A 55,534-nucleotide genomic window follows, 5' to 3' on the forward strand; every position below is an offset into this window, starting at 1 on the left:
CGGGGTGCGGGGCGCCGCCCCGGGCTACCCCCCGCCCCCCCGCCCCGGCCCGCCGTACGTCCCGTACCGGACCGGTACGCCCGCCCTACGTACCGGGCCCGGCCCGCTGTCTGTCCCGGGCCCGGACCGGTACGGCGTACGTCCTGTACTGGTACGGCGTACGTCCGCGGCCGGTACGGCGTACGTGACCGTACGGCGCAGGGGGGCCGGGCGTCGCGCGGGCCGGGCGGGAATCCGGGGCCGAGGTCTACGGGGCCACGGCCTACGGGGCCGAGCCCGCCGGGCGGCCGCGCGGACCGGACCGGAGCACCGCGAACGCCTCGTCCACCAGCTCCATCAGATCCCGCTCACGGCCCTCTCCGGCCCAGAGCACCAGCGTCTCCCGCAGGGCGCCCAGCACCGCCGCCGCGAAGATCCGCAGCCCGAAGTCGTCCCGGGGCAGGCCGCTGCGGTCGGCGACGCCGTGCACCAGGACCCGGGAGGTCTCCGCCATGGCCTCCGCCATCCGGGCCCGGACGGCGGGCACCTCCAGCAGCAGCCGGGTGCGCTGGAGGAGCGCCCCGTCCTCGGCGTCGGCGAACGAGGCCATCCCCGCCCGGAACACCGCGAGAAGGGTCTCCCGCGGATCCTCACCGGCCGGCCGCGACCGGAGCTGCTCGGCGGGCGCCGGGTCGAACCCGTCGCTGAGGACGATGTCCTCCTTGGTGGGGAAGTACCGGAAGACGGTCGAGGGGGAGACCTCGGCCAGCTCCGCGATCTGCTCCACCGTCGTGGCGTCCCAGCCCCGCGCGGCGACCAGCCGGTAGGTGGCGGCCCGGATCGCCTGCCGGGTCTTCAGCTTCTTCCGCTCCCGCAGCCCCATCCCCGGCCGTGCCTCCGGGATCCGCGCCTCCGCTGACTCCGCGCCGGGGAGCGGCCGGGCGTCCGTCGGGGTGCGTGCGGTGGCTGTCATGGGGTCATTGTGGTGCATCCGTCCCGACTGCGGCCATGGTGTCCGGCCCCGCCGGGGACGGCCGCCGGGCGGAACCGGGGACCCCGGCGCCGGGCCGGACCCGACCCGACCCCCGAAGCGACGCCCGGAAGCGACGCCCGCAAGCGACGGCCGGACCGGTCCGGCGGCAGGCACCGTGCGGGAGAGCCCCTACGCCTGGTAGGCCACCAGCGAGATGCCCACGTAGTGGACGACGAACGCGGCCAGCGTCAGGGAGTGGAACACCTCGTGGAAGCCGAACCAGCGCGGTGACGGATTGGGCCGCTTGATGCCGTACACCACCCCGCCCACGCTGTAGAGCAGCCCGCCCACGATCACCAGGACCAGTACCGCGATTCCGCCCGTCCGCAGGAAGTCCGGCAGGAAGAAGACCGCGGCCCAGCCCATCGCGATATAGCAGGGCGTGTAGAGCCAGCGCGGCGCGCCCACCCAGAACACCCGGAAGGCGATCCCGGCCGCCGCCGCCGCCCAGACCGCCCACATCAGGGGCCGGGCGGTGGAATCGGGGAGCAGCAGCATCGTCAGCGGGGTATAGGTGCCCGCGATGATCAGGAAGATATTGGCGTGGTCCAGCCGCCGCAGCACGGCCTCGCCCCGCGGCCCCCAGTTGCCCCGGTGGTACAGGGCGCTGACGCCGAAGAGCAGGCAGGCGCTCAGGACATAGACGGCGCAGGCGGCCCGGGCCTTGGGCGAACCCGCGAATGCGGTCAGCACCAGTCCGGCCACCAGCACCGCCGGGAACATGCCCGCGTGCAGCCAGCCGCGCAGCTTCGGCTTGGCCGGTAGTGACGGTATCGAGGCCGCGGTGGTCGCTGAGGTGGCGTCGGGCGTCGCAGGCGTCATAAAGGGATGGTAGCCAGCCCGCCGGGCACCCGGAGAGTCCACCCGCACCGTGACCGCGATGGTGGCACGGTCCGCAAGGAGACCGTGACACGTGGCGATGCTCACGTGAGGCGCCCTCTGGACATATGGGCACCGGCCACGGATCATCAGATGAGTGCGGTCGGCACCGGATGAGCGCAAGCTGCGTCCGGGTCGCAGCCCCCACGGGGCAGACAGGCAAGAAAAACCCTCGACTAGGAGCGATCGTGGCGCGCGACGCTGTGCTCTCCGGGAACGCCCCCCACAGCCCCGGGGCCCTCGGCACCCTCCCCCCTCTCCCCACCAACCACCAGGCCCTGATCGCCTGGGTCGACGAGATCGCGTCGATCACCCAGCCGGACCGGATCGTCTGGTGCGACGGTTCCGAAGCGGAGTACGAGCGCCTGTGCGAGGAGCTCGTCGCCAAGGGCACCTTCACCAGGCTCGACCCCGTCAAGCGCCCGAACTCGTACTACGCGGCCTCCGACCCCACGGATGTCGCCCGGGTCGAGGACCGTACGTTCATCTGCTCCGAGAAGGAGGCGGACGCCGGCCCGACCAACCACTGGAAGGCCCCGGCGGAGATGAAGGAGATCTTCGCCGGCCGGGACGGCATCTTCCGCGGTGCCATGCGCGGCCGCACCATGTACGTGGTCCCCTTCTGCATGGGCCCGCTGGGCTCCCCGCTCTCCGCCATCGGCGTCGAGATCACCGACTCCGCCTATGTCGCGGTCTCCATGCGCACCATGACCCGGATGGGCCAGGACGTCCTGGACGAGCTGGGCTCCGACGGCTTCTTCGTGAAGGCCGTCCACACCCTCGGCGCCCCGCTCGCCGAGGGCCAGGCCGACGTCCCGTGGCCGTGCAGCTCCACCAAGTACATCTCCCACTTCCCCGAGACCCGCGAGATCTGGTCGTACGGCTCCGGCTACGGCGGCAACGCCCTGCTCGGCAAGAAGTGCTACGCCCTGCGGATCGCCTCGGTCATGGCCCGCGACGAGGGCTGGCTCGCCGAGCACATGCTGATCCTCAAGCTCACCCCGCCGCAGGGCGAGTCCTCCCAGTCGCCCAAGTACATCGCGGCCGCCTTCCCCTCCGCCTGCGGCAAGACCAACCTCGCCATGCTGGAGCCCACGATCCCCGGCTGGACCGTGGAGACCATCGGCGACGACATCGCCTGGATGCGGTTCGGCGAGGACGGCAGGCTCTACGCGATCAACCCCGAGGCCGGATTCTTCGGCGTCGCGCCCGGCACCGGCGAGCACACCAACGCCAACGCCATGAAGACGCTCTGGGGCAACGCCGTCTTCACCAATGTCGCCCTCACCGAGGACAACGACATCTGGTGGGAGGGCATGACGGAGGAGACCCCGGACCGGCTCACCGACTGGAAGGGCAACGACTGGACGCCCGCGTCCGGTGCCCCGGCCGCTCACCCCAACGCCCGCTTCACCGTCCCGGCGTCCCAGTGCCCGACCGTCGCGCCCGAGTGGGAGGACCCGAAGGGCGTCCCGATCTCCGCGATCCTGTTCGGCGGCCGCCGCGCCTCCGCCGTACCGCTGGTCACCGAGTCCTTCAGCTGGCAGCACGGTGTCTTCCTGGGCGCCAACGTCGCCTCCGAGAAGACCGCCGCCGCCGAGGGCAAGGTCGGCGAGCTGCGCCGGGACCCCTTCGCCATGCTGCCGTTCTGCGGCTACAACATGGGCGACTACATGGCCCACTGGATCAAGGTCGGCCGGAGTGCCGACCCGGCGAAGCTGCCGAAGATCTACTACGTCAACTGGTTCCGCAAGAACGACCGCGGCGAGTTCGTCTGGCCCGGCTTCGGCGAGAACAGCCGGGTGCTGAAGTGGATCGTGGAGCGCCTCGACGGCAAGGCCGCGGGTGTGAAGACCCCGATCGGGATGCTGCCGGCCCCCGGGTCCCTCGACACCGACGGGCTGGACCTCTCCGAGGAGGAGCTGGCCTTCCTGCTCAGCGTGGACCCGGAGATCTGGCGCGAGGAGGCCGCCCTGGTCCCTGAGCACCTCAACACCTTCGGCGACCACACGCCCAAGGAGCTGTGGGACGAGTACCGCGCCCTGGTGGCCCGGCTGGGCTGACCCCGGGATCCCGGTCCTCCGGACCTCCGATCCCCCGAGACCGGAGCCGGGCGCGCACGAACGCGTCCGGCCCCGCACGCGGCGGGCAGCCGACCACACCGCCCTGACCTGTGGAGTTGTCCTACCGTTCCGTCGCGACCCCGGCCCCCGGCCCCTCATTACGAGGCGCCGGGGGCCGGGTTTTTCCGTATACGACGTGTTTTCGCGCTCTTGGTGTGCTGCGTATGCCGGGTGTGCCGGTCAGGCCGCGGCCAGTTCGGCACCGCCGAGCGCGGCGGCATGGGCGTCCATCCGCCCGGCGGCCAGAACCGCCACCGCCGTATCGGCCCGGGAGGCAGCGACCACCAGGGCGCGCCCGGCCAGGGTGTGCGCCCTGCGGTGCAGCGCCACCGGGTCGGCCCCGCTCAGCCCCGTGTGCCGGGCGGGCGGCGCCCCGCGCAGCCGGGCGACCTGGACCGCTATCCGGTCGGCGGCCGTGTCCAGACCGAGTTCGTCGGTGACCGCCAGCAGTGCGGAGAGATGACCGGCGAGCTGGATGTCCAGCTCCTCCTCGCGGGAGCGGTGGGGGTATCCGGCGGTGTCGGCCATCGAGTGGACAGACCTGGTGCGGATCGGCTCGTACATGAAGATGGCCTCCTGCTCACTGTCAGGAGACCATCCTACCTTGGATTGAGTCTAAAGTTCGTCCCGGTCGGGAACCGGCCCCGGTCCGGCCTCGGCCCAGCCCCGGTCCGGTCCCGGTCCGCCCGGGTCAGTGCTGGCTGTAGCCGTCCAGGAAGTTCCCGATCCGGGTCACCGCGTCCGCCAGGTCCTGGGCCGCGGGCAGGGTCACGATCCGGAAGTGATCCGGCTCCGGCCAGTTGAAGCCCGTCCCGTGGACCACCATGATCTTCTCGGCCCTGAGCAGGTCGAGCACCATCTGCCGGTCGTCCTTGATCTTGTAGACGGTCGGGTCCAGCTTCGGGAAGAGATAGAGCGCGCCCTTCGGCTTCACGCAGGTCACCCCGGGGATCCGGGTCAGCAGGTCGTACGCGACATCGCGCTGCTCCAGGATCCGCCCGCCCGGCAGGACCAGGTCCTCGATGGTCTGCCGGCCGCCGAGCGCGCTGGCCACGGCGTGCTGCGAGGGCATGTTCGCGCAGAGCCGCATATTGGCGAGGATGGTCAGCCCCTCGATATACGAGGAGGCGTGGTGCTTGGGACCGCAGACCGCCAGCCAGCCGGAGCGGTACCCCGCCACCCGGTAGTTCTTGGAGAGCCCGTTGAAGGTGAGGGTCAGCAGATCCGGGGCGATCGCGGCGGTCGGGGTGTGGGTGGCACCGTCGTAGAGGATCTTGTCGTAGATCTCGTCCGAGCAGACGACCAGCTGGTGGCGGCGGGCGATCTCGGTCAGCCCGCGCAGCATCTCGTCGTCGTAGACCGCGCCCGTGGGGTTGTTCGGGTTGATGATCACCAGCGCCTTGGTGCGGTCGGTGATCTTCCGCTCCAGGTCGGCCAGGTCGGGGAGCCAGTCCGACTGCTCGTCGCAGCGGTAGTGCACGGCGGTGCCGCCCGCCAGGGAGACGGAGGCCGTCCACAGCGGATAGTCCGGCGCCGGGACCAGTACCTCGTCCCCGTCGTCGAGCAGGGCCTGCATCGACATCTGGATCAGCTCGGAGACGCCGTTGCCCAGATAGATGTCCTCGACGTCGAGGTCGATGCCCTTGGTCTGGTAGTGCTGCATCACCGCGCGCCGCGCCGAGAGCAGCCCCTTCGCGTCGCCGTAGCCGTGTGCGCCGCCCAGATTCCGGAGGATGTCCTCCAGGATCTCCGGCGGGCACTCGAAGCCGAAGGCCGCGGGGTTGCCGGTGTTCAGCTTGAGGATGCGGTGTCCTGCTGCCTCCAGCCGCATCGCCTCCTCAAGGACCGGACCGCGGATCTCGTAACAGACATTGGCGAGCTTCGTCGACTGGATCACCTGCATACGCGTGAGCTTACGACCGCCGGTCGCCGCTCGCCGAGTGTTTTAGCCCACGTCGCCCCTGCGCGGTAACCGGGTGTACGGATCCGCCGCCCGGCTGCCGCAACCGTTCCGCCGGTGTTTCCACCGGTCCGGAGCGCGTGAAAGGAAAGGCCCCGGGGTGCGGTGAAGCAGCCCGGGGCCCCAGGTCCGGCGGCCGGCGGACCGGCCGTTTTCCCTGCCCTGCTGAACAGTGAGAGATCAGCCGTTCACGCAGGCGTTGCCGAGCGTCGGGTTCAGCAGCGCAATGATGTTGACGGTGTTGCCGCAGACATTGATCGGAACGTGAACCGGAATCTGGATCACATTGCCGGACAGCACGCCGGGGGAGTTGGCGGCGGCGCCGTTCGCGTTGGAGTCCGCGACGGCCGGGGCGGCCGCGCTCAGCGCCAGCAGAACGCCCGCAACGGCGGCAGCGGCCTTCTTGTGCTTCATTTTCGATCCTTTCAGCGGCGGCACTGAACGCAGGCACGACTCTCGTGCGCTGCGCCGACAGTTCTCTGTTCCATGGCGCCCCCGCAGATCTAGTAACGACTGGGTTCCCGCCAGGAAACCTCGCCTATAGCGACCGGGGGAAAAGTCACTCGTATGCGAAGCGGGCCGGGGGAATGCGGCGGAATGCCGGGGAAAAGGGGTGTGCCCCCGGGCGCCGGGCGCTCGGGGGCACACTTCACAGGCGGACGGCTCAGCTGTTGCCGGCGCCGTTGCCCGAGAGGATCGGGATGTTGCTGAGGATGTGCGACAGCGGCTCGTCGCCCTTGGCCTGCGTCGAGTTCTCGGTGCACTGCTGGTTCTGCGGCGCCGAGAGGATCGGCACGTCCTGGACGGCGATCGGGATGACACCGATGAGGGAACCGGCGTTGACCTTCGCGGGCAGGCCGATGCAGGGCTTGTTCAGCGAACCCTGGATGAGGGCCATCTGCGGGCTCATGTCGCCGTGCGTGGCGGAGTTGCCGTAGGTCTGCGAAGCACCGTTGCCGCTGAAGGACGTGGTGCCGTTGTCGTTGCCGATGGCCATGGCCGGAGCGGCCACCGCGGCGCCGGCGCCCACCATCGAAGCGGTGACCGCGGCGGTGGCCAGAATCTTCTTGATCACTTGATGTTCCCTTTTCGCTATGAACGATCGACCGTGGAGCAGACTGATCAACTGCCCTCGATCCGTTTGGTTCCGCGCGTTCACCCGAAAGCCGTAATGCGGCCGGATGGTCGACGCCCGGAATATCGGAGGAGGGACCGCGGACGGTCCCGTCCTCCGATACGGCGGACCGTGACTCGCCCTCGGATGCGCCATGCCAACTGGAAGCACGACTGCCCCACGACGCAATGCGCCGCCGGCTGGAGGCAGGCATCCGGAACGGATCCGATTCCACGGTCCGCGCGCTCATTCAAGCAGCGCCGCCGCCGTTTGCCCAAGGTTCGTTCACCCGTCTGCCGAGTGAATTTCCGCCGGGTGGATTCCTTCGAAATGATGAGGCAATCGGAGCAGGGTTTTCGAGGAATCGATTCTGCAATAGCGGAGGAATTCGCGTGGTCCGGGGCGGGTGCGATGTTCGCCGCGGGAACGGGGAAGCCCCGGCACCGGGCGGGTGCCGGGGCTTCCTGTCGTCCGCTGCAGCGGGTCGCCGGGAGACGACTAGCTGTTGGCGACGCCGTTGCCCGAGAGGACCGGGATGTTGCTGAGGAGGTGCGACAGCGGCTCGTCGCCCTTGGCCTGCGTCGAGTTCTCGGTGCACTGCTGGTTCTGCGGGGCCGACAGGATCGGGATGTCCTGGACGGCGACCGGCACCAGGACGCCCACGAGGGAGCCGGCGTTGGCCTTGACCGGCAGACCGATGCAGGGCTTGTTGAGGGTGCCCTGGACGAGGCCGAGCTGGGGGCTCATGTCGCCGTAGGTCTCGGAGTTGCCGTAGGACTGCGACGAGTTGTTGCCGCTGACCGACGTGGTGCCCTGGTGGTCGCCGATGGCCATAGCCTGCCCGGCGCCCGCGCCCACCACGGAGAGGCCGACCGCCGTGGTCGCCATAACCTTCTTGAGCATGTTCCGTCCTTCTGTCTCGTGGATGCCCACTAGCGGAGCGCCCTGACAACAGAGGCCCGCGAAGTTTGGTTCTCCCGGTTCACCCCAATGGCGCACACCCCCTTGTCGCGGGGGGCGGTGGCGCCCCGTTCGGCGGTCCGGACCGGCCGGGCATTGGGCCGAACGGGGGTCCCCCGACATGTCGCCCGTGTCCCCGCCGGGCGTCGTCCGTTTCGATCTGTGTGAGCCCTTACGCAGGGCAGAACATCGAACAGAAGGTGCTAAATCCCATGAACACTGCCAAGAAGGCCGCCGTGGTGCTCGCCACCGCCGGACTCGCCGCGGGTGCCGCCGCCGGCAACGCGTTCGCCAGCAGCGACGCGAACGGCGCCGCCGCCAACTCCCCGGGTGTCCTGTCGGGCAACGTGGTCCAGGTTCCCGTGCACATCCCGGTCAACGTCTGCGGGAACTCGATCAACGTCATCGGGCTGCTGAACCCGGCCTTCGGCAACACCTGCGCCAACGCCTGACGCCCCGCACGGCGCGTCACGGGTGGTGCCCCCGGCTCCCGGCCGGGGGCACCACCCTTTTCGCTGCCCCGGTAAGCCCCGGTAAGCCCCGGTAAGTTCCAGGGAAGCGCCGGGTGCCGCGTATGCGGGCGCCTGGGCGCAGGGGATACGCGGGCCCGAGCATGCGGAAGGGGTGCGGCCACCGTGGCCGCACCCCTTCCGTACGCCTTCGCCCGGTACGTCCGAAGGCCCGTCAGCCGCCGACGGAGATCCCGCCCAGCATCGGGGTGGCCCCGGCGGCGGTCTGCAGGATGCGCTCGGGCGCCTGCCCCTTGACGCTGTTGAGCTGCATCGCGGTGTCCGCGACGTCCTTCACCACATTGCCGCTGCCGCCGTTGAGCAGCGGCGACTGCTCGACGAGCTGGGTGAGGCCGCCGTTCAGGCTCATGGGCGGCATGGCCGACGGGGCCGCGGTCGCGGCGGACGCCGCCGCACCGACCACGGCGACCGAACCTGCGATGACCGCGGCAACCCTCGACGAATACTTCATCTTTTCGCATCCCTTTCTCCGGCGGCGTTCCTCGCCGCCGTCACCGTGGACAACGACGGGCCCGCCCGGGGGTTATCACCCGGCGCCCGGCAGCGGCGGAAACGCCTTAACGAGCGCCATGCGAAAAAGATGCGCCGACTCACCCGAAAGTTTAGTAAGGGGCCGCCGCGCGTTGCCGTGGCGGTGGCTCAAGGCGCGTCCGGCGTGATTACCGGCGGTTCATCTGTCAAAGTGCACACTCCTGTTCTCATCATTTTGACCGAGTGGGAGAGGCGCCTTATGCCGAAGTCGCCGGGCAGCACCGCCAGGAGAGTCCGGGGTGCCGCGCTCCTGCTGGCTGCGGCCGCCCTGCTCGGGCTCGCCGGCGGCGGCGCCGGGGCCGTCGGGCGGTCCGACCAGCCCGAGTCGCCGAGCCTCCCCTTCGCCCAGCGCTTCCACGCCGTCCAGCACGGCGCGATCACGCGCACCGCCAACGCCGCCATCACCTGCCGCACTCCGGAGACCGCCGGTGCCGTGCCCTGCGCGGCCGTACAGAAGGGCGGCGGCGGTACCAACGGCGACTACGAGATGTTCTACGTCGACGAGGACACCGACCCCAACACGTACAACTCCAGCCGTGCCCGGCTCGATCTCCCGGCCGGTGCCGAGGTGACCTACGCCCGGCTGTACTGGGGCGGCAACCTGCGGGTCGGCGAGCAGAAGCCGCCGAAGGACAACGGCCGGGTGCTGATCGCCGAACCCGGCGGCCGGTACAAGGAGGTGCTCGCCGACACCCGCATGGCCCACCGCGACGCGGACGGCGCCGATGCCTTCCAGGCCTCCGCCGACATCACCCCGCTGGTCCGGCGGAGCCGTTCCGGACTCTGGACCGTCGCCCAGATCAACGTCGCCATGGGGCACACCGCCACCGGCGCCTGGGGCGGCTGGACCCTCGTCGTCGCCTACGAGGACCCCGCCGAGCCGCTGCGCCACCTTGCCCTCTGGGACGGTTTCCAGCACCTGGGCAAGGAGACCCCGGTGTACGAGATCGCCCTCACCGGATTGCGGATCCCCGCCGGGGCCGGCGGGCGGGCGGGTATCGCCGGATACGACGGCGACCGCGGAAACACCGGCGACCGGGGCCGCATCCGTACGGACACCGGAAAGACATTCGATCTCCAGGGGCCCGGAAACCCGGCCGACGACCTGATGAACTCGACCATCACCGGACCTGGAAATCCGCTGGTCCGACAACCTGCCCATAGCAATACCCTCGGATACGACTCCGACGTTTTCGACATCGGCGCCGCACTGGTGTCCGGGGTCACCAGTTTGAGTTTCCGCTTCGAGACCGAAAACCTCGGATACTCCCTCGGCGTTCTCTTCGTGCAGGCAGACACCCGCCGCTGAAATTCCCCGCGCGGCGCTGCTCGCCCCGAGCCTGATCCACCCCACGTACCAAGAGAGCCGCACGTGCCGCAGAGAAACCGGACCGAGCAGAGTCAACTGACGATCTTCCATCTGGTGCAGCCGGTGGAAGGGGGAGTCGCCCGCGTGGTCACCGACCTCGTCCGGGCGCAGATCGCCGAGGGACTGCGGGCCGAGGTCGCCTGCCCGCCCGGCGGCGAACTCGCCGAGCGCGCCGCCGAGGCCGGGGCCCGGGTGCACGCCTGGCACGCCGGCCGCGCCCCCGGGCCGGAGCTGCTGCGCGAGGTGTGGACCGCCGCCCGGCTGATCCGCCGGAGCCGCCCGCACCTCGTGCACGCCCACAGCGCCAAGGCCGGTCTGGTCGCCCGGCTCGCCGTCCGCGGCCGGGTGCCCACCGTCTTCCAGCCGCACGCCTGGTCGTTCGACGCGGTCGAAGGGCGCGCCGCCGAACTCGCCCGGATCTGGGAGCGGTACGGCACCCGCTGGTCCACCCGGACCCTCTGCGTCAGCGAGACCGAGCGGCGCGCGGGCGAGAGCGCCGGGATCGCCGCCCGCTGGGCCGTCATCCGCAACGGCGTCGACCTGGGGCACTTCGAACACCGGGAACACGGCCCCGGGCCGGGCCCCGGCCCCGGCCGGGAGCGCGCCGGACTGCCCGAACTGACCGGGGTGCCCGACGGCGCGCCCGTCGTCCTCTGCGTCGGCAGGCTCTGCCGCCAGAAGGGCCAGGACGTGCTCCTCGCCGCCTGGCCCGCGGTCCGGGCCGCCGTCCCGGACGCCCGTCTGATCCTCGTCGGCGACGGCCCCGACCGGGCCGCGCTCACCCGGCTCGCCCCGCCCGGGGTCCGGTTCGCGGGTGCCATCCACGACATCCGCCCCTGGCTGCGGGCCGCCGACGCGGTCGTCCTCCCGTCCCGCTGGGAAGGCATGGCGCTCGCCCCGCTGGAGGCCATGGCCTGCGGACTGCCGGTCGTCGTCACCGATGTCAGCGGCGCCCGGGAGAGCCTGCCGCCCGGCCACGACACCTACGGCCTCGTCCCCCCGGACGATCCGGCCGCCCTCGCGGCCGCCCTCGGCCGGCTGCTCGCCGACCCGGAACTCCGGGCCCGCCTCGGCCGCGAGGCCCGCACCCATACGCGGGCCACCTGCGACGTACGGCAGACGGCCGCCGCCGTCTCCGGGCTCTACCAGGATCTGCTCAGCTCGCCCCCCAGCCCCCCTCACCAGACGAGAAAGCGCACCAGGCGATGACGACGGAGAGCGCCCCCGCACCCCACCACCACCGCGCCGTCGCCGCGCCCTCGGCGCTCACGGCCCTGCACCCGCCGCGCCGGGCCGCCCGCCACCGCCACCGCGCGGCCCGCGGGGCCGTCCGGCGCGGCACCGGCGCCCGGTACGGGCCCGCGGCCGGACTGCTCACCGCCGACGCCCTGGCGCTCGGGCTGACCGCCGCCCTGCTGCCGCCCCTGCCGTGGCCCGCCGCGGTGCTCGCCGCCGCCGTACTCCTCCAGCCCGCGGTCCACGCCTGCCGCGGCCTCTACCGGCCCCGGCTCTCCCCCTCCGCGCTCGCCGAACTGCCCGCCCTGGCCGGGCTCGCGCTCCTCCAGTGGCTGCTGCTCGGCGAGGCGGCCGCCGCCTACGATCCCGCCCTCGCCGCCGGCCCGGCGGTCCTCGTGCTCGCCGCCGCCGTACAGACCGGGCTCTGTACCGCCGCCCGCGCCCTGCTGTACGCCGCCCGCCGCGCGCACGGCGCCCGCCGCCCCCGCTCCGTCCTCGTCGTCGGCACCGGACCGCTGGCCCCGCGGGTCACCGCCGCCCTCGCCGACCACCCCGGCTACGGCATGCGGCCCGTCGGCCTGGTCGGCACCGAGCCCGCCGGGCCGCCCTGCGCCCTGCCGCTGCTCACCACCGCCGAGGACGTCGGCCGGGCCGTCGTCCAGAACGCCGTACGCCATGCCGTCTTCACCGAACAGCCCGGCGCCGACCACGAGTCCGCGGCCCTCGTCGCGCTCTTCGCCGAACACGGCGTACGCCAGTGGCTCGTCGACGGCGGCGCCACCACCGGCAACCGCTGGTACCGCGCCGCGAGCGCCGACCACCTCTGGGGCTTCGCCGTCCAGCCGCTGCACGGCGGGCTGCACCGGCCGGTCGCCCGCGCCGTCAAACGGACCATCGACACCGCCCTCGCCGGGCTCGCCCTGCTGGCCGCCGCGCCCGTCCTGGCCGGCTGCGCCCTCGCCGTACGGCTCTCCGACGGCCCCGGGGTGATCTTCCGTCAGGAGCGCGTCGGGCTCGACGGCCGCCCCTTCACCCTGCTGAAGTTCCGCACCCTCGCCCCCGCCGACGACCACGAGTCCGCCACCCGCTGGAACATCGCCTACGACCACCGGATGAGCGCCACCGGCAGCCTGCTGCGCCGCACCTCCCTCGACGAACTGCCCCAGCTGTGGAACGTCGTCCGCGGCGATATGAGCCTCGTCGGGCCGCGGCCCGAACGCCCCTACTACGTCGGCCGGTTCAGCCACACCCATCCCGGCTACGCGGCCCGCCACCGGATGCCCGTCGGTATCACCGGGCTCGCCCAGGTCAACGGATTGCGCGGCGACACCTCCATCGAGGAGCGGGCCCGCTTCGACAACCACTACATCGAGACCTGGTCGCCCTGGCAGGACCTCTGCATCATGGCGCGCACCGCCGTCTCCCTCTTCCGGCTCGGAGGCAGCTGACGATGGCCGTGCCCTGGACCGCGCCACGGCCGCACCCGTTCGGCGCCCGGGTCCCGAGGCCCATCCCGTGGGAGCTGCTCCCGCTGGTCGTGACGGTGCTGCTGCTCGCCGTACCGCTGCCCGAAGGGACCTCCGGAGGCGGCGGGCTCGGACCCGCCGACCTGGCGTCCGGGGTGCTCGTCCTGTGCTGTCTGGCCCGGGTGCTGCGGACCCGCGAACGGCCCCTGAGCCGTACCGCGGCGCTCGTCGTGGGCGCGCCCGCGGTCGCCATCGCGGTGGCCACCGTCACCGCCGCCGACCCGCTGGCCGCGGTGCCCGGCTTCGTCCGCTACCTCCAGGTCTTCGTGCTCGTCCCGGCCGCCGTGGTGCTGCTGGTCCGCGACGCCCGCGACTTCCGGGCCGTCACCGGCGCGCTGGTCGTGCTGGCGCTGGTCCAGGGCGCGATCGGGGTGCACCAGTACGCCACCGGCACCGGCGCCTCCTATATGGGCGAGGACATCCGGGCGGTCGGCACCTTCGGCCCCACCGACGTCATGGGCATGGCCACGGTCGTCGCCTACGGGATGCTGGCCTCCGCCGCCCTCGCCCTGCGGACCCCGAAGGGCGCCCCGGTCCCGCTGCGGCCCGCCGCGGCCGGGGCCGCCGTACTCCTCGTCGTCCCCCTCGGGCTCTCCTTCAGCCGCGGCGCGTGGATCGCCACCGCCGTCGCGGCGCTGGCGATGCTGCTTCTCGCCGGGGTCCGCAGGGCGCTCGCGGTGCTGGCCGTCGCGGTCGCCGCGACCGTGGTGCTGGTCGGCGGCTTCGGGGTCGGCTCCGCGATGATCGGGGCCAGGATCAGCAGCATCACCCAGGTCACCGACGCCCCCGACCGCTCGGTCACCGACCGGTACACCATGTGGGCGGCCGCCGGGAGCATGTGGCGGGAGCACCCGGTGACCGGTGTCGGCCTCAAGGGCTTTCCCGAGCACCGCGACTCCCACGCCGGTATCGGCCTCTCGGCCGCGAGCGACACCGCGGGCGCGGGCCGGGAGTTCCTGCGCCAGCCGCTGCTGTCGCCGCACAACATGTATCTGCTGATCCTCAGCGAACAGGGGCTGATCGGCGCGGTCGCCTTCGCCGGAAGCTGGGCCGCCCTGCTGGTCGGCGGCGTACGGCGGCTGATCGCCCGGCGCGGCGCGCTGGACTGCGGGCTCGCCGCGGTGGCGCTGACGCTCTGGCAGACGGTGGACTTCCTCTACGCGGACATCGGCGGCCCGTCGACCGTACTGACCGGGGTGGTGTTCGGCCTCGCGGCCCGTTGGGCACTGGCTCCGCTGGGCGAGCCGGAGCCGCGGTCCGTGCCGTCGGCACGGTCCGGCCGGGTCCCTGGGGGCCGGGGTACGGGAGCGGGTACTGCGGCGCGGGCCCGGGCGGGAGCGGGCGGCCGTGGCGGGACGTCCACGGGCGCGCCCGGGGCCGGATCCGCTGCCGCGCGGGCGCTGCCGGCGGTATCCGGACCCGTATCCGCGGCTCCGTCCGGACCGGCGCCCGCCGCCGTATCAGGGCCCGCGTCGCCGAGCGGGCCCGCACCTGTACGCGGTCCCGCACCGGCGACCGGGCCCGGGACGGCCGGATGACCGGCGTGGACATGCGCGAGGAGTCCCCCGCCGGCACCGAGCCCTCCCGGCTCGGAAACGTCCTCGCCCGGGCCGCCGCCGTCACCGCCGGACTCACCCTCGCGGGCGCCCTCTTCGGTCTCGTACGCGACCAGGCCATCGCCCAGATCTACGGTGCCAGCGTCGACAGCGACGCCTTTCTCATCTCGTGGACCGTGCCCGAGATGGCGGCGACCCTCCTCATCGAGGACGCCATGGCGCTGCTCCTGGTCCCCGCCTTCAGCCATGCCCTGGCCCGCCGCGCGGCGGGCCGGGCGGAGCCGGACGGCGGGCGGCCGCGAGGGGACCGGGACCCGGTGCGCGAACTCGTCGGCCACACCTTTCCGAAGCTTTTCGCCGTCCTCGCCGCCGCGACCGGCCTGCTGCTCGTCTTCGCCCCCCAGTTCGTCGCCGCGCTCGCCCCCGGCTTCCCCGAACCCGCACTGGCCGTCGACTGCACCCGGCTGACCGCCCTGACCGTCCTCACCTTCGGCGTGGCGGGCTACTTCAGCGCCGCGCTCCGTGCCCACGGGCGTTTTGTGCCCCCGGCCGGGGTGTACGTCGCGTACAACGCCGGCATCATCGCCACGACGATCGCCCTGCACGGACTCTGGGGCGTCCGGGCGGCGGCGGCCGGGGTCGCGATCGGCGGCGCGCTGATGGTCCTGGTGCAGTTGCCCTTCTTCGCCCGCGAGATGACGGCCCACCGCACCCCCCGCCCCCCGCACCCCCGCCCGGGCCCGGTCCCGCGCCCCCGCTCCGGCGGCCGTACCGGAACCCCCGGCATCCTGGCCCGTTACCTGCCGGACCGCATGAAGGGCCACGGTGCCGCGGCCACCCGGCGCCCCGGGGGCGCCGGGCTCGTGAAGGGCCGCCGTAGGTCCCTCCAGGCCCCCGGAGGTGCGGAGGGGCGCCGGGGGTACCTCCTGCGCCGCCTGGCGAAGGGGTGGGGGCACCTCCCACGCCGCCAGGCGGAGGGGGAGGAACTGCGCGACCGGCCCCCGACGGCCCCCCGCCGGAGTACGTCCTCCACCGGGCAGGGCGAACCCCCGCGCCCCGGCGACCCGCACCGCACGGACCGGGCACGCCCCCCGGCGGGGCGCGGCGCACCCCCGTGCCCGGACGGCGACCCGGACCGTACCGAACCCGCCGCACCCCCGGTGGGAGCCGTCGGCTTCGCCCTCCTCGCCCCCATCGTCCTCTTCGCCGTCAGCCGCCAGTCCCAGGTCCTCGTCGAACGTTTCCTCGCCTCCTCCCTCCCCAGCGGCGCGATCTCCCACCTCAACTACGCGCAGAAGGTCGCGCAGATGCCGATGGTGCTCTCGCTGATGTTCTGCACCGTCACCTTCCCCGCTGTCGCCAAGGCCATGGCCATGGGGGACCGGGAGCGGGCCCGCCGCCGGGTCGAGAACGACCTCGCGCTCGCCGGACTGGTCGTCCTCCTCGGCACCGCGCTGATCGTCGGCTACGCGCCCCAGATCGTGGAGGTCCTCTTCCAGCGCGGCGCGTTCGGCGCCGCGGACACCCGGACCACCGCGACGGTGATGCGGGTGTACGCCGTCGGGCTGCTCGGCCACACCCTCGTCGGGGCGCTGGGCCGCCCGTTCTTCTCCGCCGGGCGCCCCACCTGGTACCCCGCCGCCGCGATGGCCGCCGGTCTCGTCGTCACCGTTGCCGCCGGGACGGCCGCCGTCGGCCCCTGGGGCGTCTACGGCATCGCGGCCGCCAACGCGGCGGGCATCAGCACCACCGCCCTGCTCCTGCTGCGCGGCCTCGGTTCCCGGGTCGTCCCCATCCGGGTCCGCGCCATCACCCCGGCACTCGGGCGGCTCGCGCTCGCCGCCGGGTGCGCCGCCGCCGCCGGACGGCTCGCCGCGGGCACGATCGAACCGGCGCTGCCGAGTCTGGCCGCGGGCTGTGTGCTCGTACCCGCCGTCTTCGCCGTCACCGGGCTCGCGGTCCGAGCCCCCGAAGTCGTCCATCTGCTGGCTCTCATCCGACAGAGGATCGCCCGACATGTCCGCTGACACGGCGCCACCGCGCAACCAGACGACCGCCACCGCCACGGCGACCGCCGCCCTGTCCCTCACCGCCGTCGCCGCACCCGTCGCCACCGCCGTCCGACGGCCGTGGATCCTGATGTACCACTCGGTCTCCGACCCGGCCCACGACCCGTACGGCATCACCGTCTCGCCCGACCGCCTCGACCTCCAGCTGCGCTGGCTGCGCTCGCACGGGCTGCGGGGGGTGTCCGTGGCGGCCCTGCTGAGGGCCTGCGCGCAGGGGCGCGGCCGGGGGCTCGTCGGTCTCACCTTCGACGACGGCTACGCCGACTTCGCCGCCGACGCGCTGCCCGTGCTGCGCCGCCACGACTGCACGGCGACGCTGTTCGTGCTGCCCGGCCGGCTCGGCGGCGACAACGCCTGGGACCCGGACGGACCCCGGCGGCCGCTGGTGGACGAGTCCGGGATCCGTACCGCCGTCGCGGCCGGGACCGAGATCGCCTCGCACGGCCTCTACCACGTCGACCTCACCCGGCTCGACGACGACGCCCTCCGTGAGGAGACCCTCCGCAGCCGGGCATGGCTGCGCGAGGTGACCGGCCGCGATCCGGAGGGCTTCTGCTATCCGTACGGCACGGTCGATGGCCGGGTCGCGGCCGCGGTGCGGTCGGCGGGGTACGCGTACGGCTGCGCAATCCGCCCGCCCGCCGGGCTCGGCGGGCCGTACGCCCTGCCCCGTACGCACATCAGCCAGGCCGACCGCTCGGCGCGGCTGTGGGCGAAGCGGCTCGGCCACCGGGCCGGTCTGCGATGACGACTACTCCCCGGGTGCTCCAGGTGATCACCGGGCTGGGTACCGGCGGTGCCGAGCAGCAGTTGCGGCTGCTGCTGCGCCATCTGCCGTACGACTGCGACGTGGTGACGCTCACCAACCCGGGGCCGGTGGCGGACGGGCTGCGCGCGGACGGGGTCCGGGTCACCGACCTCGGGATGCGCGGCAACCGCGATCCGGCCGCGCTGCCCCGGCTGGCGGGGCTGATCCGGGGCGGCGGCTACGGCCTGGTCCACACCCATCTGTACCGGGCGTGCGTCTACGGCCGGATCGCGGCCCGGCTGGCCGGGGTGCGGGCGGTCGTGGCGACCGAACACTCCCTGGGCGAGCACGAAATCGAAGGCCGGCCGCTGACCCGCGGCACCCGCGCGCTGTACCTCGCCACGGAACGGCTCGGGGCGGCCACGGTCGCCGTGTCGGACACGGTCGCGGCGCGGCTGGGGGAGTGGGGCGTACCGCCGCGGCGGACGCATACGGTCCCCAACGGCATCGACGCCCACCACTTCCGCTTCGACCCGGCGGCCCGGGCGGCGGTCCGGGCCGCGCTCGGCATCGCGCCGGACGCGTTCGTGCTCGGCGGAGTCGGCCGGCTGGTTCCGGGCAAGGGCTTCGACAGCCTGATCCGGGCGGCCGCGGACGTCCCCGCGGTGACCGTCCTCCTCGCGGGCGAGGGGCCGGAACGCCCGGCCCTGGAACATCTGGCGGCGACGCTGGGGGTGGCCGCGCGGGTCCACTTCCTGGGCGACTGCGCGGCGGCCTCCGGCGCGGCGGCGGTGGCGGAGGCGCTCACGGACGGGCCGCGGTTCACCGTCGCCGCCGTGCTCAGCGGTGCCGACGCGTTCGTCTCCGCCTCGCGCGAGGAGGCCTTCGGGCTCGCCGTGATCGAGGCGCTCGCCGCCGGGCTGCCCGTGGTGTACCGGACCTGTCCCGCCGTCGAGGACCTGGGGCCGGGAGCGGTGACCGGAGCCCTGCGGTTCGCGGGCGACGACGCCTCGCTCACCGCGGCCGTGCGGGAACTGGTCGCGCGGGGCGCGCGGCCGGAGCGGGCGCCCCTGGGCGGGGCCGAGCGCTATGACATCCGGCGGACCGCCGGGCTCGTAGCCGAGGTGTACGAGCGCGTGCTCGCCGACACCGGAACGGGCCGGGACCGGCCGTACCGGGCGCGGCGCGAAGTGCTCCGCGCGCCGTTGCCCCGCGCCTCGCGGAGCGGCCCGCCGCCCCGGAGCGAACCCGTACCCGCGCCCTCTCCGCGGGGCGAATCCGTACCCGCACCCGCGCCCGGAGCCTCCCCGCGGAGCGAACCCGTACCCGCGCCCTCTCCGCGGCGCGCGCCGCTGCCCCCGCCCGCGCCCTCCCCGCGGGGCGAATCCGCACTCTCCTCGCCATTCCCGCCCTCCCCGCCATCCCCGTCCTCCCCTCCCGATCCGACCGAGAGAGCCCACCGATGAGCAAGCCGCAGACTCCGCAGACCCCGCGCCCGGCGCCCCGGGAGACCGAGGCAGAGCGGCCCGATCCGTCACCGCCGCCCGCGCGGTCCCGGCGGCCGGAGCCGCTGCGGTGGGCCGCGGGCCGGGTCCGGCGGCTGCCCGCCTGGTGGCCGCTGCCCGCGCTCGCCGCCGCCGGTGCCCTGTGCGGCGGCGCGTACGGACTGCTCGCCGCCCCCCAGTACGCGGCCACGAGTTATGTCGTCGCCGCCACCGGCAAGGACGCCCAGCCGGGGGCCGCCATCGGCTTCGCCCAGGCATACGGGCGGATCGCCACCAGCGACTCCACCATCGCCTATGCCCGGGTCGCCGCCGGGATGTCCGCGCGGGAGTTGCGCAGCCGGGTCCGGACGGAGACCTCGCCCGACTCGCCGATGATCGCGATTACCGGCACCTCGGACCGCCCCGGCGAGGCCGCCGATATCGCCAACGCCGTCGCCGACGCCGTGTTCGTGAGCGGCAACCAGGTCGCCAAGAACACCGGCGTCCAACTGCTGAGCTTCTCCCGTGCCATTCCGCCCGCCGAGCCCGTCTCCCCCTCCGCTCCGCTCGGTGCCGCCGTCGGTGCCTCCACCGGGGGACTGATCGGCGGACTGGTGCTGCTGGTCCGGCCCCGTATCCGGCAGCGTTCAGGTGAGGACGACGGCGCCGGTTCCCCGGCCGCCACCGCCCCGCCCGGCGGGCCCGCCGCCGAGCCCGTCCCGGCAGCCGCCCCCGCCGCCACTTCGGTGCCCGCGCCCGCCACCGCGGGCTCCGCCGCCGGTAAGGAGCGCGTCTGATGGAACCGGCGAAGCCGGAGCCGCAGGGCTTCACCGTCACCCTCTGCCGCGACCAGCGCGCCTTCGCCCTGCTGCGGCCCGAGTGGGACGACCTCCAGCGCCGCTGCTCGACCGCCACGCCCTTCCAGAGCCATGCCTGGCTGGAGTCGTGGTGGCTGTCCTACGGCACCGGCGGAAAGCTGCGGATCGTCCTGGTGCGCCGCGGTGGACGGCTGGTGGCCGCCGCGCCGCTGATGCTGGTGCACCGTCCGATGCCGCTCCTGGTCTCCCTCGGCGGCGGTATCTCCGACTACTCCGACATCCTCGTCGACGACGCCGACGGTACGGATCCGGCCGCCGCCGACGCCGCGGTCGACGCGCTGGAGCGCGGCCTCCAGCGGGCCGCCCGGCACGCGGTGGTCGACCTGCGGGAGGTCCGGCCGGGCGCCGCCGCCGAGAAGCTGTACGCGCGGTGGACCGGCGCCCGGGCCAGACTGGCGGACTCGGTCTGTCTGGAGCTGCCCGCCCACCCCATGGAGGAGCTGGTCAAACGGCTCCCCAAGGCCCGGGCCCAGCGGGTGCGGGCCAAGCTGCGGAAGATCGACGCGCTGGAGATCGAGGACATCACCGTCACCGAGGACGGCGTGCCCGAGGCGATGGGCCATCTGCTGCGGCTGCACGAACTCCAGTGGCGCGGGCGCGGGGTGACCGTGGAGCATCTGCGGCCCCGGTTCGCCGAGCATCTGGTCCGGGCCACCCGGCGCATGGTCCGCGACGGCGACGCGGCCCTCACCGAGTACCGGATGGACGGGGAGGTCGTCGCGGCCAGTGTGGCCCTGCTGTCCGGCCGGTTCACCGGCGGCTATCTGTACGGGGCCGACCCCAGGCTCCGGGAGCGGAAGGTGGACGTCACGACCATGCTGCTGCGGCACGAGGCCGACCTGGCGGCCAGCACCGGCCGCCGGGTGATGAGCCTGCTGCGCGGCAAGGAGGCGTACAAGAGCCACTGGCGCCCGGAGGCGGTCACCAATCAGCGGCTGCTGTTCGCCCCGTACGCCCTGGAACCGGTGCTGAGGCTGCATGTGTCCCGGGCCGTACTGCGGGACCGGGCGGTGGCGGCCGTCGCCGAGCGGTTCCCCGCGGCCCGTGAGTGGCGCGACCGGCTGAAGGACTGGCGGTCGGCGGTGACCCCCCGGGGCCGGGACGCCCGGCGCCCGGCGGACCGCTGAGCGGCTCCGCCGGGCCGGCCGGGCGTGCTCAGCGGCTGTCGTTGCGGGGCGCGGGCCAGGACGCGGGCCAGGGGATCTTCACACAGAACTTCCGGGCCGGGGCCCAGGACGACGTCCACGGGGAGAGCGGTACCTCGACGCACCAGTCGATCTTGTTGAGACGTCCGGGAGTGGCGGCCGGGTTCGGTGTCGGGTTCGGCACCGGAGCCGGGGGCGGTACCGGAGTCGGCACGGGAACCGGGGCCGGAGTGGGCGTCGGAGTGGGGGTGGGAGTGGGAGTCGGCACCGGAACCGGGACCGGCTCCTCCGGCTTCGGCGTGGTCACCGGCGGTTCCGGTACGGGTGTCGGCGCCGGCGGCGGGGTTACCGGGGGCTCCGGCACCGGCGTCGGGGTCACCGGCGGTTCGGGTACCGGTACCGGTGTCGGGACCGGGGCTACCGGAGGCTCGGGTACGGGCGTTGGTGTCGGCGCCACCGGAGGTTCCGGCACCGGCGGCGGCTCCGGGACCGGCACCGGAGGAGCCGTCGGCACGGTCGGCACCGTGGGTACGGGCGGTACGGGCGGCTCCGGCACCGGCGGCACGGTCGGTACCGGCACCGGCGGGGTCGTCGGCACGGGCGGGACCGGCGGCACCGTCGGACCCGTCTGGTTGTACAGCCGGGTGCGGAACACACTCGACGATTTGGGGTTGTCATCACACTGCCAGACGCCGTGCGGACAGTAGTCCGTGATGGTCTGATAGAGCGGCCGGTGCTGCTCGATCCAGTCGAGCATGCCCCGCATGTAGTCGGGGTTGTCCCCGTTGCGGAACAGCCCCCACTCCGGGTACGAGATCGCCTTGCCGTGCTCGCGCGCGAACGCCACCTGGGCGTGCAGCCCGTACGGCGCCGCCGCCTGCTCCTCGAAGGTCCGGCCGGGCGCCTGGTCGTAGGAGTCCATCCCGATGATGTCGACGACGTCGTCCCCCGGGTAGCACGCGGTCCACGGCACCGCGTCCTGCCCCCGGTTCGGCGCGAAGTCGAAGCGGAAGGACTGGCCGTCGACCGAGCGCATCGCCGCCACGATCCGGTTCCAGTACGCCTTCCAGGACTCCGGGTCCGGGCCGCAGCGGTGGCTGTAGGTGATGCCGTTCATCTCCCAGCCCAGGACGAGCACGGTGTCCGGTACGCCCAGCTCCACCAGCCGCCGGGCCAGCGCCCTGAAGTGCTCGTCGTACTCGCCCGCCGCCCCGGCCCGCAGCAGCCTGCGGACCTCCGCGTCCGGCAGCCGGGCCTCGTTCCGCTCCAGCATCGGCACATTGAGGACGAACATCCGGTCGGCGCGGGCGCGCCGCCAGCGGGCCCAGTCCTCCAGGAAGCCGACCCGGCCCTCGATACCGGCCCACCGGTCGCCGGGCAGATAGGTGTGGCCGACCCGCAGTTCCGTACCGCCGAGCCAGCGCGACAGTTCGGCCATCCGGCGCGGACCCGCCGAGCCGTAGTCGACGTACGCACCGACGGCGACCGGTCCGGCGGGACGCTCCGGCTGGTCCTCGGCCCGGGCGACGCTCGCCGCGCCCGCCACGGCTCCCGTGGAGACCAGCAGACTCGCGGCGACCGTCCCGATGGTGGTGCCGGTGAGACGGCGCCTTCGGGTCATGGCTCCTCCTTGGGCAGGGCGGTGATCTGGCGGTCCGTCGGACTGACGCTCTGTCCGTTCGCCCGTCGTCCGGCCGTAGGAAGAAAGTCCTACGAATGAGCGGTCCGGGCGACCTCCGGTAGGCCATTAGCGATCACCGCCGCGTTCCGCACGACCATCCAGGTGAAAGATGTGACGTCCATGCCACCGTTCGACGCCGGGGTCCCCGCGCTGGTGCTGCGCCTCGACCGGAACCCCTTTCACCACGGCACCCTCGGAGCCGTCAGATCCCTGGGGCGGGCCGGGGTCGAGGTGCACGCCGTCGTCGAGTCGGCGTCGAGTCCCGTCGTACGCTCCCGGCATCTGCACCGCGCGCACCCCGTCGCGCCGGGCACGGTCCGCCCGGACGGCACGGGCTTCGCCGAACTGCTGCTCCGGGTCTCGGAGCGGATCGGCCGGCCCGCCGTACTGATTCCGATGGACGACCTCGGCGCGATCCTCGCGGCCGCCCACGCACCCCGGCTGGCCGGCCGCTATCTGCTGCCCGCGCAGCCGCCCGGGCTGCCGGACTCGCTCGCCGACAAGTCGGCGCTGGCGGAGGTGTGCGGGCGGGCGGGTGTGCCGCATCCGCGGACCGTCGTCCCCGGCAGCGCGGCGGAAGCGGCCGCGGCGGCGGCCGCCCTCGGGATTCCGCTGGTCGCCAAGTGGAGCAGGCCGTGGCTGCTGCCCCCGGGCGCCGGACTGCGCAGTACGACCCTGATCCGCTCGCCCGGCGCGGCCCGGGCCCTGTACGAGCGGGGCGCGGCCACCGGCGCGGGGCTGCTGCTCCAGCGCAGGCTGCCCGACGGGCCGGACGCGGACTGGTTCTTCCACGGCTGCTTCGGCGGCGACGGACGGCTGCTGGCCGGGGGCACCGGCCGCAAGGAGCTGGCCTGGCCGCCGCGGGCCGGGCTGACCGCGATGGGACGCTGGCACCCCAATCCGGCGGTCACCGCGATCGCCCTGCGGCTGGCGGAGCACACCGGCTACCGGGGCGTCATCGACCTCGACCTCCGCCGCGACCGGGCCGGCGGCGGCTACCGGCTGCTGGACGCCAATCCCCGGCCGGGCGCCCAGTTCCGGCTTTTCACGGCGCCCGACGGCACGGATGTGGTGCGGGCGCTGTACCGGGACCTGACCGGCCGGCCCCCGTCGTCACCGCCGCCCGAACGCCCCGGCCGGGTCTTCGTCGCCGAGAACTATGCGCTGCTGTCGGCGCTGACGGCCCTGCCGACCGCCTTCCGGCGCCCCGGCCCGCGCGCGGCCCGCCGCCCCGGAACCCCGCCCGCCGCCCGCCCGGCCCACCCCGTCCGTTCCGCCGAGGCGGCGTGGTTCGCCGGGGACGACCCGCTGCCGTTCGCCGCCATGGCGGGCGCCTGGCTGGGGCGCGGGCTGGCCAAGGGCGCCCGGCGGGCGGGGGCCGCGCTGCGTACCCGCTGAAACCCGGGCGGCTCCTCCGCCCCGCGTACCCGCCGAACCCCACCCCCCATCCCCCACCCCTCACTCACCCCCCCCGTCCAGAAGGAATGCACCATGTACGACGTGGCAGTCATCGGCGCCGGACCCTACGGGCTCTCGGTCGCCGCGCACGCGGCCGCCGCCGGAATGCGGACGAAGGTCTTCGGCCGGGCCATGGAGTCCTGGCGCGACCATATGCCCGAGGGCATGTTCCTCAAGTCCGAGCCGTGGGCGTCCAATCTGTCGGATCCGGCCGGGGCCCGGACGCTCGCCCGCTACGGCGCCGAGGCGGGCTTCCGGACCGAACACGGTAGCCCGCTGCCGATCGGCGCGTTCACGGAGTACGGGCTCTGGTTCGCGCGGCACGCGGTGCCCGCGCTCGACGGGCGGATCGTGACCAGGGTGGCGGCGGGCGGTGACGGCTTCACCGTGGGCACCGCGGACGGGGACACCGTGCGGGCCCGTACCGTCGTCGTCGCCGTCGGGGTGCTGCCGTTCGTCCGGATCCCGGGGCCGCTGGCACAGCTCCCGCCGGACCGGGTCACGCACAGCACCGGCCACCGGGACCTGAGCCGCTTCCACGGTCAGGACGTCACGGTGGTCGGCGCGGGCCAGGCCGCCCTGGAGACGGCGGTGCTGCTCGCCGAGGGCGGCGCCCGCCCGGTGCTCGTCGCCCGGGCGGGGCGGGTGAACTGGAACACCGTGCCGGTGCCCGAGGACCGCCCACTGGCACGGCGGCTGCGGACCCCGCTCAGCGGCCTCGGCTCCGGCTGGCGGAGCTGGGCCTACTCCGAACTGCCCTGGGCCGTGCGCAGGCTGTCCGACGCCCGCCGCGAACACATCGCCCGCACCGCGCTGGGCCCGGCGGGCGCCTGGTGGCTGCGGGAGCGTTACGAGGGCCGGGTCCCCGAACTGCTGGCCCACCGGATCCTCGGCGCGACCCCGGACCGGGACCGGATCCGGCTGTCCCTGGACGCCCCCGGCGGCCCGGTCACCCTGGACACCTCCCATATCGTCGCCGCCACCGGCTTCACCCCGGACCTGGACCGCCTGCCGCTCCTGGATCCCCGGCTCCGCGCCCGCCTCACCACCCTCGGCACCGGCCGCGCCCCGGAACTGAGCCCGTCCTTCGAATCGTCGTACCCCGGACTGTTCTTCGCCGGACTGCTGAGCGCGCCCGCCTTCGGCCCGTCGATGCGTTTCGTCCACGGCGCGACGTACACGGCCCCCCGGATCGTCCGCACCATCCGCACCCACCTCCGCCCCACCCCCCGCCCCCTCCGGCTCCCCCGCCCCACCCACCCGGACCGGGCGGCCCACCGGGAGCGGGTCCGGGAGAACTGACCCCGGGCCGGGGCCGCCACGGTCCGTCCGCGGTGCTGCTCCTGCGGGCGGTCCCGGTCCGGGGCCCAGGGACGCCAATCAGCCGTCATACGGCCGGAATCGTCTGGCTTTCCGGCTGCGTATGCCGTGTCCTGGACATCAGTGGGAAGTTGTCACCGGCATGAAGCGGGCGGGGCACGTGAGTTCAGGCAAGGGGCCCGGCGACCTGGTGGTCAATCAGGACGATCTCGGGGCAGTGGGCCATGAGGCGTTCGTGCTGCACGGGAGACTGCGCAAGGGAGGGGACATCGCGGGGGGAGGCAGTGCAAAGGGCGGCGAAGGGAACACGGCCCGGGCAGCCCGTGAACTGTCGGCGAGGCACCTGGATACCGGCGGTGAGCTGTACACCACCTTGTCCGTCTGGACCTCCCAGGTGAGGACGGTGCTTCAGATGTGTGCCCATGTCTCCAACCACCTGGACTACTCCAAGAAGTCCCACTCCTCGGACGACGCCACCGTCGAGGCGAGTATCCGGGACCGGGCGGGGGCGGCCCTGCCGGTATCGGAGATCTCCAAGCTGGTGACCTGAGGGGAGTCACGCGGGAATGGGGAAATTCACCTACACCGATCTGATGGAACTGGACCTCGGACGGCTCGTTGCCGCGGTGACGGACTGGAAGACCATGGCCGACCGGCTCGCCGAGCTGACCGGCGATGCCAGGGACGGGCTGCTCAAGAAGTCCGAGGCGTCTCGCTGGCAGGGTGTCAACGCCACTGTCACGCGGGACTTCGTACAGAAGACGGCCAAGGAGTTCGGGGATCTCGCCCTCCAGGCGCGCAGTATTCACGCGGTGCTGTCCGATGCCCATGGTGAGCTGGCCCGCGTCCAGAAGCGTGCCCGGGAGCTCACCGCCGAGGCACGGGCCGGTGATCCCGACCGCAGCGGTGATCCCGATCCGGGGCTGCTGGTGAGCGACGCCGGCGACGGTACGGTCGTCGTGACGGAGTCGGTGTGCGACGTCCGGGGGCCGTCCCGGCGTACCGAGGATCTGATGCAGTACTATGCGGACGCCCTGACGGCCCTGGTCAGCCATGCCACCGAGATCGACGCGGCGACCGTGCGGGCACTGAAGGCGAGCCACGGCGGCGACCCGCACAACGCCGGTCATGCCGTCTACGACTCCCTCGACCGGGACCAGCTGCCCCGGGCCATGCGGCTTGCCGCCCTCGGCGACAAAGCCGACGCCCGGCAGCGGGCCGAGCTGCACCGCTTGTGGGAGTCCCTGAGCCCCGAAGCGCGTGGGCAGCTCTGGAACGGGCAACGAGCCGAACTGCTTGCCGCCGGGCTGCTGGATCCGCGTTCCAAGCAGGTGGCCGCGGACCGCGGCATGGGACGGCACGGTTCCGCGGGAAAGGGCTTCGACGACTATCTGACCAACGGCAAAATCAAGTCCATGGCCGACGCGGCGGACGCGCTGGGCATGACCGATGCCTCCCGCCATCTCCGGCACTACTACGGGAACTCGGGGGACACCCTGGAACTGCCCGTCGACAAGATGCTGAAGGACGACGAGGGACTGAGGGGCCGGGTTCAGGACGAGATCGCGGCGAACGCGGAGCAGTGGCACCGGGACGCATTGGAGGAGTTCCGGCGCAACGGCGGGCAGCCGGTGTCGATGCGAGTGGAGACCCGCCCCGAGGACTACAGCTTCGACCAGGACGCCGATCCCAACTGGTTCTATGCCGTTGGATCGGCCCGGACCAACGTCACCGGGGTCGTCACCGTCGTACCCGATGCGCAGGGGCGCCCCGAGGTCAGCCTCGACTACCAGGTCAACGCATGGGACCGGTACAACTGGGACGAAGGGAAAGGCGTGGCGATCGGGCCGGTGAAGATTCCCGACGGCGAGATGGGCCGTCAGCACACGGTCGGGATGGCCCAGGAGTACGACATGGCGGGTTCCAGCTCCGTGCAGGGCCACTCACTGGGCGGTGAGCGGCCGGACGGGGGACCCGTCACGCTACCGCCGGACCCCGGCCGCAACGGCGGCAGGACCGACCCCGGCCGCAACCCCACGGACTGACAGGGAGCCTCCGGCAGATGACCAACCCCGAAGCAGGGCAGGGGCCGCGGGGCGTGCCCGGTGCCTTTCGGGCCCGCCGCAGGGCCGCCGTGATCGCCGCCGTGGTGGTCGTGCTGTTCGCGCTGGCCGGTGGGCTGCTGCTCCGGACCGAGGGGGAGCCGGGCGCGTCCACGGGCCGGGAGAGCGACTGCTGCTGGCAGGAGGGCATCACGCCCGAGTGGCTCGGCACCGCGATCGGTATCCGGATTCCGGACACGGCCACGGACCGGCGGGCCGGATACCTGGTCGGGCCGCGGTGGGACAACGGGATCCTGGCCTTCACGCTCACCGACGCGGAGGCCCGGGCCTTCCTCGGCCGGCTGGTCCCCGGTGGCGAGCGCATGGTCGAGAACACCCGGCCGCTGAAGAAGTACGAACGGCCCGACAGCTTCGCCAGGCTCGGCCTGGCCGACCCGGAGACCATCCGGGCCGGGGTGCTCAAGAGCGGGTTCTGTCCGGACGGCCTCGACACCGTCGAGGGCAGGCACCTCCGGACCTGCGCCGGCGTCATCTCGCACGCCTATACGCCGGGCAGTACCCGGATCCATGTGCGGGCGAAGTTCGAGCCGGGGCTCAGCCCGCTGCCGACAGCCGCTTCCCACGGCTGACGTCTCCGCCGGGGCGGGCGCCGTAGCGGTCAGGCCGGATGTGTCGACGGGTGGTGCCAGCCGCCGTTGAGCAAGGGGGGCGGGGGGCCCGTCAGGGGGTCCGGTGGGGGTGGGAAGCGGGTGGTGCGGGCCCATTCCAGGTCCGGGCCGCCGGGCAGGGTGCGTTCGGCGGCCGCCCATTCGCGGATCAGTTGTTCGTAGATCGGGGTGGCACCGGTCGGTGGGGCCTGCTGGTGGGCGGCCCGGTCCGGGTAGGCGTGGTGGTCCGTGGGGGAGGCCGGAATGGTCGGGACGCGCTGCCATCGGGGCGTCGAGGATGTCCTTGCCATACGACAGCAAACGGGGGCTCACGGGGCGAAGTCACTGTCGGCATGCCTGCGCGGAGTAGCGCAGGAACGGTTTTTCGAGGCGCGCGGTGCGAGCCGGTGCCCGGTGGCCGCGCCTCCGCGCCCCGGCGCCGGAGGAGTGTGCGGGCAACTGGATGAACAAGGCGCGCACGCCCGGGCCGTGGGCGCGGGGCGCACGCCGGTGGGGCAGGGATGGCGCGTTGGGGTGCACGTGGCCGACACGAACCCCGTGGACGGCCCGGGCGGCGGTATCCCGGGCCGAAAGGGCGTGATCATACGGAAAACGGCCTTGATGAGGGGACCATGATGCGACGTACGGCCCTGCCGCTCCTGCTCTCGGTCTGCGCCCTCGGCGGCGCGCTGACCGCCTGCCAGGGCGCGCCCGCCGGGGACGCGGCCGCCGGGCCGGTCAACCCGCCCGGCATCGGCCGGCCCGCGGGGGACACCGCGGGCGACGGGAAGGGTGGCGCCCGGGGCGCCGCGCTCCTCGGGGACGCCATCGACCTGGGCGGACGGGCGTCCGGTGAGCATCTGCGGATGGCGGTCACCGCCTACGTCGACCCCGCCGTGCCCGTACGGCGCAAGGGCACGGTGGCCTCCCGGCCGCCGGAGGGCATGCGCCGGGTCGGGATCCGGGTCGCGCTCCTCAATGTCGGGGGCGCTCCGTACGACGCCCGCGGTACGGAGACCTGGGTGACCGATGCGGCCGGAGAACGCCATCCGGCGGTATCCGGCGGAGAAATCACCACCGGATTCCCGGTTAAATGGAACATCCTTGCGGGGGGTGAATCCGCCGAGGGTTGGCTGCTGTTCGACGTACCCCAAACGGCCGCCCTCACCCAATTCCACGGTGACCTCGGGAAATCGGCCGTCGAGTGGCGGCTTCAGGCTCCGCCGAGCAGGTGAACACGGCACCGGGCCCGGGGTCCCGGGGCACTAGGGTGCCGAACCATGACGACAGCCAACACCACGACGTCCGCCAAGAATTCCGTCAACCGCAGCCATTTGGGCACCCTTTCCGTACTCGCCTGGACCGGTGATCCCGAGGCCGGGCACGACATGCCCTATCTCCTCGTCTATTCCCTCGGCGACGGCGACTGCACCCCCGAGGAGGGCGAGACCGCTCTTCTCGGAATGATCGCGGAATGCGGCGCCCGGGCCGGTGATATGTCCGACGCCACCTCGTCTTCGGTGAATTCCCCGGTCCGCCTGCTGGTGGAGGCCGGACAGGCCGTCCTCAACATGCCCTTCCTCAGCGCCCAGTGCCCGGCCCCGCCGGAGTGGCTGGCCGCCGCCGACGGCCGCGGCCATGCCCATGTGATCATCGCCAGCCGCCCCTGGCCCGAGGCCAGGCCGGGCGAGCAGGTCACCGAGGAGACCCTCCAGACCTACCTCGGCGACGAGGACACCCTGCTGTCGTCCGCACACATCCTGGTCCGGGTCTCCCAGCTCCGCTCGTAGCCACGATCCGGAGCCCCTTCGCTTTCACCGGCCGGACACGGACCGGGCGGTGAAAGCGAACGGCAGCGCCCGCACCCGGTTGTCGAAGCTGGAGTCGATCAGCTCCGGCGGACCCGTCGGCCGCAGGTCCCGCGTCCTCGTCAGCAGCTCCCGGAAGACCGCCTTCATCTCCTGGCGCGCCAGATGCGCGCCCAGACAGTAGTGCGGACCGCCGCCCCCGTACCCCAGATGCGGATTGGGCGAACGCGTGATGTCGAAGACGTCGGGCGCCTCGAACACCGCCTCGTCGCGGTTGGCCGAGGCGTAGAACAGCACCACCTTCTCCCCGGGACGGAAGTCCCGGCCGCCCAGCGAGCACTCCGCGGCCACCGTCCGGCGGAACTGGATGATCGGCGTGGAGTGGCGGACGATCTCCTCCACCGCGCCGTCCCCGTACCGCTCCGGGTCCGAGGCGAGCAGATCCCGCTGCTCCGGATGGTCGCCGAGGAGCACCAGACCGTGTGCCAGGGCATTGCGTGTGGTCTCCACCCCGGCGACCAGCAGCAGCGAGAAGAACGCCCCCAGCTCCCGGGCGTTCAGCCCCCGGCCGTCGACGTCCGCGGTGACCAGCGCCGAGATCAGATCGTCCTGGGGCTCCCGGCGCCGCTCCCGGGCCAGCCGGCCCATCACCCGCTGGAGATGGGCCAGCGCCCGCAGCCCGCGCCCCGGCATCCGCAGCCTGCGCCGCCCCACCCCCACGTTCTCCGACGCCTCGTCGATCCGGCGGGCGATCTCCCGCCGGTGCAGCTCGGGGACGCCCATCAGATCGCAGATGATCTCGAACGGCATCCGCCCGGCCACCGCCGCCACGAAGTCCCCGGGACGGTCCCGCAGCATCTCGTCGACGATCCGTGCGGCCACCGCCCCGATGTTCTCCCCGGCCGCCGCCAGCAGCCTGGGCGTGAAGGCGCGGGCGACGATCCGCCGCAGGTCCGCGTGCTCCGGATCGTCCATATTCACCATGGAGTTGCCGAACAGCGCCTTCACCCAGGCCGCGGGCTCCGGCGTGGTCACCCCGGGGGCGCTGGTGAAGGTGCGGGGCGCCCGGCTGGACTGCTGCACATCCGCATGGCGTACGAGGGCATAGAAGCCGCCCGGCCCCTCGGGGGCGCCGAAGCGGACGGGGGCTTCGAGCGACCGCAGCCGGGCGAAGGCCGCCAGGCGCTCGGCGCGCGGCCGTCCCCAGAACCCCGGATCGGAGAGATCGGAGGGAGTGGAGAGATCAGAAGGAGTGGGGGGAGTGATGGGGGCGGCGGGTGCGGGGGGTTGGTGGGGCAGGCGCGGTTCGGCCGCTGCTGCGGGTTCGGCGGGTTCGGCGGGGACGGGCGCGGGGGCCGGGGTGTTCAAGGCCGGGAACCTCCTCGGGTTCGGATCGGCCGGGCCGGCTCATCGGCCCGAGGCCACTCCCATATTCCCGCCCATCTCCCGCTATCCCGTGCTTCGTTCCCCGGTCCGCGGCGGGCCGTGCTGCTGCATTCGGGGGAACTTTGTCCCGGCCCGGGCGCCCTGATCGTTCATCCGGGCGCAGTCGTCACACCGAACGAGAAGGAAGAGGGGCACATCCACCCATGAAGTCCACGACCCGGTGTTCTGTCGCGGCGGTGCTGGCGTGTATGGCGTCGGCCGTGGGGGCGGGCTCCGCCGCCGCCACGTCCGTCCCGGTCACCCTCCCGCTGGAGACCCTGGAGACCGTCCTTCCGGTCCCCGCCCCCGAGCTGAGTACGGGCGTCCCCGTGCCGGTGCCGGGCGTGCCGCAGGCCCCCGAACACGTCGCCGGGCGGATGCTGCCGTACGGAGCCCTGCCGCAGGTCCCGCTCAGCAGCGAACTCCCCGGCACGGAGCTGGGGGTGCCCCTCACGGCCCCGCTCGGCGAACACCCCCTAGGTGTCGCCCGCGCCACCTCCGAGGCCGCCGACCTCTCGCTGGCCACCCCCGGGGCTTCCCTGGGCGCCCCGCTGTCCGCGCCCCGGCCCGAGCTGTACGGCCAGCCCGAACCGGTCCTGCCGGAGGTCGCGCTGCTCACACCGTGGCTGCGGGGCGCGCCCGCGGCCGGGGTGCTCTACAGCTGACGCGCTCGCTTCCCGCCGGCGTACTCCCCGACCGGCCGGAGGAGGGCCGGCCGGGGCGGCGGCGGGTGTCCCCGGGCCGGGCGGGCCGGGGCGGCGCGCTCGCGGTCGTACTGGTCGTACTGGTCGTACCGGAAGGCCGGGGTGGTCCACCCGGAAGAGGAACCCTTTCGCCGTCGCCTCGTTGACAGGGTCCGCACCCCTGTTCCCGCACCCGCTCCAGGATCCGTTCCCGCACCCGCACCCGCAGACCGTGAAGGGCCGCCCCATGCGTATCCCCGACCGCCTCGGCATCAGCCGCACCACCCGCCCCGCCCGCAACGGCGCCGCCGCCGGACTTCCGCGCCGGCTCGCGCTCCGGGCGCTCTTCACGGCGGTGGTGGCCGGGGGAACAGCCGGGGCGCTCGCCCCGCTGATCGGCTCGCTCCGCCCCGGCCGCCGCGGGACCGCGGCGCCCGCGGCCCTCGAACGGTTCTCGGAGACGTACCGCGGGCGGCGTATCGAAGGCACGGCCACGGTGCTCGTCCCGGCGCACGGCCACGGCGGGCACGCGGGCGCGCCACCGACCGTCGAGGTACGGATCGACGGCAGGCCGCTGCACATCATGCGGCGGGCCGACGGCAGCTTTCTGAGCCTGATCAACCACTACGAGTCCTTCCCGACCCTGCGGGAAGTCGCCCGGGCCGCGGTCGACGAGCTGGGCGCCGCCCAACTGGCGGTGCACCGTGGCTGAGTCCCCCGGCACCGCGGCGGCCCGGGTGCCCGTCCGGAAGAACCAGCGCGATCTGACGGCGGCCGAGAAGAAGCGCTTCGTCGACGCCGTGCTGGAGCTGAAACGCCGTGGCCAGTACGACGAGTTCGTCCGGATGCACGGCGAGTTCTACGTCACCGACGGCGAGCTGCGGCCCCGGGCCGCGCATATGACGCCCTCGTTCTTCCCGTGGCACCGCCGCTATCTGCTGGAGTTCGAGCGGGCGCTCCAGCGCATCGACGACCGGGTCACCGTCCCCTACTGGGACTGGACCCTGGACTCCTCCGCCGCGTCGTCCCTCTGGGCGGACGACTTCCTCGGCGGCACCGGCCGGGCGGGCGACCGCCAGGTGACCACCGGCCCCTTCGCCTACGGCAACGGGAACTGGACCGTCAACTCCCGGGTCGTCGACGGCCGCTATCTCACCCGTGACCTCGGCCGACCCTCGAATCCGCTGACCCTGCCCACGAAGCAGGACGTCGAGCGGGCCCTCGCCGAGCCGGAGTACGACGCCCCGCCCTGGGACTCCACGGCGCGCAGCGGCTTCCGCAACGCGCTGGAGGGCTGGGCCGCGGGCAGCGCGGACCGCTGGCGTACGCACAACCGGGTGCACCGCTGGGTGGGCGGGCTGATGCTGGGCGCCACCTCCCCCAACGACCCGGTCTTCTGGCTGCACCACGCCTTCGTCGACCTGCTGTGGGAGCGCTGGCGGCGGGCCCGCCGGGGCGCGGACTACCTCCCGGCGGCGCCGCTGCCGCGGGGCGACCGCCAGCACAAGCGGGTCTTCGCCCTGGAGGAGCCGCTGCCGCCGTGGGACGTCACGCCGGCGGAGCTGCTGGACCACACCCCCTGGTACCGCTACGGCTGACCGCCGGGCCCTGTTCCGACGGGCCCTGTTCCGACGGGCCCCTTCGGGGGCGCGGCGCAAAGACCAAGGGTCTCTCCGGGACCCGGCGTCAAAGACCGAGGGCCCCGCTCCTCCGACTGCTCGTCGGAAGGCGGGGCCCTCGGGCTCGGGGATCCGGGGTCAGTACGCGCCGCCGCCGGCGTTGACGCACTGGTTGCCGAACGCCGGGTTCAGCAGGCCGATCACGTCGATCGTGTTGCCGCAGACGTTCACGGGGATGTTGATCGGCACCTGGACGACGTTGCCGGAGGCGACGCCGGGGGAGTTGGCGGCGGCACCGTGCGCTCCGGCGTCGGCGGCGGCCATGCCCGCGCCACCGGCCAGCAGGGCGCCGGATCCGGCGATGACGGCGGCGGCCTTCGCGATACGCGACATCAGTAGTTCTCCTTGCAGAGCAGAGTCAGAGCATCGGCCGCAGAGCTTGCGGCCTTCACGTTGACAACGCCGTACCCCGTAGGTGGTAACGGATCTTTGGAGAACTGATCGTCTGTGCGAGTGGTGCCCGGCCCGTGACCCCCTCGGGGGTCCGTGCGTTGCGCCGGTCATGACGAACCAAGGCAAGCACCGACTCCGTAAGCCGTCCCGGGCCCTGACCGTCGCCGGGGTCGCCCTGGCCGCCGTGGCGGCCGCGGGCGCGGCGACCGCGGCCCAGGCCGCCCCCGCGGCGGCGACCGCGACCAGTGGCGGCGAGGTCGACCGCAACCTCCTGAAGCCCCCGCCCGGCGGCGTCCTCGCCCCGGTCGCCGACGCAGCAAGCACCCTCCTCCCGACGGGCCTCCCGGGCGCGTAGCCCCTTCCAGGGGGGGGGCCGGGGAGCCGCCCGGCGCCCGGGCCTGGGGCGCCGGGCGGCCAGGGGCGCCCTTGGCCGCTCCCGGGGCGCCAGGGGCGTAAGGGGCGCGAGGAACTGCGCGACAAGCCACCGACGGCGGTCCGTCGGCAGTGCACTCCCGCCAGGCCGGGCGCGTCCCCGGTTTGGGGGTGCTGGGGGTCCCTCCACGCCGCCAGGGGCGTAAGGGGCGCGAGGAACTGCGTGAGCAACCACCGACGGCGTTCCGTCGGCACCGCACCCCCGCCCGGCCGGGCGCGTCCCCGCCCTCAAGGCGCCCGCAGGGACCGGGGCCGGGCGCGTCCCCGCCCCAAGCGACCCGCAGGGGACGGGGCCGGGAGGACCAGGCCCCCCAACCCCCCCACCCCCGGAGGGAACCCGTGCCGGAGCCCCGACGGCGGTAGGGCCCCGGCACGGGTGGTCTCAGCGGCTCAGTCCACCGGGCGGCGGCGGACCGAGCGGCCCGCGAGGACATCCGTACGGACTCCGCCGTCGATGACGAACCGGCCGTCGATCAGGACGTACGGAATGCCCGTCGGCAGGGTCCGCGGCGCCTCGAACGTGGAGCCCGCCGCGACCGTCGCCGGGTCGAAGAGGACCAGGTCCGCGCGGTAGCCCTCGCGGACCAGGCCGCGGTCCGGGAGCCGCAGCCGGGCCGCCGGGCGGGAGGTGAGGTGCGCGACCGTCTCCTCCAGCGACAGGACGCCCAGCTCGCGCGCGTACCGCCCGAGGTACTGCGGGAAGGTGCCGTACGCCCGCGGATGCGGCTTCGCGCCCTGGAGGATGCCGTCGCTGCCGCCGGTGTGCACCCGGTGGCGCATGATCGTGCGGACGTTCTCCTCGTGGCCGACGTGCTGGAGGATCGTGGAGCCCAGCCGGTCCGCGATCATCAGCCCGCGGGCGGTCACCCAGGGCGCCTCGCCGCGCTCCTTCGCCGACTCCTCGATGGTTTTGCCGACATAGCCGCCGAGCGCCGGGTCGGAGACCCCGGAGATCTCGATGGTCTCCCACTCCATCGGCACGCCGTGGCAGCCGTCGGAGCCCTCGACCTCCAGATGGTGCCGGATCCGCTCCGCGGTCTCGTCGTCCCGCAGCCGCTCCAGCAGCGCGTCCGGGCCGCCCTCGCTCGCCCAGCTCGGCAGGGTGGCGACGAGCGTGGTGGAGCCGGGGGTGTACGGGTAGGTGTCGAGGCTGATGTCGGCGCCCGCGTCCAGGGCCTCGTCGAGGAGGGCCAGCAGCTCGCCCGCCTTCCCCTTGTTGACGCCGAAGTTCATCGTGGCGTGCGCGAGGTGCAGGGCGCAGCCCGCGTCCCGGGTGAGCCGGACCATCTCCTCGTACGCCTGGAGCGCCCCGGCGCCGTAGGAGCGGTGGTGCGGGCAGTAGTAGCCGCCGTACGAGGCGACGACCCGGCACAGCTCGGTCAGCTCGGTGTCGGGGGCGTACATCCCGGGGGTGTAGGTGAGGCCGGACGACATGCCGACGGCGCCCTGTTCCAGGCCCTCGGCGACGAGCTGCTTCATCCGGGTCAGCTCGGCGTCGGTGGCCGGGCGGTCCTCCCAGCCGACCGCGTACATCCGGACCGTGCCCTGCGGGACGAGATACGCGGCGTTGACCGCGATGCCCCGGTCGAGCCGGTCGAGGTACTCGCCGACGGTGCGCCAGTCGAAGTCGACGGAGTCGTCGCCAGGGCCGCCGCCGTTCCAGCCGTTGATGGAGCGGCGGACGGCTTCCAGGGTGCGGTCGTCGGCGGGCGCGTACGAGAGCCCGTCCTGGCCGAGCACTTCGAGGGTGACGCCCTGCGCGGCCTTGGCCTCGTGGCCGGGGTCGCGCAGCAGCGCGAGGTCGCTGTGGGCGTGCATGTCGATAAAGCCGGGGGAGAGCGCCAGCCCGGCGGCGTCGAGGACACGGGCGCCGGGGGCGGGGGTGAGGGCGGGGTCGCCCTCACGGCGGATCGCGGCGATCCGGCCGTCGCGTATGTGCACGTCGGCGCGGTACGACGCGCCGCCGCCGCCGTCGACGACGCGGGTGTCGCGGATGAGGAGGTCCATCGCTGTTCCGCCTGTCTCAGAAGAAGGTGCGGATGTAGTCGGTCACGGTGCCGTCGGCTTCGACCAGCGGGATCAGCTGCCATTTGTCGAAGGAGGTGCAGGGGTGGGAGAGGCCCATCCCGACCCAGTCGCCGACCTCCAGCTCGGTGCCCGGGGCGGTGCGCACCCAGCCGTGCTGGTCGGAGAGGCCGCTGATCTCGATCCCGTCGGCCGGGCGGATCTCGCCGGTGCGGGCGGACCGGACGACCTGGGCCTCGGGGAGGTCGAGGTCGTACGCCGCGTCCCGCTTGCCCGCGTTGAGGAACGCCTGCTCCGCGCTGGGGCGGGAGACGACCTGCGCCCAGAGCCGGAACGCGGGCTGCAGCGCGCCCTCGTCGGGGACCCGGTTGAAGGGGGTGAGATGGCGGTAGTGGCCGTCGTCGTGGGAGACGTACGCGCCGGAGCGCAGCAGCTTCAGCACCGGCCGGGAGAGCACGGGGATCTCGGCGAAGACATCGGCGACGGCGTCGAACCAGGCGGAGCCGCCGGCGCTGATCACCACATCGGAGCTGCCGGCGAAGCGGCCGTCCCGGTCGAAGGCGGCGGCCAGCGCCACCAGCCTGCGCAGCCAGGTGCGGACCCGTTCGCCGTCGGCCTCGGGCACCTCGCCCTCGTATCCGGCGACTCCCACCAGCCGCAGGGTGGTGGTCGCGGCGATCGCGTCGGCGACCGCGGCGCATTCGGCCTCCGTACGGGCGCCGGTGCGGGCGCCGTCCCCGGCGCCCAGCTCCACCACGACCTCGACCGGGCGGCGGGCCCCGGCGTCGGTGAGGGCCCGGTCCATCAGCTCGACCCCGCGCACCGAGTCCGCGTAGCAGACGAACCGGAAGTCGGGGTCGCGGTCCAGCTCACCGGCGAGCCAGCGGAGCGCGGCCGGGTCGACGACCTCGTTGGCGAGGAAGATCCGCTGGATGCCGTGGGCGCGGCAGACCCGGGCCTGGTGGGGGACGGCGACGGTGATGCCCCAGGCGCCGCGCTCCAGCTGGCGGGCGAAGAGCTGCGGGGACATGGAGGTCTTGCCGTGCGGGGCGAAGACCAGGCCGTGCCGCTCCGAGTAGGTCTGGAGGAGGTCGAGATTGTGCTCGACGGACTCGGCGGAGAGCGCGAGGACGGGGGTGGTGAAGCCGCCGGTGAAGAGGGAGCGGCGCTCGGCCGCCAGCTCGGCAACGGTCAGCCCGTCGGCATCCGGCGGCAGCGCCTTGAAGCGGTGGTCTACGCGCTCGTGGCGGAGCTGGCCCAGCGGGTCGGCGGGCATGGGGTCGCCTCCTCGGTCTCTTTCGGTCACTCTCGGTCTTTCTTCTGCCGATCCACGCAATGCATTGCATTGTCTGCAACGGTCATTGCGTATATCGCTTGGTGCTGTCTAACATCCGGCCCAGCGCCGGGTCAATGGACCCGACGCCCCCAGACCCCGCGAGGAGCCCCAGGGTGAGCAGCGTGAACGGACCCGACGGACCGGCACCGCCCGGCGCGGCCGGCCCCGAGCCGGTGACCGAGGTGACCTGTCTCGGTGAGTCCATGGTCACGTTCCTGCCCACCGTGCCCGGGCGCCTCGCCGACGTCCCCGCCTTCACCCGCGCCATCGGCGGCGCCGAGTCCAATGTCGCCTGCGCCCTGGCCGCCGCCGGACACCGCACCGCGTGGGTCAGCCGGGTCGGCGCCGACGGCTTCGGCGACCATCTGGTCTCGGCCGTCGCCGCGTACGGCGTCGACACCTCCGCCGTCGCCCGCGACCCCGGCCGTCCCACCGGCGTCTACTTCCGCACCGCCACCGACCGGGCCGCCTCCGGCCACGAGGTCGCCTACTACCGCGCCGGGTCCGCCGCCTCCGCGATGTCGCCCCGGACCGTCCCGTACGCCCTGGTCGCCCGCACCCGTGTCCTGCATCTCTCCGGGATCACCGCCGCCCTCTCCGCGGACTGCCTCGCGCTCCTCCGCGAACTGATGCTTCCCCGCGAAGGGCGCCCGCTGATCTCCTTCGACGTCAATCACCGCCCCGGGCTCTGGGGCGCCGCCGACGCCGGACCGGTGCTCCTCGGGCTGGCCCGCGGCGCCGACCTGGTCTTCGTCGGCGAGGACGAGGCCGAGACCACCTGGGGCATCGGCGGGCCCGCCGCGATCCGCGCGGCCCTGCCCGAGCCGCGGACCCTGATCGTCAAACAGGGCGCCGCGGGAGCGACCGCGTACGTCCGCTCCGCGGCCACCGGCACCGGCACCGACGAAGTGGTCTTCGTCCCGGCACCCGCAGTCGACGTCGTCGCGCCCGTCGGAGCCGGGGACGCCTTCGCGGCCGGCTACCTCTCGGCCGCCCTCCGCGGACTGCCCGCCCGCGACCGGCTCCGGCACGGCCATCTGACCGCCGCGGCCGCCCTCACCGTCCCCGGCGACCTCGGCACACCCCCCGACCGGGACCGCGCCGACCGCCTGGCCGCACTCGACGACGCCTCCTGGGAGAGACTTCGTCTCGGCCCCGGCTGGACCTCAGCCGCGGATGAGGAGGTACGTACGCCATGAGCCAGACCGTCGACCGCGCGCTGAGCATTCTGCCGCTGCTCGCCCAGGGACCCGCCGACCTCGGACAGGTCGCGCAGCGCCTCGACGTCCACAAGTCCACCGCGCTGCGGCTGCTGCGTACGCTCCACGACCACGGTCTGGTCTTCCGGCAGCAGGACCAGCGCTACCGGCTCGGCGCCCGGCTCTTCGCCCTGGCCCAGGAGGCCATCGAGAACCTCGACGTCCGCGAGATCGCCCACCCCCATCTGGTCACCCTCAACGAGCAGATCGGGCACACCGTCCACCTCGCCGTGTACGAGGAGAACGAGGTCCTCTACATCGACAAGGTCGAGAGCCGCTACCCGGTCCGGATGTACTCCCGGATCGGCAAGCCGGTGGCGATCACCGTCGCGGCCGTGGCCAAGCTGCTGCTGGCCGATCTCTCCGAGTCCGAGCGGCGCATGATCGCCGAACGGCTCGACTACCCCATGTACACGCCCCGTTCGACACCGAACGCCGCCGCCTTCCTCAAGGAGCTGGCGACCGTACGCGAACAGGGCTGGGCCACCGACCTCGGCGGCCACGAGGAGTCCATCAACTGCATCGGCGCCCCCATCCGGGGCGCGGGCGGCAAGGTCGTCGCCGCGATGTCCGTCTCGGCGCCGAACGTCGTCGTCACGGCCGAGGAACTGCTCACCCTTCTCCCGCTGGTCCGCCGGACCGCCGACGCGATCAGCCGGGAGTACTCCGGGGCCGTGACCCCGCAATGACCCCTGTCGACCCTCCCAACTCCCACGAGGACAGCGCATGACCGAGAAGACCGCGATCACCCCCGCCACGCACACCGCCCCGCCCGCGAAGTTCTCGCACGGCGTGAAGAAGGGCAACATCCTCCAGGTCGCCGGCCAGGTCGGCTTCCTGCCCGCCGTCGAGGGCCGGCCGCCGACGCCCGCCGGTCCGACGCTGCGCGAGCAGACCCTCCAGACCTTCGCCAACGTCAAGGCGATCCTGGAGGAGGGCGGCGCGAGCTGGGACGACGTGATGATGATGCGCGTCTACCTGACCGACGTGGACCACTTCGCCGAGATGAACGAGATCTACAACGCCTACTTCGAGGAGCAGGGTCTGAAGGCCCCGGCGTCCGCCCGTACCACCGTGTACGTCGGCCTGCCGGCCGGTCTGCTCATCGAGATCGACGCGCTGGCCGTCCTGGGCTGACGCGTCCGCCCGGCGGCACCGTTCCGCCGGGCGCGGGTGACACCGGACCGGCCCCCTGTACCGGCCGGTGCGCCCGGCGCGGCCACCGGCGGCGCGGGACCGTACGGCCGTACGGCTCCGGCCGCTGCGGCGCCCCTGCCCCTCCGGCCCGGGCCGCACCAGCACCACCAGCACCACATCGCACCACCAGTACCACCACCGCTGTACGCCCGCAGGCATCCGGCACCGGCCGGGCCACCGATCCGGCCGGTGCCGGATGAACCGCCCGCGGGCGGCCGCGGGACAGCCGCCGGAGCGCGCCGCCCCCGGCGGACGGCCCGCGAACGCCACCGGCGGGCCGACCCCTGAACGGTCCGCCGGTGGCAACCCGTTCCACCGCACCTGTGCGCACCCCTGCCGCGCACCCGGTGCCCGCCCGCGTACGTCCTCGTACGCCCTGTACGGCTGTGCACGCCGCAACTGCCGGTCGCGGACGAACCCTTCGGACCCGCGACCCGTCCTACCCCGGTAGCCACCGCTGCCACCCCTCCCGTGAACGGCACCGACCCGGCACCACCAGGTCACGCCAGTCACACCAGCAACACCCATAGCCCGGTTTCCCGTTAGTCACCCTTCCGGGATCCCTCAGCACCGCACTGGAAAACCCCTGACGCACCGCCGTACCACCGCACCACCACCACCGGACACGGTCCGGCGTCCGCACCGCGGAGCGCCGTACCGCGGTCCGCCGTACCCGGGAACCCCTCCACCGACGTAAGGGTTTGTCGTGTTGCCAACCGCCACCTTCGCCGCCCCGGCGCCCGCCGCCGAGGCGCCGCCCCACACCGGAGGACTCCTCCTCCTGATCGACGGCACCGCAGGTCTGCTGACCGTCGCGGCGCTCGGTATCGTGCTGCTGCTGGTGCTGATCATCAAGCTCCGGCTCCAGCCGTTCGTCGCGCTGCTCGCCGTCTCCATAGCCGTCGGCCTCGCCGCCGGACTCTCCGTCACCGAACTCTTCGGCACCATCCAGCGCTCCGCCGCCACCTCGGTCATCGAGACCGGCATGGGCGGCATCCTCGGCCATGTCGCCATCATCATCGGCCTCGGCACCATGCTCGGCGCCATCCTGGAGGTCTCCGGCGGCGCCGAGGTGCTCAGCAAGCGCCTCCTCGGCCTCTTCGGCGAGAAGCGCGCCCCGCTGGCCATGGGTGTCACCGGTGTGATCTTCGGTATCCCGGTCTTCTTCGACGTCGGCATCTTCGTCCTGGCACCGATCGTCTACGCCGCCGCCAAGCGGTCCGGCAAGTCGATCCTGCTCTACGCGATGCCGCTGCTGGCCGGTCTCTCCATGACCCACGCCTTCCTGCCGCCGCACCCGGGTCCGGTCGCCGCCGCCGGACTGCTGGACGTCTCGCTGGGCTGGGTCATCCTGATGGGCATCGTCGTCGGCCTGCCGGCCGTCGTCGCGGCCTGGGTCTTCTCGGACTGGATCGGCCGCCGCATCCATGTCGACGTACCGCAGGACATGCTGGAGGCCGCCGAGGAGGCCAAGGCCGCCGTCGCCGCCGAACGCACCGCGGCCGGCAAGGGCGCGCCCGAGTCCGAGGTCTCCCTCGCCACCGTCCTGCTGATCATCGGTACGCCGCTGGTGCTGATCCTCGCCGCGACGTTCTCCTCCATCGCACTGGACGAGTCCACGCTCCGCTCGGTCATCGAGTTCTTCGGCAACCCGTTCGTGGCCCTGACCATCGCCCTGGTGATGGCGTACTACCTGCTGGGCATCCGCCGCGGCTGGTCCCGCAAGTCCCTGGAGCAGGTGTCGACCTCCTCCCTGAAGCCGGTCGGCAACATCCTGCTCGTCGTCGGCGCGGGCGGCGTCTTCGGTGCCGTCCTCAAGGCGAGCGGCGTGGCGCAGGCCCTCTCCGACACCTTCGAGGACGTCGGCCTGCCGATCATCCTGCTGGCGTACCTGATCTCCGTGGTGCTGCGGGTCGCCCAGGGCTCCGCGACGGTCGCCATCGTCACCACGGCGGGCATCGTGCTCCCGCTGGTCGAGAACGCCGACCACTCGCAGGCGTTCCTCGCGCTCGTCATCATGGCGATCTCGGCGGGCTCCATCTTCGCCTCGCACGTCAACGACGGCGGCTTCTGGATCGTCGCCAAGTACTTCGGCATCTCGGAGCGCGACACCCTCAAGTCGTGGACCGTCCTGGAGTGCGTGCTCTCGGTCGTCGGCTTCGCGGTCGCGGCGGTGCTGAGCCTGTTCGTCTAGCCGTCCGCCGCCCCGGACCCCGGTCGGCGGGGACCGGGGCGGCGGTGCGTCCGGGGGCGTGCCGGTACGGCCGTACTCAGACGGCCGCGCGCTCGGTCAGGGGCCGGCGAGCCGCCGGTAGCGCCGGTTGCTCGGCTCCGCGTCCCGCTCGCCGATGGTGGCGGTCCAGTCCCGGCAGACGGCCCCGACGAACACCCGGACCGCTTCGGGTTCGGCCTTCTGCCAGGCCGGTACCGTCGCCAGCCAGGCGAGAGCGGCGTCCGGAGGCTGGTCGCACTCCATCAGCCGTACAGCGGTGTACGCCGCATCGACCCAGGCCGGGCCGGTGGCGGCCATGGCCCAGTCGACGACGTACGCCCGCGAGGTCCCGTGCTCGACCAGGATGTTGTGCGGGTGGGTGTCGGTGTGCAGGAGGGTGTCCCCTGCCAGTAACTCCGCTTCCCCGGCCCCGAGATGTCCGGCGAACCTCTCGGTCAGCGGGGGTACGGCGGCACCGGACGGTGCGCGCAGTTGCCCCATGCGCCGGAGCACCTCCCGTACGGCGGGCAGATCCGGGCTCCCGGGCGCGAGGTCGGCGTGCCGCCCGCCGACCCGGTCGAAGACGAGGACCCGCCACCCGGCAGCCCGGACGTCGTACCGCAGAGTGGGCCCGACGCCTCCGACGGCCCGCCCGAGCAGCGCCTCGCGCCCGAGCGCGGCAGCCTCGTCGGAGTCGGAACCTGGCACCCCCTTGAGGAACAGACCGCTGTAGCGCTGTGTCCTGACGGTTGCGGCGAGCCGGCAGTTGAGCCCCTCACCGACGGTCGCGGCGCTCAGTACGCACCCGGTCCGTGCGGTGACTTCGGCCCGGAGCGCAGCGGGCAGGTCGTCCCAGTCGATGCGCGGGGACATGAATTCCTTTCGTCCGTGTCCCGGGGAGCCCGGGACGATGGGGCCGCTCTACTGCTGAGTGGTACCGCACTTGCGGCACCTCGTCTTCCCGCTCCAGCCCACCCACTCGTGGTCGCACTCGGCCATGCGGGTACCGGCGGTCCGGATGCCGAGGATGCCATGGCAACCGTCGCGGGCGGCCGCCCGCATCGGTGGCGCGGCGCCCCCTGCCGCGGGCCAGCAGCACCCCGTCGAACGCCCGGTCGTGGACGGACTCGTCGGCGTACGCGATACCGCGGCCGTGCCTCCGGTCCAGGACGACCGGCTCGGGCAGCGCGGGCGCGGCGGACCAGGGGGTCACCCAGGGGACGACGCGGCCGTGGAAGCGGGGGAGGGAGTCCGGGTCAGTCACGTGAGCCTCCGGCGCGGGGAAGTTCGCCCGGTACGGGCCCCGGTGAGCACTCCGTGGTGTCCTGCGGGCAGACGTACCGCACATAACCGGGCCCGCTGGCCCGCTCCACGTACCCGGCCTCGACGGGCGCGGCGGTGGTACGCCCGCACACACAGCACACCGCGGTGTACGGCGCCGGGGGCGGCGCGAGCAGGCTCTCCGTCCTCACCGCAGCCACCCCCATCCGGGCCCGGGCCGCACGGTCCGTACGGCGACGGGCCGTTCGAGGACGATGCCGCGCGGCGCGATGTACAGCCGCCGCCGGGGAGGCGGCCCGGCGGGCACGGCGGTCCGGGGCCGGAGCGCCTTCTGCCCGGCCCGCAGGAGGGCTTGTGCCTCTTCCTGGCCGGGGCTGGTCCAGGGGCGGGTCCACGGATCGGTCCGTACCGGGAGCGGCGCGGGCGGTGCGGGGCGCCGTATCCGGGCGACGCGGTCGGCGACAACCGTCAACAGGCAGGCGATAACATCACGCATACGGCTGATCAGCTCCTTGGAAAGCTGGTTGGTCACAGCCCCGGCAGGCCGTGGCGACGGTCTGCCGGGGCGTGTACTTCGGCCTGTTCCCGTCGGCGAACGGGAATTGCGGGCCGGTGATGGGTCCGGGTCCGAGGAAAGCGGGTCTTCGCGGGCGCGGGCCAGGCAATTCCGTCACGGCCGTCGGATTGCGAGGCCGGAAATTTTTACCTGCCCGCGAGCACGGTCGGTGGCAGCGGGGCTACCGTGGGCTCATGGTGCAGCCGGAGAACATCCGATTTGCCGCATGTGTGCGGGCTGCCGGACTGTCGCAGGAGGAGCTGGCCGATCGGCTGAACACCCATATTCAGGACTTAACCGGCCGGCCGGGCAGTATTACCGACCGCCACATCCGTAACTGGCTGACGGGAAAGACGAGGTGGCCTCAGGAGCGCCAGCGGCTTGCGCTGCAAGCCGAGTTCGGCGTTGATGCATATGAGCTGGGATTTCTGCCGAGAAACAGTGTAGCGAGCAACGTTTTATCGGCCGAAGCCCCGGTGGATGCAGATCCGGAGGACACCTTGAAACGTCGCCACTTCACTGTTGCCGGTGCCGCCGTTCTCGGAGCGGCGGCGCTGCCGACCGCCGCGGCCGCGGGTCCGCTGCCGCGTATCGGCATGGACCAGGTCGACGATCTGGAGCAGGCCTTCGACCGGCTCATCGCCGACGACGACACCTCGGGCGCCACCGCGCGGCTGGAGGCCGAGACGCTGGCCTTCAGCAAGCGGGCCCTGGCACTCCAGGAAGCCGGGGGCATGCTGCCGGAGCGGGTCCGCTCACGGCTCTACTACCTCGCGGCCGCCTTCACCGGATTCGCGGTCTGGGCCGCTGTCGACCGCTGCCGCCCCGAACCTGCCCAGCGTTATGTCGAACGCGCCCTCACCCTCGCCAGGCTCTCCGGCAGTGCGGAGGTCGAACTACGCATCTGGCGGCATCTTTCGATCCTCGCGAGCCAGAAGGGGAACGAGAACGAGGCGATGGCGGCAGCCCAGATGGCCCGGTCCTCTCCCGCCTGCCGCCGGGACCCGCTGCTGGCCTCCGTGACCTCCGCCCGACTTGCCTCCGTCCAGGCCGGTGCGGGCAATGCCAGGGCCGGACGGCGCGCCCTCGACAGTGCCCATACCGCGTTCCACCGCGCGGACCCCGCCGCGCACCGGGAAAGCTGGATGGCGTTCTACGACGCCGCCGAACTCCACGGCCTGTCCGCCCTGACCCTCACCAAGCTGGGGGAGCACGAGGAAGCGGAGGCCCATCTGCACCGGACCCTCGGCCTGCTCCGCCCGGAGTACCGCCGCAACCGTGCCTACTACACCGCCCATCTCGCCCTGACCCAGCTCCGGCAGGGTGACGCCGAGACCGCATGCGGCACCGCCCTGACGCTGCTGCCGGACCCGGCCGCCCTCAACGGCCGCACCCGCCAGGCTCTCGGGAAGTTCGACCACGGACTGGCCCGGACCGCCCCCGGAGCCCGGTTCGCTGCCGACTGGACCGACCGTTTTCACGAGTGGAAGGGACGAGCGTGACCATCGGATTCCGCTCTGCCGGTGCCGAGGGGCTGCCGGGCGGGCGGCGGGTCGTTCTGGACATCCCATGCCGAAGTACGGCATCAGGATTCCGGCGTCATCTGGTGTTCTCCTTCAGGAAGGTTGTTTGAATGCGCTTGGGGATTACCGGACACAGGGGGCTCGGCCGGGACACCGAGGCCAAGGTGAGGGTTGCTCTTCGTCAGAAACTGGGCGGCGCGGGCTCGCGAGAACTCCTCCTGGTGTCATGTATCGCCGATGGCCCGGATGCCTGGGCGGCTGAATGCGCTCTGGAGCTTTCGGGGCGTATCGAAGTCGTCGTGCCTGCGGCGTCGTACCGCGACGGTCTTCCCGAGACCCATCACGCGACGTACGACAAGCTGATCTCTGCGGCGTCGGAGGTTCACAGCACCGGCATGACGGACTCCACCGAGCAGGCGCACATGGCCGGTAGCCGAATACTCGTGGACCGCATCGATGTGTTGTTGGCCGTTTGGGACGGCCTGCCCGCCCGTGGCTACGGGGGCACAGCCGACGTGGTGGAGTACGCCCGTAGTAAGGGCGTACCGGTCGAGGTCTTGTGGCCCGAAGGCGCCTCACGAGACTGACAATGTGCCCCGGACCGCCCCCGGAGCGCGGTTCGCTACCGACTGAACCGGCGACCGTTTTCACGACTGGAAGGGACGAGCGTGACCATCGAAATCCGCCGCATCGACGCCGAGGGGCTGCCGACCATGCGGCAAGCCATCCTGGACATCCATGCCGAGGTCCGGCACCAGGACTTCGGTCTCACCGGGGACTTTCACACCGTCGCCCGCTTCGACGAACGCCTCAGCGGCTATGCGTCCCGCCCCGGGTGGGCCGCCGTCGTGGGCTACGAAAGCGGTGAGCCCGTCGGCTTCTGCTTCGGGATGCCCCTCGCCGCCGACACCCGCTGGTGGCGGAGCATGACGGAGCCGGTCCCGGCCGAGGTCATCAGGGAGGACGGGCGGCGGACCGTCGCCCTCAACGAGATCGTGGTCCGCAAGCACCGGCGCGGCACCGGCACCGCCCGCCGCCTCCACGACGCCTGGCTGAGCGGACGTACGGAGGAGCGGGTCACCCTGCTCGTCGATCCCGCGGCCGGCGGGGGAAAGGTCAAGGCCGTCTACGAGAGCTGGGGGTACGAGAAGCTCGGCGAGCAGCAGCCGTTCCCCGACTCGCCGCGCTTCGCCGCGATGATCCGGCGAGTCCGTGCCGAGTAGCCACCGGCCGTGGATCGCAGGGATCTCCTGATCGCATCGGGCAGTGGTGTCCTGTCCCTTCTCGGAATTCCGGACGCCGAAGCCGTCACCCGGCGAGTCCGGTCGGCCTCTGAGGGCGGGACCAGGGTGGGCCGGGGCGAAGTCGAGGCAGTCGCACGAATGGTCCAGGTCCTCGGTGACCACTCGGCGGAGTACGGCGGCGGCCATGTACGGCACTTGGCCGTCGGCTATCTCACCGACAACGTCGGTCCCTGGCTGGAGGGTCGATATACGGAGGCGGTCGGCCGCGAACTGTACGCGGCGGCGTCCCGGCTTGCGCATGTGATCGGGTGGATGAGCCAGGACCAGGACGACGAGACCGCCGCCCACTCCTATTACGTTCACGCCTATCGGCTGGCCGGGGAAGCGGCCGAACCGGAGATCGCCGCGACGGCACTGCGCGGACTCGCCGTACAGGCCATGGAATTGGGCCCCCGGCACTCTGCCAGGGCGCTGGCACTTGCCGAGAGGAGCGTCGAGACCGCGCGTGAGGTGAGTGATCCCCGGGTGGCTGCCTACTATCGCTCAACGCTCGCCGAGGCGGCGGCACTCGACGGCGATCACCGGCTCGCGATGAGGAGTCTCGTGGTGTCCAGGACGTGCATGGAGCGCACCGCCGATGCACCCGCCGGTACGTCATGGGCCTCGCACTTCAGTATCGGCCGGTGGTCCCACGCGTCAGGGATGATCCTGGCCCGCCTGGGGGATCTCGATGCCGCCCGGCGGCAATTGCGGCAGGCCCTCGCGGTCCACGGTCTCGACCGGCGGCGCAGCCGGGCCAACGTACTCGGGCACCTGGGCACATTGCACCTGCGGCAAGGGGACCTCGACGGGGCGCTTGCCGTCTGGTCGGAGTTCCTGGACACCGCTGAAGGAGTGCAGTCGGCCGGCGTCCGCGACTCGGCCCGTGATCTACGGCTCCGGCTGGCCCGCTATCCGGACGATCATGAAGCCCGGGCGCTGTCGGAACGGGCGGAGCGGCTGCTGGCGTTGCCGTAGGCCGGTGTAAGCGCTGTGGCCAGAAGGCGGCGAGCCCGTGGGCGTCCGCTTCGGGATGCACGACCGGGACCCTGGAGACGGCCCCGGACCGTGTCCTGGTGGGTGTGCCCGTTCGTCGGGCTGACCGCGACCGGCCGGAGAGGAACGCCCTACCGGACGTCCACATAGTCCGCGGCCGAGACCGCGGCCGAGGTGGCCGGGTTGCCCGCGTACACGTAGCGGAAGTAGCCGTCTGCGGTGGCCTTGACCGTCGTCTTCAGGGCACCCGTCGAGGACGCGGTGACGGTCTTGAGGTTGACGTACTTCTTGGTGCCCTTCCTGAGGTACTGGAGGGTCGCCTTCTGCTTGCCGTAGCCCGCGTACTTCACGGTGTTCCAGTCGGCCCGCGACAGTGCGCCGGTGACCGTGATGGTCCTGCCCTTCTTCACCGGCTCGGGCGCGGCGTTCGCGGTGATCCGTGCGTGCCGCTGCACCTTGAACGCGACCAGCGGGTTCGGTGAGATGTAGTCGAGGTCATGGGCGAAGACCGTGGTCCGGAGCTGCCAGGTGGCCGCCGCGTTGTTGTCCCTGATGCCCTGGCGCCGCGCGGGGTCGAGGAGCAGCGTGCCGGTGCAGGTCGACGTGGTGGCGCTCTGCTTCGCGCAGGTGATCTCGTCGTCCCAGATGTACAGGTAGTTCGCCACCGGGCCGAAGGCACCGAAGTGCCTGACCCCGGATACACCCGAGTTGTCCGTCGCGGTCACGGACACCCCGACGGCGACGGGCTTGGTGCCGACCACGACCGTCCGGCCGCCGTTGGCGACCGCCTTGGTGACCCTGATATCGCCCTGCTTCACGTCCGCCGCCTGCGCGGAGGTGATGCCGACCGTCGTCGCGAGCATCGCGGCGGTGGTACCGAACAGGGCAAGGCGCTTGCCTGCGCGCATGGATGAGCTCCCGGAGAACGTTTGACCGACCGCTGGGAGCGTATTCCATGATCGTGTTCCGGTCGCCCGGGCAAAGCCGCTGTTCAGGGCTTGCTTCCCGGGCGCGGGGACGGGGTCGGGGCGGCGCACCGCGGGAGTGCTGGTGCCGCATCAGGCAACGTTCGCCCTGGCTGTACCGTCGGGGCATGAGTGCCATTTCCCAGCCGTCTCTCGATGAGATCGAAGCTCGCTTTGTCGCGCTCGTCGAGGGCCGGCTGACACGGGACGAGGTTGACCGTTGGGCCGCGGGGTGGGTAGCACAGGATGAGCTGGGCTGGGACGATCTCTCCTGGTGGGCATTGAATCTGCTGCACGGAATCGATCTTCCTGCGGGTCCCGGCGGTGGCTACCTGCACGACGAGGAGCAGGTGCGGCTTTGGCTTGCTGAGCTGAGGGCGCGTCGGACGGCGGCGTGAAGCGCCCTGCGTTGGATCTGGGGGCGCCGGTCACGGCAAGCTCTCTGCGTGGCTGAGCGTGTGCGGGTGCGCGAGATCGATGACGACGAGGGTCAGCGACTGCTGCGGATCGTCCGCAGGGGAATGGGATCGGTGGTGACCTGGCGGCGTGCCCAGATGGTGCTGTTATCGGTCCGGAGCATGGACGTGGCCAAGATCGCCGAGGTGACGTTCACCAGCCCGGACCCGCATCGCGATCGTGCTCGACAACTACTCCCCGCACCTGAGCACGCAGAAGGACACCCGCGTCGGCGACTGGGCGGAGGCGAACAACGTGGAGTTCGCCTACACGCCTACCAACAGCTCCTGGCTCAACAGGATCGAAGCCCAGTTCACCGCTCTGCGCTACTTCGCCCTCGACGGCAGCGACCACCTCAGCCACAAGGCCCGGAGCAGCATGATCCGCCGCTACACCATCTGGCGAAACAAGCACGCCACCGACAAGCACCTCCGCACCGTGACCAACAGGGCGAACGTTGCCTGATACGGCATTAGGTCGTCTCTTTCGGATCTTGCCGGGCTCCCTGGTACGGCATGCGCAGAATGGGTGCGTACGCCAACTTCCGCCGACCGAAAGCGAATCCCATGAACCGCCTTCCCGCGGACCCGACGGTGCTCCACCCCTTTCCCGACCAGCCGCGGGTGGTCCTGCTCAAGCCGCTGGTGACCTCGCCGCTGATCGACGTCGGGGAGTACTCGTACTACGACGACCCGGATGACGCGACCGCGTTCGAGACCCGCAATGTGCTGTACCACTACGGTCCGGAGAAGCTGGTCATCGGGAAGTACTGCGCGCTGGGGACCGGGGTGCGGTTCATCATGAACGGCGCCAACCACCGGATGGACGGCCCCTCCACCTTCCCCTTCCCCGTCATGGGCGGCTCCTGGGCGGAGCACTTCGACCTGATCACCGGACTGCCCGGCCGGGGCGACACGGTCGTCGGGAACGACGTCTGGTTCGGCTACAACACCATGGTCATGCCCGGAGTACGCATCGGGCACGGCGCGATCATCGCCTCCGGGTCGGTCGTCGTCGACGACGTCCCCGACTACGGCATTGTCGGCGGCAACCCGGCCCGGCTCATCCGGACCCGCTACAGCGACGACGACATCGCCCGCCTGCTCGCCGTCGCCTGGTGGGACTGGCCCGCCGAGCATGTCACCGAGCACCTCCGGGTCATCATGTCCGGCACCATCGCCGACCTGGAGGAGGCCGCGCCCCGCGGCTGAGCCGGACCGCGGACTCCGCCCGGTGGCCGGAGGGCCGCGCCGGGGCGGAGGAGGCCCGGCCCGCCGGTCCTGGTAGAACAGTGACCGGTGGGTATCCAGGAGCGCGAACGGAAGATGTACCAGCCGCTGCGGCGGGCCGGTCTCGAAGTGATCCCGGACGCGGTGCCGGAGGGCACGATGCCGTTCGTCGCCGGATGGCGCCCCGAGGACATCGCCGGCGGCTTCTCCCACCGGTACGGGGCGCCACGGCTTGTCGAGCGCCTCAACGAGGACTGGTACGACCTGGCGGTCTCCTCGGGCCTTCTCGGCCACCGGCGCGAGTTCCTCGTCATGCTTCCCCAGGGCACCCGCACGCACCAAGCCGTCCTGCGCAGGCAGAACCAGCAATACGACCGCCCCGTCGCACCGGCGGCCTGGGCCTGGGCCCGGGTCCGGCTCCTGGACCGCTGGGACGTGATGGGCCGGGGGGCGGCATCGGCCTTTCTCGGCATCCGCGCGGGTCACCCGGGCTTCGGCATGATGGCGCTCGACAGCAGCGTGTACGTCATCTGTTCGACCGGAGAAATCGGCGTCGACGTGCTCGCCGTGCGTCACCCGGACCGCTCCGCGAACGTCCTCCGGCACCTGGAGTGGTACGCGCACTGGGACTACCCCCTTGCCGACAAGGAGTTGCAGAGGCGGATCGCCGTCTGGCTCGCGGGCCGCGCGCCGGGGGCCGCCGGCCGTTCCGGCCGATGACCACGCGCCCCGGCAACGGACCGGCAGGAGAGGTCCCGCGGGAAAGCGGACGGCTCGCCCGCGGGCAAGCGCCGCGGCCGGCCGCTGCCGCGGCGGGCAGGCGTCGGCCCGGCCCGTGATCGCGCCGGTCCTGCCGGGGGCCGGCGCACCGGTGAACGGCGCCTGCGCGGACATTCCTCAGGGAATTCACCTGCCCCATTGCGAAGGGGCAGTGGTCAGAGTTTCCTGTCAAAAGCCTATCGATTGGTCTAGGTTCGGCAAAGTTGTGGCAAGGTGTGCGGGACGACGGAATGGTGCCGCAGTTCGAAAGAGCCGCACCGCAAGAGTCAGGGAGAGTGCAATGAACATTCCCGATCCCGCAACGTCCGCAGTTCGGCGCCGAGCCGTCCTCCGATACAGCGCCGCCGGTGCCGCGGGCGCGGCCGCCGGGGTTTTCACGCAGAACGGTGCCTTCGCCGCCGGAGCCGCGGACGGCCGCGATTCGGCCGCGTACCTCGGGAGGCTGTACCAGGACGCGCTCGACGAGGGCGGAAAGCTCGTCATATGGGCCGGCGGCAGTTCGCCGAACCAGGAGGCCAGGACCCGGGAAGCGTTCGCCGCTGCCTTTCCCGGCATCGACGCCGTCTTCACCGTACGCTACAGCCCCGTGCAGAGCGCCCTGGTGAACAGGCAGTTGACCCTCGGCGGTCTGGAGCCGGACCTGGTGCAGTTGCAGACCCTGGACGACTTCGACGACTGGAAGGACCGGAACGTGCTCCTGCCGTACCGGCCGCCCGGCGCGCACGCGGTGTTCCCGCAGTACCGGGACCCCGACGATGCCTATATCGGCATCATGGTCCGCTCCTTCGGTCGTGTCAGCAACAGCTCCCTCCTCACCGCGGCTGAGGCTCCCCGAGATGCCGGTGACTTTCTGAAGCCGGAATTCCGCGACAAGATTGTGATTCCGGATCCCGCCGCGGAGGACGCCATCCTCTACGCGTTCCGTCTGGTGACGGAGAAATACGGCCTCCGTTATATGGAACAGTTTATGGCGCAGCGTCCGCTGATCGTCGCCAATGCGGGGGCCACCACGGCGTCGCTGGTCAGTGGTCAGCGCACGGCGACCCTCGCCCATATCGCGTCGCTGGCCCCCGTCCCGGGGCAGCCCCTCCGGTACGCCGTACCGCGGACGGACCGGTTCATGAGCTGGCCGCAGACCGTGGCGATCTTCCGCAAGGCTCGTCACCCGGCGGCGGCGAAGCTCTACATCGCCTGGCAGTTGAGCGTGGAGCGGCAGAGCACCGGACTGCAGTGGCCGACCCGCCGGGATGTCGCCCCCGCCGCGGGCTGGCGGCCGATCGACAAGTACAGCGGCCGGTTGGACGGCTTCCGGGAGTTCCTGCGGGATCGCGCCGAGGTCGAACGCTACCGGGCGCTGATCAGGACCTTCATCGCTCCGTAGAGCCCGTGAAGTCCGTGCAGCCCGTGGAGTCCATAGAGCCCGTGGAGGAAGCCGCGCCGTCCCGCGGGCCGGGGCATTCCGCCGGGCCCTGACTACACTCCGCGCATGTCGTTCTGGATGCGCCTCGCGAAGATCAGCCCCGGGCTGCTGCCCGGCATACGCCACGAGCCCGGCCTGGTGCCGGATCTGTTCGCCGACGACGGGGAGACCGAACTGCCGCCGGGCGTCGACCGGGACAAGGACCTCCTGGAGTTCCAGTTCTTCCCCGAGCAGGAGAACCTCGACCACGGCCACTGGCTGAGCACCGCCCACCGCGTCGGCGAGCCCCTGGGCGAGGACTTCGACCACGGGGACCTGTTCGCGGTCGGCCCGGACGAGGTGGCCGGGATCGCCCGGAGCCTGCCCGGCGACAGCCCCGTCGGGGCCTTCTTCGCCGACGCGGCCAGGGAGGGCCGGGCGGTGGTGGGCGGGCTCGGCTGAAGGCGTCGGCCCGGTGAACGGAAGGCCGGTGCGGTGACCGGAAGGCCACCACCGGCCGGTGCCCCCCTGTCCGGTACAGAACTAGGCGGCGGGGACACGGGCCGGGGACTCCCGGGGCGGCGCGGCGCTCCGCTTCCGGGTCAGCGCCAGGGCCGGGAGCGCCGCGAGGGCGAAGAGCGCCCCGGCCGCCAGGACGTAGAGATGGATGCCGGTGGCCGTGCTCGCCGGGGCCCCGTCCGCGAAGACCCCGGGGATCCGGGTTGCCTTGAGCACCTCCCCTCCGGCGACATTGACGGTCACCGATCCGAGGGCCAGCACGACCGACACCAGGCCCGCGACCGTACCCCGCCGTTCGGGCGCGGTGAGCGCGGTGGCCAGGTTGTATCCGGAGGTGCTGATCGCCCCGGCGGCCGCCCCGAGCAGGGCGCCGCAGACGACCGCGGCCGGGAGGGCCGACACACCCGCCAGCATGCCGAGGCTCGCGGCCGCCCCGAGGGCGATACCGCCCAGGAGGAGCGGCGCGGGGCCGAACCGCCCCGCGAGCCGCCCGGCGGCCAGGCCCCCGGCGAAGATGCCGAACGAGGGGACCGCGAACAGCAGGGCGACGGTCTCGCCGCCGCCCAGGCCGTAACCGAGACCGAGGTCCGGCGGTACCTGGGCGACGATGCCTGTCAGCTGCATCATGCTGCGGAACGAACCCGCGGCCAGTAACAGGGCCAGCAGCGTCAGCAGGATCGGCCGGTTCAGGGCCCGGAGGTCGACGACCGGCTCCTCGGTCCGCCGGGCGAGGAACAGCCAGCCTGCCAGCGCCGTGGCACCGGCCGTCAGGAGGGCGAGCATGCCGCCGGAGAACAGGCCGGCGTCCCCGCCGAGGGAGGCGTAGGCTAGTACGGCGCCGAGGCCGCCGCCGAGCAGCAGCGCCCCGCGCACGTCGATCCGGCCGCCGCCGCCGAGGGGCGGTGTGTCCGGGACGACCGCCCGGACGCAGAGCGCGGCCCCCGCGGCGAGCACCGCCCCCACGAGGAACACGCTCCGATGGCCGAACCGTTCGATCACCGGCAGCATCAGGAACGGTTCGACCACCCCGACGATTGCCGACCCCGAGGTCACCAGCCCCACCACGGCCATCGCCTGCCGCGGCGCGCAGAGCCGGAGCGTGAGCGCCACCGTGAGGAAGGTCGCGGCCAGGGCGGCGCCCTGGAGGAAGCGGCCCAGCAGGAAGACCCACAGGTCCGGCGCGGCGAGGCAGACCAGCGAGCCCGCGCCCGCGAGCAGCAGGGTGGCGACGAGCGGTCTGCGCTCGCCGAAGACGTCCGAACTCTTCGCGAGCAGTGGTGACCAGACGGCTCCGGCCAGCATCGCGCTCGCGTTCAGCCAGGCCGCCTGGTCGGTGTCGTAGTGGTCGAGCAGTTGCGGCAGGACCATCAGGGGAGAGCTGATCGCGACATCGGCCAGGACGTTCGCGGTGATCAGCACCATCACCGGGAGGGCGAGCCGCCTGCTCCACCGGTCCTGCTGGACGGCGGGGGCAGCGGGGGCATCGGTTTCCGGTGTGCCGGTCACGGTGCATTCCCTCCGGTACGCGGGTGGCCGGGGCGGCGGTCCGCCGGGCGGTCCGGTTCAGCGCGCACCGGCGGCCGCCGATCGCAGCCGCTCGTTCCGGGCGTCCAGCGCGGCCCGGGTTGCGGGCAGCAGATGGCCGCGGCCGCGGTGGGCGTGCGCCTGGGCGGCGGTGACGGAAGGGCGCTGCCGGGCCTCGTACCGTACGAAGGCGGCGGTGTGGTCGCCGTCGCCCGAGGCGAGTTCCTCCGCGAGGAAACGGGCGCCGGTGAGCGCGAGCGAGGTGCCCCGGCCGGAGAGAAAGGC

52 protein-coding genes and 3 pseudogenes (1 of these 55 cut by a window edge) are annotated in these 55,534 nt (G+C 72.8%); 36 read left to right on the forward strand and 19 right to left on the reverse strand.

Translation table 11 applies throughout. The annotated features are described in order from the left end of the window. Positions 1 to 262 precede the first annotated feature (262 nt). Positions 263 to 952 carry a TetR/AcrR family transcriptional regulator gene (locus tag ACWDR0_RS21425; protein ID WP_456353315.1) on the reverse strand — a complete coding sequence of 230 codons (690 nt, stop codon included), beginning with the start codon at positions 950 to 952 and terminating at the stop codon, positions 263 to 265. Between the two features lie 189 nt (positions 953 to 1,141). Continuing rightward, on the reverse strand, positions 1,142 to 1,834 hold the full coding sequence (trhA, locus tag ACWDR0_RS21430) for a PAQR family membrane homeostasis protein TrhA (protein WP_456353316.1): 693 nt from the start codon (positions 1,832 to 1,834) through the stop codon (positions 1,142 to 1,144). Between the two features lie 260 nt (positions 1,835 to 2,094). Between trhA and ACWDR0_RS21435 the strand changes: the two genes are divergently transcribed. Next, entirely contained in the window at positions 2,095 to 3,954 is a 1,860-nt protein-coding gene (locus ACWDR0_RS21435; RefSeq protein WP_456353373.1) for a phosphoenolpyruvate carboxykinase (GTP), read from the forward strand. Between the two features lie 240 nt (positions 3,955 to 4,194). On the opposite strand, the gene ACWDR0_RS21440 is transcribed toward ACWDR0_RS21435, so the two are convergent. The 5 genes from ACWDR0_RS21440 to ACWDR0_RS21460 all read right to left on the reverse strand — a co-directional run bounded on the left by ACWDR0_RS21440 (position 4,195) and on the right by ACWDR0_RS21460 (position 7,991). Then, entirely contained in the window at positions 4,195 to 4,578 is a 384-nt protein-coding gene (locus tag ACWDR0_RS21440; protein WP_456353317.1) for an SCO4983 family protein, read from the reverse strand. A gap of 127 nt (positions 4,579 to 4,705) precedes the next feature. Next, entirely contained in the window at positions 4,706 to 5,917 is a 1,212-nt protein-coding gene (locus ACWDR0_RS21445; RefSeq protein ID WP_456353318.1) for a pyridoxal phosphate-dependent aminotransferase, read from the reverse strand. 237 nt (positions 5,918 to 6,154) lie between these two features. Beyond that, complete coding sequence (locus ACWDR0_RS21450) at positions 6,155 to 6,388, reverse strand: chaplin (protein ID WP_456353319.1); 234 nt, start codon at positions 6,386 to 6,388, stop codon at positions 6,155 to 6,157. Positions 6,389 to 6,638: 250 nt separating this feature from the next. Then, the gene (locus ACWDR0_RS21455; RefSeq protein ID WP_456353320.1) at positions 6,639 to 7,049 is read right to left on the reverse strand and encodes a rodlin; all 411 of its coding nucleotides are present in this window, start codon (positions 7,047 to 7,049) and stop codon (positions 6,639 to 6,641) included. A gap of 537 nt (positions 7,050 to 7,586) precedes the next feature. Beyond that, positions 7,587 to 7,991 (reverse strand): rodlin, encoded by a 405-nt coding sequence (locus ACWDR0_RS21460; RefSeq protein ID WP_456353321.1) that lies wholly within the window; start codon positions 7,989 to 7,991, stop codon positions 7,587 to 7,589. Between the two features lie 269 nt (positions 7,992 to 8,260). Here ACWDR0_RS21460 and ACWDR0_RS21465 point away from each other — a divergent pair, with 269 nt between their 5' ends. Next, on the forward strand, positions 8,261 to 8,500 hold the full coding sequence (locus ACWDR0_RS21465; RefSeq protein WP_456353322.1) for a chaplin: 240 nt from the start codon (positions 8,261 to 8,263) through the stop codon (positions 8,498 to 8,500). Positions 8,501 to 8,732: 232 nt separating this feature from the next. Here the strand turns inward: ACWDR0_RS21465 and ACWDR0_RS21470 are convergent, their stop codons facing one another. Next, on the reverse strand, positions 8,733 to 9,029 hold the full coding sequence (locus tag ACWDR0_RS21470; protein WP_456353323.1) for a hypothetical protein: 297 nt from the start codon (positions 9,027 to 9,029) through the stop codon (positions 8,733 to 8,735). A gap of 279 nt (positions 9,030 to 9,308) precedes the next feature. Between ACWDR0_RS21470 and ACWDR0_RS21475 the strand changes: the two genes are divergently transcribed. The 9 genes and pseudogenes from ACWDR0_RS21475 (at position 9,309) to ACWDR0_RS21515 (ending at position 21,102) form a co-directional block, all read left to right on the forward strand. Continuing rightward, the gene (locus tag ACWDR0_RS21475) at positions 9,309 to 10,418 is read left to right on the forward strand and encodes a DUF3344 domain-containing protein (protein WP_456353324.1); all 1,110 of its coding nucleotides are present in this window, start codon (positions 9,309 to 9,311) and stop codon (positions 10,416 to 10,418) included. Between the two features lie 63 nt (positions 10,419 to 10,481). Then, a complete protein-coding gene (locus ACWDR0_RS21480) occupies positions 10,482 to 11,687 on the forward strand; it encodes a glycosyltransferase family 4 protein (RefSeq protein WP_456353325.1) in 1,206 nt (401 codons plus the stop codon). Next, positions 11,684 to 13,162 carry an exopolysaccharide biosynthesis polyprenyl glycosylphosphotransferase gene (locus ACWDR0_RS21485; RefSeq protein WP_456353326.1) on the forward strand — a complete coding sequence of 493 codons (1,479 nt, stop codon included), beginning with the start codon at positions 11,684 to 11,686 and terminating at the stop codon, positions 13,160 to 13,162. Before ACWDR0_RS21480 ends, ACWDR0_RS21485 begins: the two co-directional genes overlap by 4 nt. Before the next feature lie 2 nt (positions 13,163 to 13,164). Continuing rightward, positions 13,165 to 14,472: pseudogene (locus ACWDR0_RS21490) on the forward strand (O-antigen ligase family protein); the annotation flags it as partial. Between the two features lie 302 nt (positions 14,473 to 14,774). Continuing rightward, positions 14,775 to 16,823 carry a murein biosynthesis integral membrane protein MurJ gene (gene murJ, locus ACWDR0_RS21495; protein WP_456353327.1) on the forward strand — a complete coding sequence of 683 codons (2,049 nt, stop codon included), beginning with the start codon at positions 14,775 to 14,777 and terminating at the stop codon, positions 16,821 to 16,823. Further along, on the forward strand, positions 16,813 to 17,613 hold the full coding sequence (locus tag ACWDR0_RS21500) for a polysaccharide deacetylase family protein (protein WP_456353328.1): 801 nt from the start codon (positions 16,813 to 16,815) through the stop codon (positions 17,611 to 17,613). The genes murJ and ACWDR0_RS21500 overlap by 11 nt, the downstream gene beginning before the upstream one ends. Then, positions 17,610 to 18,755 (forward strand): annotated as a pseudogene (locus ACWDR0_RS21505) (glycosyltransferase); the annotation flags it as partial. The gene ACWDR0_RS21500 and the pseudogene ACWDR0_RS21505, both read left to right, overlap by 4 nt. A 320-nt stretch (positions 18,756 to 19,075) precedes the next feature. After that, a complete protein-coding gene (locus ACWDR0_RS21510; RefSeq protein ID WP_456353329.1) occupies positions 19,076 to 19,894 on the forward strand; it encodes a lipopolysaccharide biosynthesis protein in 819 nt (272 codons plus the stop codon). After that, positions 19,894 to 21,102 (forward strand): GNAT family N-acetyltransferase, encoded by a 1,209-nt coding sequence (locus ACWDR0_RS21515; protein WP_456353330.1) that lies wholly within the window; start codon positions 19,894 to 19,896, stop codon positions 21,100 to 21,102. The genes ACWDR0_RS21510 and ACWDR0_RS21515 overlap by 1 nt, the downstream gene beginning before the upstream one ends. Before the next feature lie 28 nt (positions 21,103 to 21,130). Here the strand turns inward: ACWDR0_RS21515 and ACWDR0_RS21520 are convergent, their stop codons facing one another. Continuing rightward, entirely contained in the window at positions 21,131 to 22,741 is a 1,611-nt protein-coding gene (locus ACWDR0_RS21520; RefSeq protein WP_456353331.1) for a glycoside hydrolase family 26 protein, read from the reverse strand. Between the two features lie 180 nt (positions 22,742 to 22,921). Here ACWDR0_RS21520 and ACWDR0_RS21525 point away from each other — a divergent pair, with 180 nt between their 5' ends. The 5 genes from ACWDR0_RS21525 (at position 22,922) to ACWDR0_RS21545 (ending at position 28,271) form a co-directional block, all read left to right on the forward strand. Further along, entirely contained in the window at positions 22,922 to 24,199 is a 1,278-nt protein-coding gene (locus tag ACWDR0_RS21525; protein ID WP_456353374.1) for a carboxylate--amine ligase, read from the forward strand. Between the two features lie 93 nt (positions 24,200 to 24,292). Further along, on the forward strand, positions 24,293 to 25,561 hold the full coding sequence (locus ACWDR0_RS21530) for an NAD(P)-binding domain-containing protein (protein WP_456353332.1): 1,269 nt from the start codon (positions 24,293 to 24,295) through the stop codon (positions 25,559 to 25,561). Between the two features lie 178 nt (positions 25,562 to 25,739). Continuing rightward, positions 25,740 to 26,129, forward strand: a complete 390-nt coding sequence (locus ACWDR0_RS21535; protein ID WP_456353333.1) for a hypothetical protein — start codon at positions 25,740 to 25,742, stop codon at positions 26,127 to 26,129. Between the two features lie 16 nt (positions 26,130 to 26,145). Next, the gene (locus ACWDR0_RS21540; RefSeq protein ID WP_456353334.1) at positions 26,146 to 27,624 is read left to right on the forward strand and encodes a hypothetical protein; all 1,479 of its coding nucleotides are present in this window, start codon (positions 26,146 to 26,148) and stop codon (positions 27,622 to 27,624) included. 17 nt (positions 27,625 to 27,641) lie between these two features. Beyond that, positions 27,642 to 28,271 carry a hypothetical protein gene (locus ACWDR0_RS21545; protein ID WP_456353335.1) on the forward strand — a complete coding sequence of 210 codons (630 nt, stop codon included), beginning with the start codon at positions 27,642 to 27,644 and terminating at the stop codon, positions 28,269 to 28,271. A gap of 29 nt (positions 28,272 to 28,300) precedes the next feature. Here the strand turns inward: ACWDR0_RS21545 and ACWDR0_RS21550 are convergent, their stop codons facing one another. Continuing rightward, positions 28,301 to 28,600 carry a hypothetical protein gene (locus ACWDR0_RS21550; RefSeq protein ID WP_456353336.1) on the reverse strand — a complete coding sequence of 100 codons (300 nt, stop codon included), beginning with the start codon at positions 28,598 to 28,600 and terminating at the stop codon, positions 28,301 to 28,303. A gap of 321 nt (positions 28,601 to 28,921) precedes the next feature. Between ACWDR0_RS21550 and ACWDR0_RS21555 the strand changes: the two genes are divergently transcribed. Both ACWDR0_RS21555 and ACWDR0_RS21560 read left to right on the forward strand, forming a co-directional pair. Further along, entirely contained in the window at positions 28,922 to 29,524 is a 603-nt protein-coding gene (locus ACWDR0_RS21555; RefSeq protein WP_456353337.1) for a DUF4352 domain-containing protein, read from the forward strand. 45 nt (positions 29,525 to 29,569) lie between these two features. Further along, entirely contained in the window at positions 29,570 to 30,079 is a 510-nt protein-coding gene (locus tag ACWDR0_RS21560; RefSeq protein ID WP_456353338.1) for a DUF5949 family protein, read from the forward strand. 24 nt (positions 30,080 to 30,103) lie between these two features. On the opposite strand, the gene ACWDR0_RS21565 is transcribed toward ACWDR0_RS21560, so the two are convergent. Beyond that, positions 30,104 to 31,363 (reverse strand): cytochrome P450, encoded by a 1,260-nt coding sequence (locus tag ACWDR0_RS21565; protein WP_456353375.1) that lies wholly within the window; start codon positions 31,361 to 31,363, stop codon positions 30,104 to 30,106. A 323-nt stretch (positions 31,364 to 31,686) separates the two neighbouring features. On the opposite strand from ACWDR0_RS21565, the gene ACWDR0_RS21570 reads away from it, so the two are divergent. The 3 genes from ACWDR0_RS21570 (at position 31,687) to ACWDR0_RS21580 (ending at position 33,803) form a co-directional block, all read left to right on the forward strand. Further along, the gene (locus ACWDR0_RS21570; RefSeq protein WP_456353339.1) at positions 31,687 to 32,187 is read left to right on the forward strand and encodes a hypothetical protein; all 501 of its coding nucleotides are present in this window, start codon (positions 31,687 to 31,689) and stop codon (positions 32,185 to 32,187) included. Positions 32,188 to 32,452: 265 nt separating this feature from the next. Next, entirely contained in the window at positions 32,453 to 32,917 is a 465-nt protein-coding gene (locus ACWDR0_RS21575; RefSeq protein WP_456353340.1) for a tyrosinase family oxidase copper chaperone, read from the forward strand. 25 nt (positions 32,918 to 32,942) lie between these two features. After that, positions 32,943 to 33,803: a tyrosinase family protein gene (locus ACWDR0_RS21580; protein WP_456353376.1), complete on the forward strand. Its 861-nt coding sequence runs from the start codon at positions 32,943 to 32,945 to the stop codon at positions 33,801 to 33,803. Between the two features lie 159 nt (positions 33,804 to 33,962). Here ACWDR0_RS21580 and ACWDR0_RS21585 read toward each other — a convergent pair whose 3' ends face one another. Then, complete coding sequence (locus ACWDR0_RS21585) at positions 33,963 to 34,217, reverse strand: chaplin (protein WP_456353341.1); 255 nt, start codon at positions 34,215 to 34,217, stop codon at positions 33,963 to 33,965. Positions 34,218 to 34,386: 169 nt separating this feature from the next. Here ACWDR0_RS21585 and ACWDR0_RS21590 point away from each other — a divergent pair, with 169 nt between their 5' ends. Further along, a complete protein-coding gene (locus ACWDR0_RS21590) occupies positions 34,387 to 34,632 on the forward strand; it encodes a hypothetical protein (RefSeq protein ID WP_456353342.1) in 246 nt (81 codons plus the stop codon). Between the two features lie 467 nt (positions 34,633 to 35,099). Here ACWDR0_RS21590 and ACWDR0_RS21595 read toward each other — a convergent pair whose 3' ends face one another. Next, complete coding sequence (locus ACWDR0_RS21595) at positions 35,100 to 36,716, reverse strand: N-acyl-D-amino-acid deacylase family protein (protein ID WP_456353343.1); 1,617 nt, start codon at positions 36,714 to 36,716, stop codon at positions 35,100 to 35,102. 16 nt (positions 36,717 to 36,732) lie between these two features. Continuing rightward, entirely contained in the window at positions 36,733 to 38,010 is a 1,278-nt protein-coding gene (locus tag ACWDR0_RS21600; protein WP_456353344.1) for an amino acid deaminase, read from the reverse strand. A 134-nt stretch (positions 38,011 to 38,144) separates the two neighbouring features. Here ACWDR0_RS21600 and ACWDR0_RS21605 point away from each other — a divergent pair, with 134 nt between their 5' ends. The 4 genes from ACWDR0_RS21605 to ACWDR0_RS21620 all read left to right on the forward strand — a co-directional run bounded on the left by ACWDR0_RS21605 (position 38,145) and on the right by ACWDR0_RS21620 (position 42,720). Next, entirely contained in the window at positions 38,145 to 39,269 is a 1,125-nt protein-coding gene (locus tag ACWDR0_RS21605; RefSeq protein ID WP_456353345.1) for a sugar kinase, read from the forward strand. Continuing rightward, positions 39,266 to 40,018 (forward strand): IclR family transcriptional regulator, encoded by a 753-nt coding sequence (locus tag ACWDR0_RS21610; protein ID WP_456353346.1) that lies wholly within the window; start codon positions 39,266 to 39,268, stop codon positions 40,016 to 40,018. Before ACWDR0_RS21605 ends, ACWDR0_RS21610 begins: the two co-directional genes overlap by 4 nt. Positions 40,019 to 40,055: 37 nt before the next feature. After that, entirely contained in the window at positions 40,056 to 40,466 is a 411-nt protein-coding gene (locus ACWDR0_RS21615) for a RidA family protein (RefSeq protein WP_456353347.1), read from the forward strand. Between the two features lie 769 nt (positions 40,467 to 41,235). Further along, a complete protein-coding gene (locus tag ACWDR0_RS21620) occupies positions 41,236 to 42,720 on the forward strand; it encodes a GntP family permease (protein ID WP_456353377.1) in 1,485 nt (494 codons plus the stop codon). A gap of 96 nt (positions 42,721 to 42,816) precedes the next feature. Here ACWDR0_RS21620 and ACWDR0_RS21625 read toward each other — a convergent pair whose 3' ends face one another. Together ACWDR0_RS21625 and ACWDR0_RS21630 are read right to left on the reverse strand one after the other, a co-directional pair. Beyond that, on the reverse strand, positions 42,817 to 43,611 hold the full coding sequence (locus ACWDR0_RS21625) for a phosphotransferase family protein (protein WP_456353348.1): 795 nt from the start codon (positions 43,609 to 43,611) through the stop codon (positions 42,817 to 42,819). A gap of 595 nt (positions 43,612 to 44,206) precedes the next feature. Next, entirely contained in the window at positions 44,207 to 44,515 is a 309-nt protein-coding gene (locus ACWDR0_RS21630) for a hypothetical protein (protein WP_456353349.1), read from the reverse strand. Positions 44,516 to 45,075: 560 nt separating this feature from the next. On the opposite strand from ACWDR0_RS21630, the gene ACWDR0_RS21635 reads away from it, so the two are divergent. The 4 genes from ACWDR0_RS21635 to ACWDR0_RS21650 all read left to right on the forward strand — a co-directional run bounded on the left by ACWDR0_RS21635 (position 45,076) and on the right by ACWDR0_RS21650 (position 48,359). Beyond that, positions 45,076 to 46,077, forward strand: a complete 1,002-nt coding sequence (locus ACWDR0_RS21635; RefSeq protein ID WP_456353350.1) for a hypothetical protein — start codon at positions 45,076 to 45,078, stop codon at positions 46,075 to 46,077. Between the two features lie 131 nt (positions 46,078 to 46,208). After that, positions 46,209 to 46,685: a hypothetical protein gene (locus tag ACWDR0_RS21640; RefSeq protein ID WP_456353351.1), complete on the forward strand. Its 477-nt coding sequence runs from the start codon at positions 46,209 to 46,211 to the stop codon at positions 46,683 to 46,685. Positions 46,686 to 46,766: 81 nt separating this feature from the next. After that, complete coding sequence (locus ACWDR0_RS21645; RefSeq protein ID WP_456353352.1) at positions 46,767 to 47,321, forward strand: N-acetyltransferase; 555 nt, start codon at positions 46,767 to 46,769, stop codon at positions 47,319 to 47,321. A 159-nt stretch (positions 47,322 to 47,480) separates the two neighbouring features. Further along, on the forward strand, positions 47,481 to 48,359 hold the full coding sequence (locus ACWDR0_RS21650; RefSeq protein ID WP_456353353.1) for a tetratricopeptide repeat protein: 879 nt from the start codon (positions 47,481 to 47,483) through the stop codon (positions 48,357 to 48,359). Between the two features lie 149 nt (positions 48,360 to 48,508). Here ACWDR0_RS21650 and ACWDR0_RS21655 read toward each other — a convergent pair whose 3' ends face one another. Continuing rightward, a complete protein-coding gene (locus ACWDR0_RS21655; RefSeq protein ID WP_456353354.1) occupies positions 48,509 to 49,285 on the reverse strand; it encodes a calcium-binding protein in 777 nt (258 codons plus the stop codon). A 185-nt stretch (positions 49,286 to 49,470) separates the two neighbouring features. Here ACWDR0_RS21655 and ACWDR0_RS21660 point away from each other — a divergent pair, with 185 nt between their 5' ends. The 6 genes and pseudogenes from ACWDR0_RS21660 to ACWDR0_RS21685 all read left to right on the forward strand — a co-directional run bounded on the left by ACWDR0_RS21660 (position 49,471) and on the right by ACWDR0_RS21685 (position 53,668). Beyond that, positions 49,471 to 49,740, forward strand: coding sequence for a hypothetical protein (locus ACWDR0_RS21660; protein WP_456353355.1), 270 nt, complete (start codon positions 49,471 to 49,473; stop codon positions 49,738 to 49,740). Positions 49,741 to 49,954: 214 nt separating this feature from the next. Then, positions 49,955 to 50,263: pseudogene (locus ACWDR0_RS21665) on the forward strand (transposase); the annotation flags it as partial. A 101-nt stretch (positions 50,264 to 50,364) separates the two neighbouring features. Next, positions 50,365 to 51,009 carry a CatB-related O-acetyltransferase gene (locus ACWDR0_RS21670; RefSeq protein ID WP_456353356.1) on the forward strand — a complete coding sequence of 215 codons (645 nt, stop codon included), beginning with the start codon at positions 50,365 to 50,367 and terminating at the stop codon, positions 51,007 to 51,009. Between the two features lie 87 nt (positions 51,010 to 51,096). Then, positions 51,097 to 51,747: a hypothetical protein gene (locus tag ACWDR0_RS21675; RefSeq protein WP_456353357.1), complete on the forward strand. Its 651-nt coding sequence runs from the start codon at positions 51,097 to 51,099 to the stop codon at positions 51,745 to 51,747. 340 nt (positions 51,748 to 52,087) lie between these two features. After that, positions 52,088 to 53,188, forward strand: a complete 1,101-nt coding sequence (locus ACWDR0_RS21680) for an ABC transporter substrate-binding protein (RefSeq protein WP_456353358.1) — start codon at positions 52,088 to 52,090, stop codon at positions 53,186 to 53,188. 105 nt (positions 53,189 to 53,293) lie between these two features. Further along, positions 53,294 to 53,668 (forward strand): hypothetical protein, encoded by a 375-nt coding sequence (locus ACWDR0_RS21685; protein ID WP_456353359.1) that lies wholly within the window; start codon positions 53,294 to 53,296, stop codon positions 53,666 to 53,668. Between the two features lie 81 nt (positions 53,669 to 53,749). Here ACWDR0_RS21685 and ACWDR0_RS21690 read toward each other — a convergent pair whose 3' ends face one another. After that, positions 53,750 to 55,231 (reverse strand): MFS transporter, encoded by a 1,482-nt coding sequence (locus ACWDR0_RS21690; RefSeq protein WP_456353360.1) that lies wholly within the window; start codon positions 55,229 to 55,231, stop codon positions 53,750 to 53,752. Positions 55,232 to 55,288: 57 nt separating this feature from the next. Next, positions 55,289 to 55,534, reverse strand: partial view of an FAD-dependent monooxygenase gene (locus ACWDR0_RS21695; RefSeq protein WP_456353361.1) — the 3' portion only. The gene runs 942 nt beyond the window's last position; the window shows 246 of its 1,188 coding nt (coding positions 943–1,188); its start codon lies off the right edge, out of view; the stop codon is at positions 55,289 to 55,291.

It is taken from the genome of Streptomyces sp. NPDC003691 (assembly GCF_053981115.1).

Excerpts from the sequence above, each read along its gene's own strand:
- ACWDR0_RS21425 (WP_456353315.1), bottom strand. The coding sequence starts at position 952 with ATGACAGCCACCGCACGCACCCCGACGGACGCCCGGCCGCTCCCCGGC.
- trhA (WP_456353316.1), bottom strand. The coding sequence starts at position 1,834 with ATGACGCCTGCGACGCCCGACGCCACCTCAGCGACCACCGCGGCCTCG.
- ACWDR0_RS21440 (WP_456353317.1), bottom strand. The coding sequence starts at position 4,578 with ATGTACGAGCCGATCCGCACCAGGTCTGTCCACTCGATGGCCGACACC.
- ACWDR0_RS21445 (WP_456353318.1), bottom strand. The coding sequence starts at position 5,917 with ATGCAGGTGATCCAGTCGACGAAGCTCGCCAATGTCTGTTACGAGATC.
- ACWDR0_RS21450 (WP_456353319.1), bottom strand. The coding sequence starts at position 6,388 with ATGAAGCACAAGAAGGCCGCTGCCGCCGTTGCGGGCGTTCTGCTGGCG.
- ACWDR0_RS21460 (WP_456353321.1), bottom strand. The coding sequence starts at position 7,991 with ATGCTCAAGAAGGTTATGGCGACCACGGCGGTCGGCCTCTCCGTGGTG.
- ACWDR0_RS21465 (WP_456353322.1), top strand. The coding sequence starts at position 8,261 with ATGAACACTGCCAAGAAGGCCGCCGTGGTGCTCGCCACCGCCGGACTC.
- ACWDR0_RS21470 (WP_456353323.1), bottom strand. The coding sequence starts at position 9,029 with ATGAAGTATTCGTCGAGGGTTGCCGCGGTCATCGCAGGTTCGGTCGCC.
- ACWDR0_RS21475 (WP_456353324.1), top strand. The coding sequence starts at position 9,309 with ATGCCGAAGTCGCCGGGCAGCACCGCCAGGAGAGTCCGGGGTGCCGCG.
- ACWDR0_RS21485 (WP_456353326.1), top strand. The coding sequence starts at position 11,684 with ATGACGACGGAGAGCGCCCCCGCACCCCACCACCACCGCGCCGTCGCC.
- murJ (WP_456353327.1), top strand. The coding sequence starts at position 14,775 with ATGACCGGCGTGGACATGCGCGAGGAGTCCCCCGCCGGCACCGAGCCC.
- ACWDR0_RS21500 (WP_456353328.1), top strand. The coding sequence starts at position 16,813 with ATGTCCGCTGACACGGCGCCACCGCGCAACCAGACGACCGCCACCGCC.
- ACWDR0_RS21510 (WP_456353329.1), top strand. The coding sequence starts at position 19,076 with ATGAGCAAGCCGCAGACTCCGCAGACCCCGCGCCCGGCGCCCCGGGAG.
- ACWDR0_RS21515 (WP_456353330.1), top strand. The coding sequence starts at position 19,894 with ATGGAACCGGCGAAGCCGGAGCCGCAGGGCTTCACCGTCACCCTCTGC.
- ACWDR0_RS21520 (WP_456353331.1), bottom strand. The coding sequence starts at position 22,741 with ATGACCCGAAGGCGCCGTCTCACCGGCACCACCATCGGGACGGTCGCC.
- ACWDR0_RS21525 (WP_456353374.1), top strand. The coding sequence starts at position 22,922 with ATGCCACCGTTCGACGCCGGGGTCCCCGCGCTGGTGCTGCGCCTCGAC.
- ACWDR0_RS21530 (WP_456353332.1), top strand. The coding sequence starts at position 24,293 with ATGTACGACGTGGCAGTCATCGGCGCCGGACCCTACGGGCTCTCGGTC.
- ACWDR0_RS21540 (WP_456353334.1), top strand. The coding sequence starts at position 26,146 with ATGGGGAAATTCACCTACACCGATCTGATGGAACTGGACCTCGGACGG.
- ACWDR0_RS21545 (WP_456353335.1), top strand. The coding sequence starts at position 27,642 with ATGACCAACCCCGAAGCAGGGCAGGGGCCGCGGGGCGTGCCCGGTGCC.
- ACWDR0_RS21550 (WP_456353336.1), bottom strand. The coding sequence starts at position 28,600 with ATGGCAAGGACATCCTCGACGCCCCGATGGCAGCGCGTCCCGACCATT.
- ACWDR0_RS21555 (WP_456353337.1), top strand. The coding sequence starts at position 28,922 with ATGATGCGACGTACGGCCCTGCCGCTCCTGCTCTCGGTCTGCGCCCTC.
- ACWDR0_RS21560 (WP_456353338.1), top strand. The coding sequence starts at position 29,570 with ATGACGACAGCCAACACCACGACGTCCGCCAAGAATTCCGTCAACCGC.
- ACWDR0_RS21570 (WP_456353339.1), top strand. The coding sequence starts at position 31,687 with ATGAAGTCCACGACCCGGTGTTCTGTCGCGGCGGTGCTGGCGTGTATG.
- ACWDR0_RS21575 (WP_456353340.1), top strand. The coding sequence starts at position 32,453 with ATGCGTATCCCCGACCGCCTCGGCATCAGCCGCACCACCCGCCCCGCC.
- ACWDR0_RS21585 (WP_456353341.1), bottom strand. The coding sequence starts at position 34,217 with ATGTCGCGTATCGCGAAGGCCGCCGCCGTCATCGCCGGATCCGGCGCC.
- ACWDR0_RS21590 (WP_456353342.1), top strand. The coding sequence starts at position 34,387 with ATGACGAACCAAGGCAAGCACCGACTCCGTAAGCCGTCCCGGGCCCTG.
- ACWDR0_RS21595 (WP_456353343.1), bottom strand. The coding sequence starts at position 36,716 with ATGGACCTCCTCATCCGCGACACCCGCGTCGTCGACGGCGGCGGCGGC.
- ACWDR0_RS21600 (WP_456353344.1), bottom strand. The coding sequence starts at position 38,010 with ATGCCCGCCGACCCGCTGGGCCAGCTCCGCCACGAGCGCGTAGACCAC.
- ACWDR0_RS21605 (WP_456353345.1), top strand. The coding sequence starts at position 38,145 with ATGGACCCGACGCCCCCAGACCCCGCGAGGAGCCCCAGGGTGAGCAGC.
- ACWDR0_RS21610 (WP_456353346.1), top strand. The coding sequence starts at position 39,266 with ATGAGCCAGACCGTCGACCGCGCGCTGAGCATTCTGCCGCTGCTCGCC.
- ACWDR0_RS21615 (WP_456353347.1), top strand. The coding sequence starts at position 40,056 with ATGACCGAGAAGACCGCGATCACCCCCGCCACGCACACCGCCCCGCCC.
- ACWDR0_RS21625 (WP_456353348.1), bottom strand. The coding sequence starts at position 43,611 with ATGTCCCCGCGCATCGACTGGGACGACCTGCCCGCTGCGCTCCGGGCC.
- ACWDR0_RS21630 (WP_456353349.1), bottom strand. The coding sequence starts at position 44,515 with ATGCGTGATGTTATCGCCTGCCTGTTGACGGTTGTCGCCGACCGCGTC.
- ACWDR0_RS21640 (WP_456353351.1), top strand. The coding sequence starts at position 46,209 with ATGCGCTTGGGGATTACCGGACACAGGGGGCTCGGCCGGGACACCGAG.
- ACWDR0_RS21650 (WP_456353353.1), top strand. The coding sequence starts at position 47,481 with ATGGTCCAGGTCCTCGGTGACCACTCGGCGGAGTACGGCGGCGGCCAT.
- ACWDR0_RS21655 (WP_456353354.1), bottom strand. The coding sequence starts at position 49,285 with ATGCGCGCAGGCAAGCGCCTTGCCCTGTTCGGTACCACCGCCGCGATG.
- ACWDR0_RS21660 (WP_456353355.1), top strand. The coding sequence starts at position 49,471 with ATGAGTGCCATTTCCCAGCCGTCTCTCGATGAGATCGAAGCTCGCTTT.
- ACWDR0_RS21670 (WP_456353356.1), top strand. The coding sequence starts at position 50,365 with ATGAACCGCCTTCCCGCGGACCCGACGGTGCTCCACCCCTTTCCCGAC.
- ACWDR0_RS21680 (WP_456353358.1), top strand. The coding sequence starts at position 52,088 with ATGAACATTCCCGATCCCGCAACGTCCGCAGTTCGGCGCCGAGCCGTC.
- ACWDR0_RS21685 (WP_456353359.1), top strand. The coding sequence starts at position 53,294 with ATGTCGTTCTGGATGCGCCTCGCGAAGATCAGCCCCGGGCTGCTGCCC.